The 56,519-nt window shown below is 65.6% G+C and carries 52 protein-coding genes (1 of these 52 running past the window's edge); 34 read left to right on the top strand and 18 right to left on the bottom strand.

Annotated elements, in window-relative coordinates:
• From CAG33_RS23760 to CAG33_RS23750, 3 genes are all read left to right on the top strand, one after another.
• On the top strand, window positions 1-383 hold the end of the coding sequence (locus tag CAG33_RS23760) for a zinc-dependent alcohol dehydrogenase family protein (protein WP_085633473.1). It extends 607 nt beyond the left edge of the window; the window shows 383 of its 990 coding nt (coding positions 608-990); its start codon lies off the left edge, out of view; the stop codon is at window positions 381-383.
• A gap of 170 nt (window positions 384-553) precedes the next feature.
• A complete protein-coding gene (locus CAG33_RS23755; RefSeq protein ID WP_085583729.1) occupies window positions 554-1,174 on the top strand; it encodes a LysE family translocator in 621 nt (206 codons plus the stop codon).
• A 9-nt stretch (window positions 1,175-1,183) separates the two neighbouring features.
• Window positions 1,184-2,170 (top strand): quinone oxidoreductase, encoded by a 987-nt coding sequence (locus tag CAG33_RS23750; RefSeq protein ID WP_256575583.1) that lies wholly within the window; start codon window positions 1,184-1,186, stop codon window positions 2,168-2,170.
• A 19-nt stretch (window positions 2,171-2,189) separates the two neighbouring features.
• On the opposite strand, the gene CAG33_RS23745 is transcribed toward CAG33_RS23750, so the two are convergent.
• A complete protein-coding gene (locus CAG33_RS23745) occupies window positions 2,190-3,071 on the bottom strand; it encodes a LysR family transcriptional regulator (RefSeq protein WP_085583731.1) in 882 nt (293 codons plus the stop codon).
• Between the two features lie 111 nt (window positions 3,072-3,182).
• On the opposite strand from CAG33_RS23745, the gene CAG33_RS23740 reads away from it, so the two are divergent.
• Genes CAG33_RS23740 through CAG33_RS23730 form a run of 3 tightly spaced genes read left to right on the top strand, consistent with a single transcriptional unit; the run spans window position 3,183 to window position 6,025 of the window.
• Window positions 3,183-4,319, top strand: a complete 1,137-nt coding sequence (locus CAG33_RS23740) for a fatty acid desaturase (protein ID WP_170930066.1) — start codon at window positions 3,183-3,185, stop codon at window positions 4,317-4,319.
• A 2-nt stretch (window positions 4,320-4,321) separates the two neighbouring features.
• Window positions 4,322-4,777, top strand: coding sequence for a cobalamin B12-binding domain-containing protein (locus CAG33_RS23735; protein ID WP_085583733.1), 456 nt, complete (start codon window positions 4,322-4,324; stop codon window positions 4,775-4,777).
• A 42-nt stretch (window positions 4,778-4,819) separates the two neighbouring features.
• Window positions 4,820-6,025: a methylaspartate mutase gene (locus tag CAG33_RS23730; protein WP_085583735.1), complete on the top strand. Its 1,206-nt coding sequence runs from the start codon at window positions 4,820-4,822 to the stop codon at window positions 6,023-6,025.
• 55 nt (window positions 6,026-6,080) lie between these two features.
• Here the strand turns inward: CAG33_RS23730 and CAG33_RS23725 are convergent, their stop codons facing one another.
• Window positions 6,081-7,649: a winged helix-turn-helix domain-containing protein gene (locus CAG33_RS23725; protein WP_085633471.1), complete on the bottom strand. Its 1,569-nt coding sequence runs from the start codon at window positions 7,647-7,649 to the stop codon at window positions 6,081-6,083.
• 253 nt (window positions 7,650-7,902) lie between these two features.
• On the opposite strand from CAG33_RS23725, the gene CAG33_RS23720 reads away from it, so the two are divergent.
• The 4 genes from CAG33_RS23720 to CAG33_RS23705 all read left to right on the top strand — a co-directional run bounded on the left by CAG33_RS23720 (window position 7,903) and on the right by CAG33_RS23705 (window position 11,854).
• Window positions 7,903-8,667, top strand: a complete 765-nt coding sequence (locus tag CAG33_RS23720) for an SDR family oxidoreductase (protein ID WP_085640759.1) — start codon at window positions 7,903-7,905, stop codon at window positions 8,665-8,667.
• 34 nt (window positions 8,668-8,701) lie between these two features.
• Window positions 8,702-9,124: a cupin domain-containing protein gene (locus CAG33_RS23715; RefSeq protein WP_085583741.1), complete on the top strand. Its 423-nt coding sequence runs from the start codon at window positions 8,702-8,704 to the stop codon at window positions 9,122-9,124.
• A gap of 73 nt (window positions 9,125-9,197) precedes the next feature.
• A complete protein-coding gene (locus CAG33_RS23710; RefSeq protein WP_085640757.1) occupies window positions 9,198-10,280 on the top strand; it encodes an HlyD family secretion protein in 1,083 nt (360 codons plus the stop codon).
• Window positions 10,277-11,854, top strand: coding sequence for a DHA2 family efflux MFS transporter permease subunit (locus tag CAG33_RS23705; protein ID WP_085640755.1), 1,578 nt, complete (start codon window positions 10,277-10,279; stop codon window positions 11,852-11,854). The genes CAG33_RS23710 and CAG33_RS23705 overlap by 4 nt, the downstream gene beginning before the upstream one ends.
• A gap of 34 nt (window positions 11,855-11,888) precedes the next feature.
• Here CAG33_RS23705 and CAG33_RS23700 read toward each other — a convergent pair whose 3' ends face one another.
• A complete protein-coding gene (locus tag CAG33_RS23700; protein ID WP_085583747.1) occupies window positions 11,889-13,127 on the bottom strand; it encodes a DUF2599 domain-containing protein in 1,239 nt (412 codons plus the stop codon).
• A 30-nt stretch (window positions 13,128-13,157) separates the two neighbouring features.
• Window positions 13,158-14,849, bottom strand: a complete 1,692-nt coding sequence (locus tag CAG33_RS23695; RefSeq protein ID WP_085583749.1) for a DUF2599 domain-containing protein — start codon at window positions 14,847-14,849, stop codon at window positions 13,158-13,160.
• 191 nt (window positions 14,850-15,040) lie between these two features.
• On the opposite strand from CAG33_RS23695, the gene CAG33_RS23690 reads away from it, so the two are divergent.
• The 7 genes from CAG33_RS23690 (at window position 15,041) to fusA (ending at window position 22,414) form a co-directional block, all read left to right on the top strand.
• Window positions 15,041-15,949, top strand: a complete 909-nt coding sequence (locus tag CAG33_RS23690; RefSeq protein ID WP_085640753.1) for a hypothetical protein — start codon at window positions 15,041-15,043, stop codon at window positions 15,947-15,949.
• A 146-nt stretch (window positions 15,950-16,095) separates the two neighbouring features.
• Window positions 16,096-16,929 carry an oxidoreductase gene (locus tag CAG33_RS23685; RefSeq protein WP_085583757.1) on the top strand — a complete coding sequence of 278 codons (834 nt, stop codon included), beginning with the start codon at window positions 16,096-16,098 and terminating at the stop codon, window positions 16,927-16,929.
• Between the two features lie 22 nt (window positions 16,930-16,951).
• A complete protein-coding gene (locus CAG33_RS23680) occupies window positions 16,952-17,890 on the top strand; it encodes an AraC family transcriptional regulator (protein ID WP_085640751.1) in 939 nt (312 codons plus the stop codon).
• 99 nt (window positions 17,891-17,989) lie between these two features.
• Window positions 17,990-18,865, top strand: coding sequence for an AraC family transcriptional regulator (locus CAG33_RS23675; protein ID WP_085583761.1), 876 nt, complete (start codon window positions 17,990-17,992; stop codon window positions 18,863-18,865).
• A 32-nt stretch (window positions 18,866-18,897) separates the two neighbouring features.
• The gene (locus tag CAG33_RS23670) at window positions 18,898-19,305 is read left to right on the top strand and encodes a DUF2000 family protein (protein ID WP_085633448.1); all 408 of its coding nucleotides are present in this window, start codon (window positions 18,898-18,900) and stop codon (window positions 19,303-19,305) included.
• A gap of 107 nt (window positions 19,306-19,412) precedes the next feature.
• On the top strand, window positions 19,413-20,036 hold the full coding sequence (locus CAG33_RS23665; protein ID WP_085633446.1) for a LysE family translocator: 624 nt from the start codon (window positions 19,413-19,415) through the stop codon (window positions 20,034-20,036).
• A gap of 242 nt (window positions 20,037-20,278) precedes the next feature.
• Complete coding sequence (gene fusA / locus CAG33_RS23660) at window positions 20,279-22,414, top strand: elongation factor G (protein ID WP_085583767.1); 2,136 nt, start codon at window positions 20,279-20,281, stop codon at window positions 22,412-22,414.
• A 60-nt stretch (window positions 22,415-22,474) separates the two neighbouring features.
• Here the strand turns inward: fusA and CAG33_RS23655 are convergent, their stop codons facing one another.
• On the bottom strand, window positions 22,475-22,936 hold the full coding sequence (locus CAG33_RS23655) for a VOC family protein (protein WP_085583769.1): 462 nt from the start codon (window positions 22,934-22,936) through the stop codon (window positions 22,475-22,477).
• Window positions 22,937-23,082: 146 nt separating this feature from the next.
• Here CAG33_RS23655 and CAG33_RS23650 point away from each other — a divergent pair, with 146 nt between their 5' ends.
• Both CAG33_RS23650 and CAG33_RS23645 read left to right on the top strand, forming a co-directional pair.
• A complete protein-coding gene (locus tag CAG33_RS23650) occupies window positions 23,083-23,358 on the top strand; it encodes a hypothetical protein (RefSeq protein ID WP_085583772.1) in 276 nt (91 codons plus the stop codon).
• Between the two features lie 105 nt (window positions 23,359-23,463).
• Window positions 23,464-25,590, top strand: coding sequence for a TonB-dependent receptor domain-containing protein (locus tag CAG33_RS23645; RefSeq protein WP_085633442.1), 2,127 nt, complete (start codon window positions 23,464-23,466; stop codon window positions 25,588-25,590).
• A 29-nt stretch (window positions 25,591-25,619) separates the two neighbouring features.
• Here the strand turns inward: CAG33_RS23645 and CAG33_RS23640 are convergent, their stop codons facing one another.
• Entirely contained in the window at window positions 25,620-26,300 is a 681-nt protein-coding gene (locus CAG33_RS23640) for a phytanoyl-CoA dioxygenase family protein (protein ID WP_085640749.1), read from the bottom strand.
• Between the two features lie 76 nt (window positions 26,301-26,376).
• Entirely contained in the window at window positions 26,377-27,072 is a 696-nt protein-coding gene (locus CAG33_RS23635; protein WP_256575745.1) for a tRNA (adenine(22)-N(1))-methyltransferase TrmK, read from the bottom strand.
• Window positions 27,073-27,226: 154 nt separating this feature from the next.
• On the opposite strand from CAG33_RS23635, the gene CAG33_RS23630 reads away from it, so the two are divergent.
• Together CAG33_RS23630 and CAG33_RS23625 are read left to right on the top strand one after the other, a co-directional pair.
• The gene (locus CAG33_RS23630) at window positions 27,227-27,655 is read left to right on the top strand and encodes an anti-virulence regulator CigR family protein (protein ID WP_085640747.1); all 429 of its coding nucleotides are present in this window, start codon (window positions 27,227-27,229) and stop codon (window positions 27,653-27,655) included.
• Window positions 27,656-27,820: 165 nt separating this feature from the next.
• The gene (locus tag CAG33_RS23625) at window positions 27,821-28,381 is read left to right on the top strand and encodes a TetR/AcrR family transcriptional regulator (RefSeq protein ID WP_085583781.1); all 561 of its coding nucleotides are present in this window, start codon (window positions 27,821-27,823) and stop codon (window positions 28,379-28,381) included.
• 100 nt (window positions 28,382-28,481) lie between these two features.
• Here CAG33_RS23625 and CAG33_RS23620 read toward each other — a convergent pair whose 3' ends face one another.
• From CAG33_RS23620 to CAG33_RS23610, 3 genes are read right to left on the bottom strand one after another with little or no spacing between them, the layout of a single operon-like run.
• On the bottom strand, window positions 28,482-29,894 hold the full coding sequence (locus CAG33_RS23620; RefSeq protein WP_085640745.1) for an efflux transporter outer membrane subunit: 1,413 nt from the start codon (window positions 29,892-29,894) through the stop codon (window positions 28,482-28,484).
• Between the two features lie 4 nt (window positions 29,895-29,898).
• The gene (locus tag CAG33_RS23615) at window positions 29,899-33,048 is read right to left on the bottom strand and encodes an efflux RND transporter permease subunit (RefSeq protein ID WP_085583785.1); all 3,150 of its coding nucleotides are present in this window, start codon (window positions 33,046-33,048) and stop codon (window positions 29,899-29,901) included.
• A 26-nt stretch (window positions 33,049-33,074) separates the two neighbouring features.
• Complete coding sequence (locus tag CAG33_RS23610) at window positions 33,075-34,238, bottom strand: MexC family multidrug efflux RND transporter periplasmic adaptor subunit (RefSeq protein ID WP_085583787.1); 1,164 nt, start codon at window positions 34,236-34,238, stop codon at window positions 33,075-33,077.
• 134 nt (window positions 34,239-34,372) lie between these two features.
• Between CAG33_RS23610 and CAG33_RS23605 the strand changes: the two genes are divergently transcribed.
• From CAG33_RS23605 to CAG33_RS23595, 3 genes are all read left to right on the top strand, one after another.
• Window positions 34,373-34,990: a TetR/AcrR family transcriptional regulator gene (locus CAG33_RS23605; RefSeq protein ID WP_085583789.1), complete on the top strand. Its 618-nt coding sequence runs from the start codon at window positions 34,373-34,375 to the stop codon at window positions 34,988-34,990.
• A 121-nt stretch (window positions 34,991-35,111) separates the two neighbouring features.
• Window positions 35,112-36,692, top strand: a complete 1,581-nt coding sequence (locus CAG33_RS23600) for a GMC family oxidoreductase (protein WP_085640743.1) — start codon at window positions 35,112-35,114, stop codon at window positions 36,690-36,692.
• Window positions 36,693-36,719: 27 nt separating this feature from the next.
• On the top strand, window positions 36,720-37,448 hold the full coding sequence (locus tag CAG33_RS23595; protein ID WP_085640741.1) for a hypothetical protein: 729 nt from the start codon (window positions 36,720-36,722) through the stop codon (window positions 37,446-37,448).
• 21 nt (window positions 37,449-37,469) lie between these two features.
• Here CAG33_RS23595 and CAG33_RS23590 read toward each other — a convergent pair whose 3' ends face one another.
• Window positions 37,470-38,477 carry an AraC family transcriptional regulator gene (locus CAG33_RS23590; RefSeq protein WP_085634031.1) on the bottom strand — a complete coding sequence of 336 codons (1,008 nt, stop codon included), beginning with the start codon at window positions 38,475-38,477 and terminating at the stop codon, window positions 37,470-37,472.
• Window positions 38,478-38,619: 142 nt separating this feature from the next.
• On the opposite strand from CAG33_RS23590, the gene CAG33_RS23585 reads away from it, so the two are divergent.
• The 5 genes from CAG33_RS23585 (at window position 38,620) to CAG33_RS23565 (ending at window position 43,264) form a co-directional block, all read left to right on the top strand.
• Window positions 38,620-40,116, top strand: coding sequence for an NAD(P)/FAD-dependent oxidoreductase (locus CAG33_RS23585; protein WP_085640739.1), 1,497 nt, complete (start codon window positions 38,620-38,622; stop codon window positions 40,114-40,116).
• 8 nt (window positions 40,117-40,124) lie between these two features.
• Entirely contained in the window at window positions 40,125-41,105 is a 981-nt protein-coding gene (locus CAG33_RS23580) for an alpha/beta hydrolase (RefSeq protein WP_085640737.1), read from the top strand.
• Between the two features lie 97 nt (window positions 41,106-41,202).
• Window positions 41,203-42,036, top strand: a complete 834-nt coding sequence (locus tag CAG33_RS23575; RefSeq protein ID WP_085634034.1) for a phytanoyl-CoA dioxygenase family protein — start codon at window positions 41,203-41,205, stop codon at window positions 42,034-42,036.
• Window positions 42,037-42,056: 20 nt separating this feature from the next.
• Window positions 42,057-42,473, top strand: coding sequence for a RidA family protein (locus CAG33_RS23570; RefSeq protein WP_085640735.1), 417 nt, complete (start codon window positions 42,057-42,059; stop codon window positions 42,471-42,473).
• A gap of 128 nt (window positions 42,474-42,601) precedes the next feature.
• Complete coding sequence (locus CAG33_RS23565; RefSeq protein ID WP_085640733.1) at window positions 42,602-43,264, top strand: TetR/AcrR family transcriptional regulator; 663 nt, start codon at window positions 42,602-42,604, stop codon at window positions 43,262-43,264.
• Between the two features lie 36 nt (window positions 43,265-43,300).
• On the opposite strand, the gene CAG33_RS23560 is transcribed toward CAG33_RS23565, so the two are convergent.
• From CAG33_RS23560 to CAG33_RS23535, 6 genes are all read right to left on the bottom strand, one after another.
• On the bottom strand, window positions 43,301-43,957 hold the full coding sequence (locus tag CAG33_RS23560) for a cytochrome c (RefSeq protein ID WP_085640731.1): 657 nt from the start codon (window positions 43,955-43,957) through the stop codon (window positions 43,301-43,303).
• Window positions 43,957-45,444, bottom strand: a complete 1,488-nt coding sequence (locus CAG33_RS23555; RefSeq protein WP_085640729.1) for an FAD-dependent oxidoreductase — start codon at window positions 45,442-45,444, stop codon at window positions 43,957-43,959. The genes CAG33_RS23560 and CAG33_RS23555 overlap by 1 nt, the downstream gene beginning before the upstream one ends.
• A 22-nt stretch (window positions 45,445-45,466) precedes the next feature.
• Window positions 45,467-46,129, bottom strand: coding sequence for a hypothetical protein (locus CAG33_RS23550; protein WP_085634039.1), 663 nt, complete (start codon window positions 46,127-46,129; stop codon window positions 45,467-45,469).
• 15 nt (window positions 46,130-46,144) lie between these two features.
• Window positions 46,145-46,804 (bottom strand): c-type cytochrome, encoded by a 660-nt coding sequence (locus CAG33_RS23545; RefSeq protein ID WP_085640727.1) that lies wholly within the window; start codon window positions 46,802-46,804, stop codon window positions 46,145-46,147.
• Between the two features lie 9 nt (window positions 46,805-46,813).
• Window positions 46,814-48,298: an FAD-dependent oxidoreductase gene (locus CAG33_RS23540; RefSeq protein WP_085640726.1), complete on the bottom strand. Its 1,485-nt coding sequence runs from the start codon at window positions 48,296-48,298 to the stop codon at window positions 46,814-46,816.
• Between the two features lie 149 nt (window positions 48,299-48,447).
• Window positions 48,448-49,806, bottom strand: coding sequence for an FAD-binding oxidoreductase (locus CAG33_RS23535; protein WP_170930089.1), 1,359 nt, complete (start codon window positions 49,804-49,806; stop codon window positions 48,448-48,450).
• Between the two features lie 340 nt (window positions 49,807-50,146).
• On the opposite strand from CAG33_RS23535, the gene CAG33_RS23530 reads away from it, so the two are divergent.
• The 5 genes from CAG33_RS23530 (at window position 50,147) to CAG33_RS23510 (ending at window position 54,166) form a co-directional block, all read left to right on the top strand.
• Window positions 50,147-50,776 carry a DUF3885 domain-containing protein gene (locus CAG33_RS23530; RefSeq protein ID WP_085640722.1) on the top strand — a complete coding sequence of 210 codons (630 nt, stop codon included), beginning with the start codon at window positions 50,147-50,149 and terminating at the stop codon, window positions 50,774-50,776.
• 61 nt (window positions 50,777-50,837) lie between these two features.
• Window positions 50,838-51,752 carry a GNAT family N-acetyltransferase gene (locus tag CAG33_RS23525; RefSeq protein ID WP_170930088.1) on the top strand — a complete coding sequence of 305 codons (915 nt, stop codon included), beginning with the start codon at window positions 50,838-50,840 and terminating at the stop codon, window positions 51,750-51,752.
• A 138-nt stretch (window positions 51,753-51,890) separates the two neighbouring features.
• Window positions 51,891-52,730 carry a glutathione-dependent disulfide-bond oxidoreductase gene (gene yghU, locus CAG33_RS23520; RefSeq protein ID WP_085640720.1) on the top strand — a complete coding sequence of 280 codons (840 nt, stop codon included), beginning with the start codon at window positions 51,891-51,893 and terminating at the stop codon, window positions 52,728-52,730.
• Between the two features lie 209 nt (window positions 52,731-52,939).
• Window positions 52,940-53,341: a hypothetical protein gene (locus CAG33_RS23515; RefSeq protein WP_256576751.1), complete on the top strand. Its 402-nt coding sequence runs from the start codon at window positions 52,940-52,942 to the stop codon at window positions 53,339-53,341.
• 306 nt (window positions 53,342-53,647) lie between these two features.
• Window positions 53,648-54,166 (top strand): isochorismatase family protein, encoded by a 519-nt coding sequence (locus tag CAG33_RS23510; protein WP_085640716.1) that lies wholly within the window; start codon window positions 53,648-53,650, stop codon window positions 54,164-54,166.
• A gap of 227 nt (window positions 54,167-54,393) precedes the next feature.
• Here the strand turns inward: CAG33_RS23510 and CAG33_RS28370 are convergent, their stop codons facing one another.
• Window positions 54,394-56,121, bottom strand: coding sequence for a hypothetical protein (locus CAG33_RS28370; RefSeq protein WP_139831530.1), 1,728 nt, complete (start codon window positions 56,119-56,121; stop codon window positions 54,394-54,396).
• Between the last annotated feature and the right edge of the window lie 398 nt (window positions 56,122-56,519).

Here is a 56,519-nt window from a genome sequence, read left to right as displayed (position 1 = left end):
TGGCGCGGGTCATGGCCCTCACCGACGGCCAGGGCGCCCGGGTGGTGTTCGACCCGGTCGGCGGCCCGGCCTTCGAAACGCTCACCCAGAGCATGGCCCGCGGCGGCATCCTGCTCGAATACGGCGCCCTGAGCCCGGAACCCACGCCGTTCCCGCTGTTCACCGTGCTGGGCAAATGCCTGACGCTCAAAGGCTACCTGTACGCCGAGATCGTCGCCGACCCGGCCGCGCTGGAACGGGCCAAGGCGTTCATCCTCGACGGCCTGGCCTCGGGCGCGCTCAAGCCGGTGATCGCCAAGACATTCGCGCTGGAAGAGATCCAGCAGGCCCACCGTTTCCTTGAGGCCAACCAGCAGATCGGCAAGATCGTCGTCACAGTCTGAGCCCTTCCCTCCCCACCCTTCCAGACCGCCGCCCGATGCCTGCATCGGGCGGCGCGCAAGGCTTCCACCATTTCTGGGATATCGCCTTGCGCTCTTCGCTATAACCTTAGAAGCGGCCGCGAATTAGACTGGCGCGAAAGCAGTTCGCACCGCGATTTAAGGAAGAAAGCATGCAAGACATTTTCAGCATCAACTGGTTGCTCTGGCTGTCGACCATGGTGCCGCTCACCCTCAGCGCAGGCCCCGGCAACCTGATGGTCGCCACCTCCGGCGCGCAAAGCGGCGTGCGCCGCTCGGTCTGGTTCATCGCCGGCCTCGACATCACCTATTTCCTGATCGCCGTGCTGGTGGGCCTGGGGCTCTACCACACGCTGATGAACCACCCGACGCTGGTCTGGGGCCTGCAAGTGGCGGGCAGCCTGTACATCCTGTGGCTGGGCGTGCGCCTGCTGCGCCGTCCGCTCAAGGCTCCCGGCGACAAGACCCTGCACCTGCAGTTTCGCGACGGCATCTTCGTGCAGTTGGGCAACGTGCAAGGGATCGTCATGCTGCTGGTGATGTTCTCGACCTTCCTGCCCGCCGGCGACACCAGCAGCACCGTGGTGCTGGTCCTCAGCGCCGCACTGATTTCGCTGAACTTCTTCTCCCACGTCATCTGGGTCTCGATGGGCTCGACCGTGCAGAAGCTGATCCGCTCGCGTCCCCGCTTGCTGGTGGCCCAGAACGCCGCGTTCGGCCTGATGCTGATTGCGGTCGCCGTGTGGATCTTCCTGCGCATCGGCCCGCTGTAAGGACTGCCCATGACTCACGCCCACGCCATCGTCTTCACCACCCCCGGCGCACCGGACGTCCTGGAACTGCGCGAACTCAAGCTGCGCGCCCCCGGCGCCGGCGAGATCACCGTCGCCGTCGAGGCGGCCGGGGTCAACTTCATCGATCTGCACCGCCGCTCCGGCGCGCTGGACGACGGCTCGCCGTTCCCCCGGGGCCTGGGCATGGAAGGCGCCGGCCGCGTCCTCGAATGCGGGCCGCAGGTGCAGGGCCTCGCCCCCGGCGACCGGGTCGCGTTCGTCGACAGTTCGACGGGGAGCTACGCCAGCCACGCCGTGCTGCCGGCCTCGCGGGCCATCCGCCTGCCCGACGACATGCCCAGCGAAGTGGCCGCCGCCTTGATGTTCAAGGGGCTGACCGTCGAGTACCTGACGCACCGCTGCATACCCGTGGCACCCGGCGACTGGGTGGTCTGGCATGCCGCCGCCGGTGGCGTGGGCAGCATCGCCACGGCCTGGCTGAGCGCCCGGGGCCTGCACGTCATCGGCCTGGCGTCGAGCGAAGACAAACGACGTCAGGCGCTCGCCGCCGGCTGCGTGGCGGCCTTCGACGCCGAAGCGCCGGACACGCTCAGGCACATCCGCGAACTGACGGCGAACAAGGGCGTCCACACTGTGTTCGATTCCGTGGGGCGCGCGACGGTCGAACTGTCGCTGGCGTGCCTGCGCCAACGCGGGCATCTGGTGTCGTTCGGCAACGCCTCCGGCGACGTGACCGGATTCAACCTGTCCCGGTTGGGGCAGATGGGTTCGCTGCACGTGACCCGGCCGTCGCTCAAGCACTACATCGGCCAGGACAGCGAGCTCGCCGAGGCCGCTCAGCGGGTGCTGCGGGCCTTCTCCGACGGCGCCATCCGAGCGCCCGCCATCACCCGCCTGCCGCTGGCCGACGCCGCCGAAGCCCATCGCCGGGTGCAGGACCGGGAAACCCGCGGTTCCCTGATCCTCATGCCATGACCCGCCCGCAGAACGGCCGTCAGTGAATCGCGGCCGTTCTTTCGCTCAGCACTTGCGTCAGATAGTCCACCACCCGGTCGACACGGCCGATGCCCTGGGTCGCCTGGTTGCGCAGCAGCCAGACCTCGGAGCTGTGCGAAGGGCCGTCCGCCAACACCCGGCGCAAGCCTGACTGGTGCGCGACATAGACCGGCAACGCCGCGATGCCGAGATCCGCTTCAACGGCCTTGAGCTGACCGTTGAGGTTGGAGACGCGCATCCACGGTTTCTGTTCGCCGCTCATGTCGCTCAGCCACTGCGCGAGCGGCATGTACGCCATTTCCTCGGTCCAGCCGATCAGCCGGTGGCGCTTCAGGTCATCGACCGCCGCCGGCAGCCCGTGGGCGGCGGCATAGCCTTCGGAACAGAACAGCGCCTGGGTCAGCGTGCCGACCCGGCGCATGGTGAAGTTGCCGTTCTCGGGCCGGCGCAGGCGGACGATGATGTCGCTGTGGCTCTGGGTGAGCTTGGACGACACGGCCGAATTGAAGAAGTCGAAGCTGATCTCCGGGTACTGCTCACGAAACTGCGCCAGCGCGGGAATGATCAGGTGCGTGCCCATCAGTTCCGGGCAGTCGATGCGCACCTGCCCGGCCATCCGTTCCCCCGGCTGCGACATCTGCCGCTCGATGAGTTTGAAGCGCTCTTCCGTCTCCAGCGCCAGCGGCAGCAACGCCCGGCCGGCCTCGGTCAGGAAGTAGCCGTTGGTCTTCTTCAGGAACAGAGCGGCGCCGAGGGATTCCTCCAGCGCCGCAATTTTGCGGGACACCGTCGAAGCCGACACTTTGAGCGAGGCGCCGGCCTCGGTCACGTTGTTCGATTTGGCGACGAAGATAAAAACTTTCAGATCATCCCAATCCATGTCGATGATTTACCCAAAAATGAAAAATCGATCCCCATGTATTTCTGTTCGAAATAACCAGAGGTCACGTTAAAGTTTTTTGCATGGAGCAAAACCCTAGAGGAAACATGGATGATACGTAACTCGATGCGCCCGCTTCCAGGGTTCATGCAGCCGTTCTTGAGTTGGCTGACCGCCAAGCCCCTGCCCGAGGACCTCGACCGGGTCCGGCCCCTCAAACCGATGCACCATATCATCGTCTCCGCCGGATTGATCGGCATCGGCGCGTCGCTGGCCGGCGCCGGCTACCTGCAAGGCAGCGTCTGGCTCTGGCTGCTGGGCTTCGTGCTGGCGACCGGCGGCATCAAACAGATGCAGGTGATGATCTGCCACAACTGCGCCCACGACATGGTCTTCAAGGACCGCGAGCGCAACCTGAAGGTCGGCCGGATCATTTCCGGCGTGCTGATGCTCAAGCCCTTCGACGTCTACAAGCATGAACACACGCTCCACCACAGTTCCAGGGCCCTTTTGACCGACGATGACGACACCCTGTCCTATCTCCAGGAAGTGGTGAAACTCAAGCCGTCCGACAGCATCTCCACCATGTGGACCAAGCTTGTGACCACCGCGCTGTCGCCGCTGGCCATCCTGCGGTCGTTCTGGGGCCGCGTGAAAGCCACCGCCGTGGCCGACAACCGCCGCGTCGCCCAATGGACGCTGATGTTCTGGGTCGCCCTCGCCCTGCTCTCCGCTGCCCTGGGGCATTTCGACCTGTTCGTCATGGCCTGGGTGGTGCCGGTGTTCGCCGGCTATCACATCAGCACCACGTTCCGCCTGGCCGCCGAGCACACCTGGCCCAGCGTGGACGTGCTGGAGCGCCGCGGCATCGACTTCATCTGCGAAAGCACCACCGGCGTGTTCATCGGCGAAGAACTGCGCCTGCCGCAAGACGCCGGTTTCATCCGCCGCCAGGCCCTGATCGCCCTGTGGCTGGTGAAGATGCTGTGCTTCCACCTGTTCGTGCGCCTGTTCGTGATGGTCGGCGACACGCCCTGCCATGACTTCCATCACCGCCGCCCGCGCTCCGCCGACTGGCCCAACTACATCACCGCCCGCGAGCGGGACATGCTTGAAGGCTCCAAGCCCTTCCCGACCAACTACAGCGAAAACTGGGGCTACATCAACGCGGTGACCGCCAACTTCCGCAACTTTCAACGAGCACTTCCGTACTACGCCAACAGGACTGCAACCCAAAAAGGACTTTAAGGATGATGTTCAACAAAACCGCTCTGCTCGCCACCGTACCTTCCGACTCCCACAGCTGGAACCTGGTGTTCATGGAATTCCTGCTCAACGACCTGGGCTACAAGGTCGAGAACCTGGGGCCCAACACGCCCATGGACGAGGTGATCGACCGCCTCAACCGCAAAGGCAACGCGATCGTCGTGGTCAGCACCGTCAACGGCCACGGCTACCTTGAGGGCGCGGAACTGGCCAAGCGCGTGCGCAGCGAGACCCGTCACCAGGGCGGGCTGTACATCGGCGGCAAGATCTGCACCGAGAACGACAGCCAGACCATCGCCCGGCACAGCGAAACCCTGCGCACCGCCGGTTTCGATGAAGTGTTCGACGACAGCGTGGCCAACAGCTTCGATACCTTTCAGGAACTGGTGACCGCGCAACTGAACTCGACGCACTTCCTGGAGAAACGGGTCGCCCGCTGACCCGTCCGCGCCACCTACCGGTTTGATGAAAAGGTTTACCGCATGATCGACTTCAACACGCATGTCCTTGAACGGTTCGCCGAGCAAGGTCCGGTGCTCCAGCCGCGCATGGGCTTCAGCGACCCGGCCCGGATGCAGGCGGGGCTTGAGGGCGTGGCCGCCAGCCGCGCCAACACCGTCTGCACCATCACCCTCGATGCGTTCACCCGGGTGAACAACCTCGCGGCGGCGCAGCGGGCCATCGACAGTGGGTCGATGCTCAACGGCTATCCGATCGTCAACCACCCCGGCGAAGACACCCGCGCGATGCTGGAGCAGATCTATGCCCGCCACCGCCTGCCGGTGCAGATCCGGCATGGCTCGCCCGATCCGCTGCACATTTTCGAGCGGATGGTCGAGATCGGCCTGCCCACCACCGAAGGCGGACCGATCTCTTACTGCCTGCCCTACAGCCGCACACCGCTGCGCGAGGCGTTCGGCCATTGGGAGAAAGCGTGCCGGGTGCTGGCCGACGGTGTGGAGCACAGCCACATCGAGAGCTTCGCCGGCTGCATGATGGGCCAGATGTGCGATCCGGCGATCCTGGTGGCGCTGAACATTCTCGAAGGCCTGTTCCTGCGCTCCCACGGCATCCAGACCCTGTCGTTCTCCTACGCACAAGGCACTTCGCCGGTACAGGACCGGGCAGCGGTGACGGCGTTGCAGCAGTTGGCCAGCGAGTACTTCGCGCCGGGCAGCTACCACTTTGTCGGCTATGTGTTCATGGGCTTCTTCCCGCGCTCGTTGGGCGGGTTCTGCCGGATCACCAGCGATGCGCTGGCGATGATCCGCGCCACCGGCGTGCAGCGGGTGATCATGAAGACCCCGGTGGAATCGCGCCGCATCCCCCGCATCGAGGAGAACATCGCGGCGCTGGAGTACGCCGATTTCTGCCTGAACACCGACGGCGAACTGCCGGACATCCCGTTCGATGCGCAAGAGCACGCCCGCGTCCTCGGCGCCGCCCGAAAGCTGATCGAAGGCACCCTCGCCCGCGACAGCGACCTGTCCGAGGCGATCCTCGATGCCTTCGCCGGCGGCTTCCTGTCGATCCCGTACTGCCTGCACCCGGACAACCGACGCAACGCCGGCACCGTGGTGACGGCCCAGAACTACTACCAAGGGTTCGACGGCGAGCGCGTCGAGAATGCGTTCTCGTTCCTGGCGGCGCTGCGGCACAACATCCAGACCTACGACCGCGTGGCCTGACGGCGCAGCGCTTTGCCTCCCCCCACAAACGCCCGATGCCCGCATCGGGCGTTTTCTATTCGGGCAACCCGGCCAGGCGCAGCCCTTCGATGAAGAGGGCGACGTCTTCGGGGCGCTGGATCGGCAGCCACTCCTTGAGCCTGGACACCCGCAGGGTGGGATCCAACTCAAGCAGGCGCGCCATGACCGGCCCGGCCTTGTCCATCCGCCCGCCCAGCGCGTGGCTGGCGGCCATCAGCGCCACCGCCGGCAGCAGGCTGGGCAGATTGCCGACCGACTGTTCGGCATAACCGGCCGCGATCTCGAAGCGACCGGCGAAGAAGTGGGCGATGGCCATGCCCACCTGCATGCGGAACATCTCCGGATCCAAAGGGCTGAGGCGTACCGCGTGCTCCAGGTTCTGGATGGCGGCGTCGGTCTCGCCGCGCATGGCCCGCAAGATCCCACCCAGGTACCAGGCCGGCGCCAGGTTGGGATTGAGCAGCCGGGCCCGGTCGAGCAAGGCGATGCCGCCGTCGACGTCACCGGTCAGGTGGGCCAGCGCGTGGCCGCTGCGGGTCAGGGCCACGGCGTCGTCGCGGCCCAGCTCCACCGCCATCCGCGCCAGCCGTGCGCCTTCGGCGATTTCCCGCGGCCGGTCGGTCATCCAGCCGTTGAGCTTGCGCCAGAAGTGGCACCAGGCGGCCATGCCGTAGGCGGAGGCGAACTCCGGATCCAGTTCGATGGCGCGGTAGAACAGCGCGAGCGATTCGTCGATGGCCTCGCGGGTGGCGATGTGCAGTTTGGCCGTGGCGCGCAGGTAATAGTCGTAGGCATCGAGGCTGTCGGTGGGCTTGCGCTTGGCCCGTTCGATTTCCGCGCGCTCCAGTTGCGGCGCAATGGCGCCGACCACGCTTTCGGCGATCCGGTCCTGCAGCTCGAAGATGTCGTCGAGCTGGCCCTCGAAGCGCTCGGCCCACAAATGCATGCCGCTGCTGGCGTCGATCAGCTGGCCGGTGATGCGCACCTTGTTGCCGCACTTGCGCACGCTGCCTTCGAGCACGTAGCGCACGCCCAGTTCCTGGCCGACGCTGCGGGTGTCCACCGCCCTGCCCTTGTAGGTGAAACTGGAGTTGCGGGCGATGACGAACAGCCAGCGCAGGCGCGACAGCGCGGTGATGATGTCCTCGGCCATGCCGTCGGCGAAGTAGTCCTGTTCGGGGTCGCCGCTGAGGTTCTGGAACGGCAGCACGGTGATCGAAGGCTTGTCCGGCAGCAGGAGCGCCGGGCGCGGCGGCGCCGTCGGCTGCGTTGCGGCGGGAGGCTCGGGATCGTCGCTCGGTTGGACCTCGCCGACGAAACGGTAGCCCTTGCGCGGCACGGTGCGCACCAGGCGCTGGTGCTCGCCGGTGTCGCCGATGGCCTTGCGCACGGCGTTGATGTGGCTGGTGATGGTGGATTCGGAGACGACCCGGCCGCTCCACACGGCATCGAGCAGTTCGTCCTTGCTCACCACCCGGTCGCGGTGGCTGATCAGTTGCAGCAGCAGATCGAAGACTTGCGGCCCGACGGTCACGGTCTGGCCGCGTTGGGTCAGGTCCCGGCGCTCTGGGTCGAGCACGAAGTCTTCAAACTTGAATGGCACGCTGGCGGTTCCCTGATCGGACGCCCCCGGCGCGGAATCCGGGGTGGCAGTGGGTTGGGCCCTCAATGGTACGGCAGAGTGTGCGCCGCCGCACCGGTCTGTGCGCCGGCCACAGCAGTTTGGACGGTTTGGACGCAAATCCAAGCTCGGGCCAAGGCAAATCCAAGCCCCGGGCAAAGATTCGGATCCCCGCCGCAGGCATCCTCGAAGCACATCGACAGCAATGGTTGCGGTCGGCAAGCGGAGAGACGCCATGAAGATTGTCGTTATCGGAGGCACCGGCCTCATCGGATCGAAACTTGTGAAGAACCTGCGCGAGCGCGGCCATGATGCACTGGCGGCCTCGCCCAACACCGGCGTGAACAGCATCACCCGCGAAGGCCTCGCCCAAGCGATGGACGGCGCCCAGGTGGTGGTCGACGTGTCCAACGCGCCGTCCTGGGAAGACCAAGCGGTGCTGGAGTTCTTCGAGACCTCCACCCGCAACCTGCTGGCCGCCGAGGCCGCCGCCGGGGTCCGCCATCACGTGGCGCTGTCGGTGGTGGGCAGCGAGCGGCTGCCGGACAACGGCTACTTCCGCGCCAAAGTCGCCCAGGAAAACCTGATCAAGGCCTCCGGCATGCCCTACAGCCTGCTGCGGGCCACCCAGTTCTTCGAATTCGTCGGCGGCATCGCCCAGTCGGCCACGGTCGGCGACGAAGTGCGCCTGTCGCCTGCGCTGATCCAGCCCATGGCGTCGGACGACGTCGCCGCCGCGCTGACGGATGTGGCGCTGGCCGCGCCGAGCAACGGCACCCAGGAAGTCGCCGGCCCCGAGGCCTTGCCGCTGGATGAGCTGGTCCGGCGTTTCTTCCGCGTCACCGGCGACGCCCGCAAGGTGATCCCGGACGTCCACGCCCGCTACTTCGGCGATGAACTGGACGACCAGTCGCTCACCCCCGGCAGCGCCAACCCGCGCCTGGGCCCGACCCGTTTCGAAGACTGGCTGGCGAAATCGACCGCGTCGGCTGCGCGCTGAACGCGCACTCACCCTCATCTATAGGAGCACTGCCATGTTTAGCCGAATCCTGTTGGCCGCCACCCTCGCGGCCGTGTCGGTCACCGCTGCCTCGACGGTCTCTGCGGCCGAGCCGCAGGCGGGCAAGGTCACCGTGGTGTTCGACCGCGCCCTGCCCAACGTGCCGGGCAAGACCATGAAGGGCGTGCTGGTGGAATACGCGCCGGGCGGGTCTTCGCCTGCGCACTTCCATCCGAAGTCGGCGTTCATCTACGCCACGGTGCTTGAAGGCGCCGTGCGCAGCAAGGTCGGCGATGCGCCGGAGAAGGTCTACAAGGCCGGGGAACACTTCGTCGAGCAGCCGGGCGACTTCCACGCCGTCAGCGCCAACGCCAGCACCACCGAGCCGTCCCGCCTGCTGGCGGTGTTCGTGCTCGACAGCACCGAGGGGGATCTGGTCCGGCCCGTGAAACCGTAACCGCCCCCTTCTACCGCCCGCCTCCGGCAGCCCCACGCTGCCGGAGGCGTTGGCCTTGCGCAGGATCCTGAACATGAACGCCCTCCAGCACGAAGTACCCGATAGCCAGGCCGGCGAACCCTCGCCGTCCGCCGTGCCGCGGCGCAAGCGCAAAGTGGCGGGCGTGCTGTTGTGCGCGGTGGCGGCCGTGGTGGCGGGCGGCGGTGTCCTGCTGTTCGGCGACGGCGGCGTCAGCACCGACAATGCCTATGTTCGCGGCGATGTCACATCGCTGGCGGCCAAGGTGTCCGGCTACGTGACCGCAGTCGAGGTGCAGGACAACCAACCGGTGCGCAGCGGCGACGTGCTGTTTCGCATCGATGACCAGGACTACCGCGCCCGTCTGGCGCTGGCGGAGGCCAATCTACAGTCGGCGCAGGCGCGATTGAGCAACGTGGACGCCCAGACCGAACTGCAGCATGCCCAGATCCGTCAGGCCGAGGCTCAGCGGCGCTCGGCCGCCGCGCAGCTGAACCTGGCCAGCAAGACCCACGAACGCAACCGCAAGCTGATCGTCAGCAATGCGGTGAGCCAGGCGCTGGTCGATGAAACCGCCGCCGCCCAGACCCGGGCGTCCGCGACGGTGGAAGCGGCATCCGCATCGGTGCAAGCGCAACAGCAACGCATCGCCGTGCTGTCGGCCCAGCGCGCCGCGGCGCTGGCCAGCGTGGCCCAGGCCCAGGCTTCTCGGGACCTGGCCCGGATCGACCTCGACAGCACCGTGGTGCGCGCGCCGGTGAACGGCGTGGTCGGCAACCGTCAGGTGCGTGTCGGCCGCTTCGTCACGCCCGGGGGCGCCCTGCTCGACATCGTTCCGGTCCAGGACGTCTGGGTCGTGGCCAACTTCAAGGAAACCCAGCTCGAACGGATCAACCCCGGCCAACCGGTACGCATCACGGTCGACGGCTACCCCGACGATGCCCTGCACGGCGTGGTCGACAGTTTCGCCCCCGGCAGCGGTTCGGCCTTCAGCCTGTTGCCCACCGACAACGCCACCGGCAACTTCGTCCGGGTGGTGCAGCGGGTGCCGGTGAAGATCCGCCTGGCCCATAACCCGCTGCCCGGCCGCATCGTGCCCGGCCTGTCGGCCCGGGTCGACGTGGAGCCCGGGTCATGAAACGGCTGGCCGGCACGTGGAGCGGTGCCCTGCTCCTGGCCGGCGTCCTGCTGGCCAGCCTGACCGAAGCGATCGCCGGCAGCGCCCTGGTACTGGGACGCAACGGCATCATCGGCGACACCTACGCCACGCCCGACGAATTTGCCTGGCTGGACATCGGGTACACCGCGCTCAAGCTGATCGGCTTCATCAGCGCCTCGGCCTTGCTGACCCGCTTCGCACCCCGCACCGTGATCGTCGGCGCCACATTGGCCATGGGCCTGACCTGCGCCCTGGCCGCCGCCGGCACCCGGCTTGAGCTGCTGGTGCCGTTGCGCATGGTTCAGGGCTTCGCCGGCGGCACCCTGCTGGTGGCGGGCCAGGCCTTGATCTTCCGTGCCTTTGGGCGCGAACGGCAACCGTTGCTGCAGGCGCTGTTCGCCATCGGCGCCGTGGTTGCCTCCGCCACCTTGACCCCGGCCCTGCAAGGGTGGCTGGTGGACAGCCGCTCCTGGGGCTGGATTTTCTTCAGCGCCGTGCCGTTGGCGCTGGCGGGCTGCGGCCTGATGCTGTGGGCGGAGCTGCCCCGGCCGGCCAAGGCAGACCGACGGCCCTTCGACTGGATCGGCTGGGGGCTGATCAGCGCCGCCCTGCTGTGCTTCACCTACGTGCTCAGTCAGGGCGAGCGTTGGGACTGGTTCGAAGAGCCGCGCATCGTTTGGCTGACACTGGCGGGCACCGCCGCCCTGCTGGGGTTCCTGGCCAGGCAGTTGCTTTCCAGGCGCCCGCCGCTGCTGGACTTCGATCTGTTCGGATCGAGCGATTTCGCCTTTGCCTTCATCGTCAGTTTTGTCGCCGGGGCGGCGTTGTTCGGCAGCGCCTACCTGATACCGGCCTTCGCCGTGTCGGTGCTCGGCTTCACCCTCACTGAGGCCGGCCTGCTGCTGTTGCCCAGCGGCGCCGTGTTCATCGCCGCCCTGCTCGTTTCGGCCTGGCTGATGCAGGCGCGGGGCGTGGCGCCGTTCGCCACGGTGCCGCTCGGCATCGGGCTGATCGCCCTCGCCATGTGGATGCTGTCCGGCTCCACCCTCGAGAGCGGCAGCGACGACATGATGGCGGCGATCCTGCTGCGCGGTCTGGGCCTCGGTTTCCTGTTCCTGTCCATCACGCTGATCGCGTTCAGCCGCCTGACCAGCCGTCACCTGGCCGCCGGCATCGGCCTGTTCAACACCGGCCGGCAATTGGGCGGGCTGATCGGCGTGGCCGCGCTGCAGACGCTGATCGAACACGGCCATGCGCACAATGCCGTGGTCCTCGGCACCCATGTCACACCGGGCGGCCCGGCCGTCATCGAGCGGTTGGCGAAACTGTCGGCGATGCTGACCGACAAAGGCCTGGACGTGCCGGCAACCGGCCGCGCCGCAGCGAATCTGCTGGGCCGCACGGTTTCCGGGCAATCGATGGTGATCGCCTTCGACAGCGCCTTCATGGCGGTGGTCCTGCTGTTCGCGTTCGCCGCCCCGCTGCTGGTGGCGGTCAAGATCGCATTCGCCAGGCGCGCCAAAGCACAGGCAGCGACGGCCGGCACCCGTTAGCGGGTCCGGCCGTCCGGCGCCCTCTCAGACAGCCTCAGTAAGGGTTGCACTGTTGCGCCACCGCGGTGGCCTGGTCGACATAGGGCCGCGCCGGCTCCAGGTTCCACTCCGGCTTGTTGCGCACGGGCCTGCCGTCGAAGGTGGCCGCCAGGTGGCAAACCAATTGACGACGCAGCGAACCGCCGTTGACGCTGTACTGGCGCCACTGGTCGTCGTTTTTGTGCTTGTTGTACAGCTCGGCGAACATCCGGTCGGTCTGGTCGTCCTTGATCGCCCGGCCGCACGCGGTGGGCACCACCTGCAGCGACCAGGTGTCGGGGCCGAGCTTGGGATCTGGGCGCTTCACCCACGTGCTGGACTCGATGTACTTGTCGCAGTACTTGGGCTCAGACGTCGATGCGGTCTGGATGCAGGAGAACGTCGCCTTGGCCACCGGGGTTTTCGGGAAGTCGATCTTGATGATGTTGCGATCCTTGCCGGTCTTGTTCTTGTAATCCTTCTGATTGGCCAACGCATCGTTGAGGCCGCGCTGGTCGCTGTAGAAGAAGGCCAGGATCGGCAGTTCGTCGGTCTTCGGGTTACCCAGGCGCAGCTCGGTCTGGGTCTGGAACTCACGGCTGTTGATCACCCGCCGCGAGCCCATGAAGTTCTGGAACGCGGTGACCCGCTCCTGGCTGCTCATGGGGTTGCGCATGTTGAAGCCGCACTGCAGTTGGTCCTGCTGGCGGTTGTTGTTGAACTGGGTGAAGTGCGCGACCCACGCATTGACGTTGCTGATCGGCGGCGCCATGGACTGGCACACTGCTTCGGTCTGGGTGGTGTTCTTGTTGTTGCCGCAGCCCCGGTCGTCGCGAAAATCGGTCCAGGCGTCGTTGGGGAACGCGCAGTAGATGTGCACCGGGTTCTCGGGGTCGCGCACCAGATCCACCGGCGTGATGAGGTAGCCGTTCTGGGTGCTCATGCCGGGGTCTTCGTAGCTGATGCCGTCGGCGCGCATCCACGACGCGGCGAACGTGCCCAGTTCCTGGGCCTTGGGGCTGGGGTTCCAGACATCCCACTGCTGCCCCTTCGCCGGATCCGCCCGGTGGGTGCCCCGGACCAGCAGCCCCGAACAGTCCGACGCCGGATCCCTGCCGCAACTGTCGACGGTGTTGTTGTACAGCGTTTCGACTTTCTTCAGCGTTTCCGCGCATGACTCGGCATAAGCCGAGGCCACGTGCAGGCATAGCGGCAACACGCACAGCGGCGCGATCCTGTTCCAGCGAGTCTTCATGACGACTGTCTCCTTGCCTTCTTGCAAAACCTAGCGCGCCACCGGATTGCAGCCCGCCGCGCGGGTGTCGCTGTCCGACAGCGCGGGCCTGAACGGCTCAAGATTCCATGGCGTCTTGCTGCGGTAGTTGACCAGCACGCAGTTCAGTTGCCCGCGCATGCTGCCGGCGGACTTTTCGTTGTCGCGCCAGTTGCCGTCGCCGCCGCGCAGGGCGAACAGCTGGTCGTACAGGGCGCCGAGCTGGTCGGGGGGCAAGGCGCGCCCGGCCGCAGTCGGCACCACACTCAAGGTCCATTCGTCCTGGCGGGTGCCCGGGTCATAGCGTTTGACCCAATCGGCGGACGCAATGTACTGCACCGCTTTGGCCGGCACCGGATTGCACCCGGCCTTGGCCGCTTCCTGCGGCGTGACGACGGGGCGGAACGGTTCAAGGTTCCATTCGGTCTTGCCCGGGTAATGCTGCACCAGGCAACTCAGTTGCTGGCGCATGCTGCCGGCGGCCTTCTCGTTGTCGCGCCACTGGCGGTCGGTGCCGCGCAGCTCGAACAACTCCTTGTAGACCGCCTCCTGGTCGCTCGCCTGGCTCGCCTTGCCCTCGGCGGTGGGGACGACGTTGAGGGTCCATTCGTTTTTCCCGGTGCCGGGGTCATGGCGCTCGACCCAAGTGGCCGAGGCGATGTACCGGGCGGTCGGCGGCACCGGCGGCGGCTGGCCGTTGCCGGCCGCCGTCAGGTCGATCGCCTGGTCGGCGGCGACATAGCTGAAACGCTGCTCCGGCGGCTTGGTGAAATCCAGCCGCAGGATCGGCACGCTGTAGCCCTGGGCCTGAAGCTTTTTCTGGAAATTGCGGGCGCTGTTGAGGCCGTTCTCCGGCTTCGGCGGTGCCTGGTCGCCGCGGGTGGCGAAGTTCTGTGTGCTGTTGACGTTGTAGATGAAAGCGTCGATGTACTTCATGTTTTCGCTGCCGTCGTTGCTGGCCGAGGCGTTCTTCAACATGAATTCGTTGACCTGCGCGCTGAAGGCGAAAGGGTCCTTGTTGGTGGTCTTCACCCGCGATTCGTGGACGCGGATCATGGCGTTCCAGTCGTCGGGCCGTTCGGCGTTCCAGGAGCACTGGTCGTACTGGATCGGCCCCTTGAACAGGCCGGTGTAGCGGGCCGTCCACTGGGCGGCGGTGCTGACCCCGGCTTCGGCGCAGGTGCCGTAGGCCAGCGCCGCGTTGCGGTTGTCCATCGCGGCCTGGGCCTTGCGCGGCGGTTCCTTGCTGTCGAAGAAGCCGCAGCCGTACCACTTGCGCTCCGGCCCCGTGCCGCCGTCGAACGCGTAGATGCACGTCCAGCCCTGCTCCTTGACCGGCAGCTGCAAGGCCCGCGAATCGATGGGCGTGCGCAGGATGAACCCGGCCGGATGGATGAGGATGCGCGTGCTCAGGTCCTTGCGGATCCACGAATAGGACGTCGCGCCGATCTTGATCGCGTAAGGGCTGTAGTCCCACGGGTTGAACGGCCCGTCGTTGACCATGCGCAAGGTCACGCCGCTGCAGTAGTAATGCCCGCGGGCGGCGCCGGTGTCGGGCTCCTGGCAGGCGTCCTTGAGGGTGTTGTAGTTGCGGTTGATGCGGTTCAGCGTCTCGACCGGATCGAGCACCGTCTGGGCCGCCGCACCGAAGGCCAGGGTAAGGGAACACACGAGAGCGAAAGACGAACGCAGAGCTGCGCGCATGGCCGACGACTCCTTGTCGTGGGAGGTGAAACGTCCTTGGGGATGAGCGTAGATAGGGCTGTGTTTGCGGTCAAACCGCGAGATGAACGGTGCTGGCCGGGCGTCACCGTCGAGAGGCATCGAACCGCCCGCAATCCGCTACGCTTCACCTACAGACGGATTGTTCAGGCTCACACCTCAGGAACCCCACGATGAAGGACGCATCAACGGATCTTGGCAAACAAATCGACACCGCGATGAAACTGCTGTCCCTGTCGGCCAAAGTCGGCCTGCTGGTCGGCGGCGGTTCGATCGTGGGTTATCTGCTGATGAACGGACACTACCCGCAAGGCGTCTCCCTGGGCGATGGATTGCTGTTTCTGGTGTCGGCGTTTTCCTTCGGCATCGTCTGCCTGTACTTCTCGATCTCCATCACGGCGGTCGGGATTCTGCTGTCGCCGATCCTCGCGCCCGCCGTGAGGCTGGGCGTCCGGGTCGTGAACCGATTCAAGGAACAGAAGATCGCTTCGCCCGTCACGCAGCAGAAGATCGGTTTCCCGGCGGTGTTCTTCGGGATCTGCGGACTGGCCATCATCTATTTGCTGGCGCGCAGAAGCCTGATCGATCACCTGCCCCTGATCGTGCTGCCGGTGTTCCAATGCGTCATGTATGCGGCGCTCGTGGAGCAGAACGAGAAGATGCGGCTGGCAAAACTTCGGGCCGAGTCTGATCCGCAAGAAACCACCGACTTGCACCCCATCAGAAAGTCCAGGGCCATCCTGGCGGGCATCATTCTGATAGTCCCGATTTTGATGGGCGGCGTGACATCCGATCTGTTGCAGCTGGCCATGAGCTTCGCAAAAATCCGCATCGACCACGCGACCATCCTGGTGAAGGCGCCCTACGCCAACCTGCTGCCGAACCCAAAGGAATCCAAGATCGACAACTTCAAGACCTTCGAAAAGGCCACCGTGATCTTCAGGGGTGTCGGCAACACCACGCTTATCGAAATGCGCACCCCCGACACGGCGACCCGGCTGGAGATCCCGAACGATTCGATCATCATCGAACGCACGGCGAATATCGCGCCGGACGCCAAAATCGCTGAAGGCAATCTCTAGCGCTCAAGAATCCGGCAAAGCGCCCTTTCCTACCCTGCCGATGCCAGCCCCTGATAGGAATAGGCAACCCTTAAAGACGAACCGGCATAGGTCGACCCGGCCTGATTCCCTACCATGGGCTCCACGCCAACACACCGGAGCCCACCATGCCAGCCACCAAAACCCTCTTCATCACCGGCGCCAGCAGCGGCTTCGGCCAGGCCCTGGCCAAGGAAGCGCTCGCCGCCGGCCACCGTGTCATCGGCACCGTGCGCCGCGAGGCGGACTTGCAGGCCTTCGAGGCCCTGTCGCCGGGCAATGCCCATGGCGTGATCCTGGATGTCACCGACTTCGACCGGATCGACGCCGCCGTCGCCGAAACCGAGGCCGCTTTCGGCCCGGTCGATGTGCTGGTCAACAACGCCGGCTACGGCCACGAAGGCGTCTTCGAGGAGTCGCCGCTGGAGGAGATGCGCCGTCAGTTCGACGTCAACGTGTTCGGCGCCGTGGCCGTGACCAAGGCGTTCCTGCCCTACTTCCGCCAACGCCGCGCCGGGCACATCCTCAACGTCACCTCCATGGGCGGCACGATCACGATGCCGGGCATCGCCTATTACTGCGCCAGCAAGTTTGCGCTCGAAGGCATCTCCGATACCCTGAGCCAGGAACTGCGCCCGTTCGGCATCTTCGTCACCGCCGTGGCGCCCGGTTCATTCCGCACGGACTGGGCCGGCCGTTCGATGCAGCGCACCCCGCGCAGCATCGCCGACTACGACGCCAGCTTCGACCCGATCCGCAAGGCCCGCGAGGACAAGAGCGGCAAGCAGCTCGGCGACCCGCAGAAGGCCGCACAAGCGATGTTGCAGGTCATCGCCGACCCGACGCCGCCGGCCCACCTGCTGCTGGGCAGCGATGCCCTGAACCTGGTGCGCGACAAGCTCAAGCGCACCGCCGACGAGATCGACCGATGGGAAGCCCTGACCCGCTCCACCGACCATTGAACCCACAGCGGGAGGTGCGCCCATGAACCCGCACGCTGCAGACACCCGGCGCATGGTGCGGCTCATGGAGAAGCTGGCCCCGGTGGAGGGCTACAACCTCAGCGCGTTGGATGACGTGCGCTTCCTGCGCTCGAACCGGCCGCTGACCCGCACGCCGGTGCTGTACGACCCCGGCATCGTGATCCTGTGCCAGGGGCGCAAGCGCGGGTATCTGGGCGACGAGGTGTATGTCTACGACGCCAGCCACTATCTGGTCGTGTCCGTGCCGGTGCCCTTCACCATGGAGACCGACGCCAGCGAAGAGGAACCGATGCTGGCGGTCTACATGCGCCTGGACCTGCGCCTGGCCAGCGAGCTGATCCAGCAGGTGGACGAGGTGCATGGCCCGAGCCAGGCGCCACCCAAAGGCATGTACGCCTCACCGATGGACGACTCGCTGCGTGCCTCGACGCTGCGTTTCCTGGAGGCCATGAGCGTCCCGGGCGAGGCGCAGATCCTGGGGCCGTCGCTGATGCGGGAGATCTATTACCGCATCCTCACCGGTGCCCAAGGCGGCTCGATGCGGGCGGCGCTTGATCGGCAAGGGCATTTCGGCAAGGTGACCCGTGCGATCCGCATGATCCATACCTGCTACCCGCAGCATCTGGACGTCGAGCAGCTCGCCCGGGAAGCGAGCATGAGCGTGCCCAACTTCCACCTGCACTTTCGCAACGTCACGGACGCCTCGCCCATGCAGTACCTCAAGTCCACGCGCCTGCATCAGGCACGGCTGCTGATGCTGCGCCACACCATGACCGCGTCGGCGGCAGCGTTCGCCGTCGGCTACGAAAGCGCCTCGCAGTTCAGCCGCGAGTTCAAGCGCTTCTTCGGCAGGACGCCGCTGGCCGAGATCGAATGGATGAAAGCGACGTATGCGCTGCCGGCACCCGCATCGCCGTCGATCTATGTGTCGTCGCATTAGCGACCGGATCCGCGAAATGCCTGCCTGCGCGCGCAACGGACTTGCAACCTCGCCGGATTCTCATCAAGGTGGAGCGTCCGGCAATCAGGCAGTTTCGCGATGACCTCTTCCACCCACGACCCGACCGCCAACGACTGGATCAACATCCGTCGCGACCGGGACACCGGCATCGAAAGCGTGCATGCGCACTTTCAGGGCCACGCCTACGAGCCCCACGATCATGACGAGATGCTGGTGGGCGTCACCCAGCAAGGCGTGCAGCGTTTCAGTTGCCACCGTTCGCTGCACACCAGCACGCCGGGACGTTCGATCCTCATCGAGCCGGGCGCGGTGCATGACGGCCATGCGCCGGAGCCGGAAGGCTTCACCTACGCGATGCTGTACCTGCCGCAGACGTGGGTCGCGGGCATGACCGACCGCCTCGGATTGGGCGATGCGTCGGCGCTGGAGGCGGCGTTCCGCAGCACCCTGGCGGACGACTCGCAGCTCAGCGCCTCGATCCAGCAAGCGTTCCTCGCCATCCACAACGAGGAAGGCCGGCTGGCCCGGGACCAAAGCCTGGATCACCTGATCGGCATGCTGGCCCGGCACATCTACCGGCCGACGCCTTCCGGCAAGGCCGACGCCGACTTCGAAATGCAGCGGGCCCGGGAATACCTGCACGCCCATCTGTCCGACGACATTGGCCTGGATGACTTGGCGATGCATTCGGGGATCGACCGTTTCCGCCTCACCCGCCAGTTCAAGCGCGCCTTCGGCCAGACGCCCCACGCCTACCTGGTGCGGCTGCGCCTGCGGGCCGCGCGCATTCTCTTGGCCAGCGGACAGGCGCCGGTGGACGTGGCCGCCGCCGTGGGCTTCGCTGACCAAAGCCATTTGGGGCTGTGGTTCCGCCGCGCCTACCGGCTCACCCCGGCCGGCTATCAGCGACAGTGCACAAACCTTACAGACCGGGAAACCGCCCGCCTTCCATGATGCAGGCTCCAGACTGACGGAGCCTTCCACTCATGTTCGATACCAAAATCGCCTTCATCGTGCGCAACGACCTGGCCACCTGGCAGCGGATGAACGTCGTGGCGTTTCTCGCCACCGGCATCGCCTCGGCTGCCCCCGACATCATGGGCGAGCCCTACATCGACGCCAACGGCCACCGCTACGGCAACATGGCCGGCCAGCCGATGCTGGTGTTCGAAGGGGATCTGGCCGGCCTGCAAAAGGCCCACCGGATCGGCCTTGAGCGCGAACTCACCCTGCTCCCCTACGTGTTCCCGATGTTCTCCACCGGTTTCGACGAAGCCAACCGCGAGGTGTTCCGGGCACAGGATCCGGACAACCTGGACTTGGTCGGGATCGTCCTGCGCGGCTCGAAAAAGGCCGTGGACAAGGCAACCAAAGGCCTGTCGCTGCACGCGTGAGCCTTTCCCTTCCCACCTTTCAAGCGGTGTTCGACGATGTTCGATTCTTTTGTTGCGGCGGGCCGACGCTCCGCCTCCTTCAACCCCTGCCGACAGGGTGCACACCGATGAGCGCCTCGACCCTGCTCGGTTTCTGGGCCTTTGCCCTGGTGTTCGTGATCGTGCCCGGCGCCGACTGGGCCTATGCGATTTCCGCCGGGGTGCGCGGCCAAGGCGTCATTCCCGCCGTACTCGGCCTCCTGACCGGCTACACCGTGCTGACCGTGGTGGTGGCCGCCGGCCTGGGCGTGCTGGTGGCAGCCAACCCCAGCCTGCTGATGGGCCTGTCCATCGCCGGCGCCCTGTACCTGTGCTGGCTGGGGGTCGGCATGCTGCGCAGCCCGCCGGCGTCGATCAAGGCGGACGACGCGACCGGCGCACTGCGCGGGATGGACTGGTACGTCAAAGGCACGTTGGTCAGCGGCCTCAATCCCAAAGGCCTGCTGTTCTTCGTCGCGTTCCTGCCGCCGTGGACGTCCGCCCAGGCCAGTTGGGGCATCCCCGCGCAGTTGCTGGCCCTGGGCCTGGTCTACACCGCCAGTTGCTCGGTCATCTACACGCTGGTGGGGTTGGGCGCGGAACGCACGCTGCGGACGCGGCCCGATGCGGCGCGGCTGATCGGCCGGGTGTCCGGGGTGATCATGCTGGTGCTGGCCGCTTCGCTGCTGTACCGGGAGCTGCCGATGGGCTGATCGCGATCCTTGTGCGACCTGTCCGGCCGACCGCTGGTCAGGCCCGCCCGCTGAGCCCGTCGGGCGGGCCGCTTTTTTGCCCACCGGTGTTGGCAGCCGTCCGTTCCGGATCTATACCAGCCAATGAGCGAGGGCCCTTGCAATTTGTGCGATGACCCTCCATCTGGGGGTGGTTGCTTGCTCGTCGAGCTTCTAAGATCGAGCAACCGGTATCCCATGAACATTGTTTCGAGGAGAACACCATGGCACGCACGACCCCCATCAACCGCTACCGCAACCTGGGCATCGTCGCCCACGTTGACGCGGGCAAGACCACCACCACAGAGCGGATCCTGTTCTACACGGGTCTGAGCCACAAGATGGGTGAGGTGCACGACGGTGCCGCCACCACCGACTGGATGGTGCAGGAACAGGAACGCGGCATCACCATCACGTCCGCCGCCGTGACCACGTTCTGGAAAGGTTCGCGCGGCCAGTACGACAACTACCGCGTCAACATCATCGACACCCCCGGCCACGTGGACTTCACCATCGAAGTGGAGCGTTCGCTGCGGGTACTCGACGGCGCGGTCGTGGTGTTCTGCGGCACCTCCGGCGTCGAGCCGCAATCCGAGACCGTGTGGCGCCAGGCCAACAAGTACCACGTGCCCCGTGTGGTCTACGTGAACAAGATGGATCGCGCCGGCGCGGACTTCCTGCGCGTCGTCGCCCAGATCAAGAACCGCCTGGGCCACACCCCGGTGCCGGTGCAGCTGGCGATCGGTGCGGAAGAGAACTTCCAGGGCCAGATCGACCTGATCAAGATGAAGGCCATCTACTGGAACGATGACGACAAGGGCACCACCTACCGCGAGGAAGAGATTCCGGCCGACCTGCTGGCGCTGGCCAACGAGTGGCGCAACAACATGGTCGAGGCCGCCGCCGAAGCCAACGAAGAGCTGATGAACAAGTACCTGGACGAAGGCGACCTGTCCCCCGAAGAGATCAAGGCCGGCCTGCGCGCCCGTACCCTGGCCAGCGAAATCGTGCCGGCGGTCTGCGGCTCGTCGTTCAAGAACAAGGGCGTTCCGCTGGTGCTCGACGCGGTGATCGACTATTTGCCGGCGCCCATCGAGATTCCGTCGATCAAGGGCCATCACCCGGACAGCACCGACGACAACGAGATCATCGACGAACGCCACGCGGACGACGACGAGCCGTTCTCGGCGCTGGCGTTCAAGATCGCCACCGACCCGTTCGTGGGCACGCTGACGTTCGTGCGCGTCTACTCGGGCTTCTTGAGTTCGGGCGACTCGGTGATCAACTCGGTCAAGGGCAAGAAAGAACGCGTGGGCCGGATGGTGCAGATGCACGCCAACCAGCGCGACGAGATCAAGGAAGTGCGCGCCGGCGACATCGCCGCGCTGATCGGCATGAAGGACGTCACCACCGGGGACACCCTGTGCGACATCGACAAGCCGATCATCCTGGAGCGCATGGACTTCCCTGAGCCGGTGATTTCCGTGGCCGTGGAGCCCAAGACCAAGCAGGACCAGGAAAAGATGGGCATCGCCCTGGGCAAGCTGGCCCAGGAAGACCCGTCCTTCCGCGTCAAGACCGACGAAGAGACCGGCCAGACGATCATCTCCGGCATGGGCGAGCTGCACCTGGACATCCTCGTCGACCGCATGAAGCGCGAGTTCAACGTCGAGGCCAACATCGGCAAGCCGCAGGTGTCGTACCGCGAGAAAATCACCAAGAACAACGTCGAGATCGAAGGCAAGTTCGTCCGCCAATCCGGCGGCCGCGGTCAGTTCGGTCACTGCTGGATCCGCTTCTCGCAGCCGGACGTGGACGAGAAAGGCAACATCACCGAAGGCCTGGCGTTCACCAACGAGGTGGTCGGCGGCGTGGTGCCGAAGGAGTACATCCCGGCGATCCAGAAAGGCATCGAGGAGCAGATGAAGAACGGCGTCGTTGCCGGCTATCCGCTGATCGGCCTGAAGGCCACCGTGTTCGACGGCTCCTACCACGACGTCGACTCCAACGAGATGGCGTTCAAGGTCGCGGCCTCCATGGCCACCAAGCAACTGGCCCAGAAAGGCGGCGGCGTGGTGCTGGAGCCGATCATGAAGGTGGAGGTGGTCACCCCCGAGGACTACATGGGTGACGTGATGGGCGACCTCAACCGCCGCCGCGGCCTGATCCAGGGCATGGAAGACTCGGTGTCCGGCAAGATCATCCGCGCCGAGGTGCCGCTGGGCGAGATGTTCGGCTATGCGACGGACGTGCGCTCGATGTCCCAGGGGCGTGCGAGCTACTCGATGGAGTTCTCCAAGTACGCCGAAGCGCCGCCGAACATCGTCGAAACGCTGGTGAAGAAACAAGGCGGAGCCTGATGTGACCGAAGCCGGAGCCTCCTGAAAGGGAGCTCCGGCTTTTTCATGCCCGGCCTTCTCTCATGGCTCGGCGAACGCCTGCTCGATGAACGCCTCCAGTTCCCTCTCCTCCAGCAGCTCAATCGAAAACTGCCCGAAGCGTTTCGGCAGCCAAAGGATCCGCGTCCCGCTCGGCGACTGGAGGTTGTCGCGGGTCAGCGGCCGGCCGTTCTCGTCTTCCGGCTGCACGCCGCTGGCCACCAGTTCGTCGTAGGCCGCCTCGATGTCCGGCGTGGAATAGCAATGGCGGTAGATCGTGCCTTCGCCCTTGGCGTCCATCAGGTCCTTGAGGTTGCCGGCGAACGGCTGCACCAGCATCAGGCGTTCACTGCCGAACCGCACGACCGCATAACGCACGTGCAGGCCGCCGCGCTGCCAGTCGAGGGTCTTGGAGATGCGGGCGTTGAAGACCTTGGCGTAATAGCGGCAGGCTTCGTCGAGGTCGGCGACGAGCACATCGATGTGGCTGAACGTAAGGTCCAAGGGCTGCTCCCTGCGCAGTGGCGTGAAGCTGACGTTGTACACAATCCCGGCGCACGGATCCACGGTCCGGCGCAACAGCCACTATGCTCACAGAACCCCACCCCGCATGGACGCCGTCAGCCTCTTGCTCCAGGAGCCGGCCGTCCATGAACACCGCCACTCTGCTGACCCTGTTCGCCGTCACGCTCGCGCTGGCCGCCGGCTGCTCCGACAAGAAGGCCAACATTCGCTACGCCGCCGCCCAGACCGGCTCCAACTGCTACGCCAAGGCCCTGCCCACACTGGGCGAAGGCGGTCTGGCCTGGGGCGACACCTTGAGTGCGGCCCGGCAGAAATCCATGGCCAACTGCATGCGCTACGCCGGCCGCTCCGGCGGCACGCCGGACACCTGCCAAGTGGTGCTGGCCGGGTGCAAGGACTGAACGCCCGCGCCATCTGACCGAAAAAGCAAAATCCCCATGTGTTTCCTTCGTTGTTAAGGGCGTCGCACTGTTCCCTGCCCGTTCGTCTTGCCTGGAGTTGCCCCGATGCCCTCGCCCAAATCCCTGCCCACCGCTTTGCTGGGCCTGGCCCTCGTCTGTCCGGCCATGGCCGACGCCGAGGGGCTGGAACTGGGCCAGGTGGTGATCGGCGCCGAAGACCGCAGCGGCGAGGACCAATCGGTGGAGGACGCCAAGGCCCGGCTGGCCGAGGTGCCCGGCGGCACCAACGTCATCGATGCGCGGCGCCCGTTGCAGGGCCGGGTGGCCAGCAACCAGGACGTGCTGGCCTACCAGCCGGGGATCTACGCCCAGTCTTCGGGCAACGAAGGGGTCAAGGTGTCGATCCGCGGCTCCGGCATCAACCGCGCACCGGGGGCCCATGCCTCGGGGCTGTACGCGATGCTCGACGGCCTGCCGCTGACCGGCCCCGGCGGCACGCCCTATGAGTTGCTGGAACCGCTGTGGCTCGATCATGTGGAAGTGCTGCGCGGCGCCAACGGGTTCGACCGGGGCGCCCTGGCGCTGGGCGGCGCCATCGATTACGTCAGCCACACCGGCTACGACTCGCCGCTGCTGCAGGTGCGCTACGCCATGGGCAGCCATGGCTACATCCAGCGCCAGGTCAGCTCCGGGCAGGTGCTGGGTAACCTCGATTACTACATGGCGGTGACCGGCGCGCAGTCCGACGGCTACCAGGACCACACCGCCAGCAAGAGCCAGGGTGTCATCGCCAACGTCGGCTACCGGTTCAACCCGAACCTGGAAACCCGCTTCTACCTGCGCCACCGCGAGACCGACAACGACCTCGCCGGACGGGTGACCAAGCATTCCATCGAACACGACCCGCGCGCCGCCAACCCGGCCTACGTGACCCGCAACGACAGCCGCGACGAACCCGGCAGCACGTTCTTCGGCAACAAGACCACGTGGTACATCGACGACGATTCGAGCCTGCAGACCGGCCTGGCCTACCACGACTACCCGATGGACCTGCGCGAAGGCCCCAACCGCCTGAAGGTGGCGTACACCGACGTCAGCGGCACCCTGGACTACAAGCGCCGCGACACCCTCTGGGGCCTGGAAAGCCGCAGCAACGTGGGCCTGCGCGTGACCAAGCACCTGCCCAACGCCGGTGCCACTGAGCTGGTGCGCATCCCCACCGGCAACACCGCCGGCTACGCGCCGGGCACCCACATCCGCGACTTCACCTACCAAGGCTCGGACACCGTGCTGCACGCCGGCAACGACCTGGAGATCGCCGACGACCTGTGGCTGACCACGGGCCTGGCCGCCATCTACACCCGCCGCGAAAGCGCCGTGACCTACCCCGACGGCGGCGGCAAGACCAGCCTCGGCGACTGGGACTACGCCCCGCGCATCGGCCTGCGCTACCAGCTGACGCCGGACCTGCAACTGTTCGGCAACCTCAGCCGCTCGGTCGAGGCACCGCACCCGTGGTCGCTGATCTACAGCTCCAACGTGCGTTTCCCCGCCGGCAGCGGCGTGGCCACCGGCGCCCAGCGCGACCCGATCAAGCTGCAGAACCAGACCGCCACCACCCTGGAACTGGGCGGCCGGGGCGACGCCGCCATCGGCCAGTGGAGCCTGGCCTGGTACTACGCCCAGGTGCGTCATGAATTGCTGTCGGTGCTCCCGGACGCCAACGCCACCACCCCGTACGAACTCAACGCCAGCCCCACCGTGCACCAAGGGGTGGAAGCCGGCCTGCTGAGCGACCTGTGGACCGCCACCGACGGTGGCCGCTTGAGCCTGCGCCAGAGCTACACCTTCAGCGACTTCCACTACCGCGACGACGACCGCTTCGGCGACAACCGCCTGCCGGGCCTGCCGATGCACTTCTACCAGGGCGAACTGCGCTACGACTGGCCCCAGGGCTTCTTCGCCGGCGTCAACACCCAGTGGGCCTCGAAGGTCGCCGTGGACTACGCCAACAGCTATTACGCCGACCCGTACGCGATCTTCGGCGCCACCGTGGGCTACAACGCGCCCAAGGGCGACTGGCAGACCTGGCTGGATCTGCGCAACCTGACCGACAAGCGCTACGCCGCCACCGTCACGCCGGGTTACGACGACAAGGGGCTGGACGTGGCGCGCTCCACGCCGGGCGAAGGGATGGCGATGTACGTCGGGGTGTCGTGGAGCCTGCGCTGAGGTTCGGTGGGGCCCCGCAATGCCTAGGGCTAGCGGCTCGCCGCCGCACAACCCGCGGGCTCGAAGCGCTCCGAGGTGTCCATGCGGACATTGCGCAAGGGCGCCGTGGCGAGGTGGGACGCGTAGAGGCCTTCGGCGCAATAGCCGATCAACAGCGTGCGGCGACGTCCGCCGACAACGTTCAGGCTGCCGGCGTGCACCAGGTCGGCATCGAACAGCAGAATGTCGCCGGCGCTGCCGCACAGCTGCACGGATCGCGACTCGTCGCTGAAGTCGAACGGCGCCTCGCCCGGTTCGGGCCGGTGGCTGCCGGGGACGATCCGGGTCGCACCGTTCTCCTGCCCGTAGTCATCCAGGAAGGCCAGCGCGTTCACCCGATCCCCCGGCCTCTGCGCCGACAGGTCGCGGTGCAGCACTTGGTGGCCGCCGCCGGCCAGCGGCTCGCGCCCCTCCACCTGCGAAATGAAGAACCGCTCGGCGATCAACGCCCCCGCCGCCGCCAGCACCGACGGCAAGCGGCACACGGCCAGAACCGTCGGATCGTCATCGAGCAGCGAATGCCGCCAGTCCCAGCCTCGGGGCACGGGCCATTGGTCCGAGGGTTTCACCTGAGCGTCGAAGGTCGCGCGCAGTCCATCCAGCCATTGGGCGGGGATCGCCCGACGGAGCAGCACATAACCGTTTTGGTGGAGTTGCTCGCGGTCGGTCATGGCGTGCTCGAATCCTTTCGCTCAATGGGTTCAATGAACCAGAGTAGCTGCGCCATCCCTCACGTCGAGCGCCAGCCTATGCCAGCAGTTCGGTAATCCAGCGCGCCTGCCGCTCGATTTCCCCGGTCTTCTCTTCGGGCACCGACTGGCGGGCCCGGGCGAAGTGGCTCAGGGTCTGCTGACGGCGGCGCAGCGTGCGCTGCCATTTGTCGAGGAAGGCCGGGCTGCGGGCCTGCATCTGCAACGGGCCGAAGTACAGTTCCCGGTCGCTGTAGGCCGGCGCCTCGCCGCGTTCGGCGACGATGATCTCGTAGTCGAAGCGGTTTTCCCGCAGCACTTCTTCGTGAAGGATCCGGTAGCCGTTTTCCATCAGCCACAGGCGCAACGGCTCTTCGCCGCCGTTGGGCTGCAGGATCAGGCGCTCCCGGCCGTTCAGGCGCGCCTTGCCGCTGTCGAGGATGTCGCGGATCGTCTCCCCGCCCATGCCGCACAGGCTGACTGCGGTGATGCCGTCGTCCGGCTCGATGGCCTCCAGGCCGTTGGCCAGGCGCACGGTGATGGATTCGTCCAGGCCGTTGTCGCGCACCGTGCGTTCGGCGGCATGGAACGGCGTGCGCGCCACTTCGCCGGCCACCGCCGCCGCAATCGCGCCACGGCGCATCAGCGCCACCGGCAGGTAGCCGTGGTCCGAGCCGATGTCAGCCAAGCGTGCGCCCTGCGGCACTTGGGCGGCGACGCGCTCAAGGCGCATGGACAATGTCTGTTCGTTCAACGGCGGTTCCTGTTCACCAGCGGAATCGGCCCGGCGGCCGGATCGGGACGCGATTGTGTCGGGCCGCGTCGCACATTTCAAATCCCGGCGACGGAACCGTGCCCGGGCTGGGCTACACTCGCCAGCGTCAGGACTTTTCCAAGGAGCGTGCCCGATGTCGATCAACAAGACCCTGCTGGCCATCGTCGCCGGCCTCACCTTTGCGGCCACCGCCCCGGCCCTGTTGGCCGATCCGGGCAACGGCAAGGGCAATGGCAAGGGCCACGACAAGGGCGCCCAGCACGGAAACCAGGCCCACGGCGGATACGGCCAACCCACCGTCGACATCGGCGGCGTGCGGGTGATTCTCAACGACAACCGCGGCTACTGGAGCCCCGGCCCGTCGCTGCCGCCGGGCATCCAGAAAAACCTGGCCCGGGGCAAGCCGCTGCCGCCGGGCATCGCCAAGAAACTCGACAGCCGCTTAAGCGGCCGCCTGCCCCACTACGAAGGCTATGAATGGCAACAGGCAGGCACCGACCTGCTGCTGGTGACGATTGCCACGGGGCTGATCTACGAGGTGCTGCACGACGTGCTGGACTGAGCGCCGTCCACAAAAAGGCTTATGGCTGCGGATCGGCCATCGCATTTGCAATGCCTGTGCTCCCCTTCGAGCACATGACAACGCATTCGCGATGGCCCTTTTCATTGAACCCCCGCGCTTTTTCTGCACAATGGCAGGCATTCGAAACACCACCCGAGACCCCTGATGTCCCTGACTCCTCACGACGAACGACTCATCAAGGCGCTGGCACTGGCCATCGTCGATCGCCCGCGGGCGACGCTCAAGGAGCTGGCCGAGGCCGCTGGCGTCAGCAAGGCCACCCTGCACCGCTTCTGCGGCACCCGCGACAACCTGGTGCTGATCATGGAAAACCACGGCGAGACAGTGCTCAACCAGATCGTCGGCACCACGGACCTGGTGCACGGCGAGCCCCTGGCGGCGCTGCGCAGCCTGATCAACGAACACCTGGCCCATCGCGAGATGCTGGCGTTCCTGCTGTTCCAGTACCGCCCCGATACCCTCAACGGCGGCGACGAGCGCTGGCAGCCCTACGCTGACGCGCTGGATGCGTTTTTCCTGCGCGGCCAGCAACTGGGCGCGTTCCGCATCGACGTCACGGCGGCGGTGTTCACCGAACTGTTCCTGACCATGATCTTCGGCATGGTCGACGCCGAACGACGCGGGCGCGCCGCCAGCGCCAACTCGGCCCATGTGATGGAACTGATGTTCCTGCAAGGCGCCGCCGCCACCCCCCGCCCGGAATAACCCGCCCGCCGCCGACGCCGCGCATAAAAAAGCCCCGCGACCCAAAGGGTGCGGGGCGAGCGGGTCGAAGCTTCCAACCCAAGGAGCACGCAACGTGCGTTTACCGGTTGGCGAGCTTCTCGCCCGGCCAGCCGCCGCCCAACGAGCGGAACAGGTCCACCAGCGCGATCTGGCGCTGGGTGCCGACTTCGATCAGCGCCGATTCATCGACGAAACTGCTGCGCTGGGCATCGAGGTAGCGTAAATGACTGTCGATCCCGCCTTCGTAGCGGGCCTTGGCCAGGGTGAGGGTCTCGCGGCTGGTGTCGGCCAGCGCACGTTGGGCCTGTTCCTCGCGGCGCAGGGTGTCGGTGGCCGACAAGGCGTCCGCCACCTCACGGAACGCCGTCTGGATCGTGCCTTCGTACGCGGCCACCGCCGAATCCTTGCGCGCCTCCGCCAGGCTCAGCCCGGCGCGGTTGCGGCCGCCGTCGAACAGCGGCAGCGACAGGGTCGGCACGAAGCTCCAACTGCGCGACCCGCCGTCGAACAGGCCGGACATCTGCGCGCTCGACGTGCCGAAGCTGCCGGTCAGGGTGATGCGCGGGAAGAACGCCGCCCGCGCCGCTCCGATATCGGCGTTGCGTGCCTGCAAGCGGTGCTCGGCGGCCAGGATGTCCGGACGGCGCTCGATCAGCGACGACGGCGTGCCCGGCGCGATGTCCTGCACCAGCATCGGCGAGGCCTGTGCGGCCTTCGGGATCGACTTCGCCGCATCCGGCGTGCCGAGCAGCAGCACCAGGGCGTTGAACGCCTGCTGCTTTTGGCGCAGGTTGCGTTCCTGTTCGGCGCGGGTCTGCTCCACCAGCCCCAGCGCTTCCTGGTAGTCCAGGGCGCTGGCGGTGCCGACCGAACGGCGCTGGCTGATCAGGGCGAAGGAATATTCGCGGCTGATCAGGGTCTGCTGGGTCAACGTCAGACGGCGTTGGGCGCCGTCGTGCACCAGGTACGCCTGGCTGACCTCGGCGATCAGGGCGATCCGCGCGGCGCGGGCCGCCTCCTCCGTGGCCAGGAATTCCTGGAGCGCGGAGTCGCTGAGGCTCTTGACCCGGCCGAACAGATCCAGCTCGTACTCCGGCAGCGCCAGGCCGACCTGATACTGGCTGGCGACTTCGGAGCGGCCGCTGTTGGACAGGTCCGCCGGCTGCCGCTGGCGGTTGCCCGAGGCGCCGGCGTTGAGGCCCGGCACCCGGTCGGCGCGCTGGATGCGGTACTGCGCGCGGGCCTGTTCGATGTCCAGCAGGGTCTGGCGCAGCGAGCGGTTGTTGTCCAGGGCCGTGGTGATCAGGCCCCGCAGCTGCGGGTCGACGATGAACGTCTGCCAGGACAGTTCATTGATGGCCGTGCCGGCCTGGGCCGACTGGCCGCGCCAGTGGTCGGCCACCGGCGCGTCGGGCCGCTCGTAGGTCGGCGCCATGGAGCAGCCGCCCAGGGCCAGGGCGATCAACAGCGAGGAAATGGCTGAAAGACGCATGGGATCACTCCTGGGCCAAGGCCGGTTTTTCGGAAGGCTCGGACGGTTCGATCGGAGCCGGTTTGCGGCGCAGCACTGTCAGCACCCAGACAAAGCAGATCGGCACGAACAGCACGCCCAGCAGCGTGGCGCTGAGCATCCCGCCGATGACGCCAGTGCCGATGGCGCGCTGGCTCATGGCGCCTGCGCCGGTGGCCAGGGCCAGCGGCACCACGCCGAGGATGAACGCCATCGAGGTCATCACGATCGGTCGGAAACGCAGGCGCGCGGCTTCCAGCGCGGCGTCGCGCAGGCTGTAGCCCTTCTCCCACAGTTCCTTGGCGAACTCGACGATCAGGATCGCGTTCTTCGCCGCCAGGCCGATGATGGTGATCAGGCCCACCTTGAAGTACACGTCGTTGGGCATGCCGGTGACCATCACCGCCAGCACCGCACCGATGGCGCCGATGGGCACGATCAGCATCACCGTCAACGGGATCGCCCAGCTTTCGTACAGCGCCACCAGCAGCAGGAACACCACCAGGATCGCCAGGGCGAACAGTTGCGTCGCCTGGCCGCTGGACACCTTCTCCTGGTACGACAGGCCGGTCCACTCGTAGCTGAAGCCCGCCGGCAACTGCGCAGCCAGGCGTTCCATCTCGGCCATGGCCTCGCCGGTGCTGGAACCCGGCGCGGCGTCGCCGACGATGCGGATCGACGGATAACCGTTGTAGCGCACCAGTTGCACCGGGCCTTCTTCCCAGTGAGTGGTGACGAACGCGCTGAGCGGCACCAGATTGCCCGCGCTGTTGTGCACGTACAGCTTGAGCACGCTTTCCGGGGTCATCCGGTCGCCCTGCTCGGCCTGCACCACCACCCGCTGCTGACGGCCGGCGTTGGTGAAGTCGTTGATCACCTCGGAACCGAACGCCGCCGACAAGGCGCCGCTGACCGATTCGAAGCTCACGCCCAGGGTGCGCGCCTTGTCGCGGTCGATCACCACGCGCAGCTGCGGCGACTCGGCCAGGCCTTCCATCATCGCGTAGAGGATTTTCGGGTTGCCGTTGGCCTGGCCCAGCAATTGATCGCGCGCGGCAATCAGGGCCTCACGGCCGAGGCCGGCGCGGTCCTGCAGACGCAAGGCGAAACCGCCGGAGTTGCCCAGACCGTCAATCGGTGGCGGCGGCACCGCCATCACTGCGCCGTCGCGGGGCACGGCGAACTGCCCGTTCAAGGCGTTGATTTCCGCCAGGGCCGATTGCTCTTCGTTGCGCAGCGACCAGTCCTTGAAGGTCGGGAACACCAGCGCCGCGTTGTCGCCCATGCCGGAGAAGCTGAAGCCCGACACCAGGAACGTCGAAGCCACGGCCTCGCGAGTGGCGAGGTAGCGCTCAAGCTCCGCACCAGCCGCGTCGGTACGGGTGCGGGTGGCGCCCGGCGGCAGTTGGATGTCGACGATCATGTAGCCCTGGTCTTCCACCGGCACGAAGGACTCCGGCAGGCGCACATAGAAGTAGCCGAGCATGGCGATGATGCCGACGTACACCAGCATCATGCGGCCGGCACGCATCACCAGAGCGTTGTTGAGCAGCGAATAGCGCTCGGTGAGCCGGGCGAAGCCACGGTTGAACGCGCCGAAGAAACCGCGCTTCTCATGGTGCCCATGGGGGATCGGCTTGAGCAGCGTGGCGCACAGCGCCGGGGTGAAGGTCAGCGCCAGGAAGCCCGAGAACAGGATCGACACCGCCAGCGACACCGAGAACTGCTGGTAGATCACGCCGACCGAGCCGGACATGAACGCCAGCGGCATGAACACCGCCGACAGCACCAGGGTGATGCCGACGATGGCGCCCGACACCTGCCCCATCGCCTTGATCGTGGCGTCCACCGGCGACAGCCCTTCCTCGGCCATGAGCCGCTCGACGTTCTCCACCACCACGATGGCGTCGTCCACCAGGATGCCGATGGCCAGCACCATGCCGAACATGGTCATCATGTTCACCGAGAAGCCGAGCAGGTACATCATCAGCAGCGTACCGGCCAGGCACACCGGCACCACGATCGACGGGATCAGGGTGTAGCGCACGTTCTGCAGGAACAGGTACATCACCAGGAACACCAGCACCATCGCTTCGATCAGGGTGTGGATCACCTTCTCGATGGCGACGTCGACGAACCGCGAGGTGTCGTAAGGGACGGAGTATTCCACGTCAGCCGGGAAGTACTGCGACAGCTCTGCCAGACGTTCTTTCACCGACGCGGCGGTCTGCAGCGCGTTGGCGCCCGGCGACAGCTGGATCGCCGCCGCCACCGCCGGCCGGCCGTTGAGGCGCGAGGAGAAGTTGTAGCTTTCCTGGCCGATCTCCACCCGCGCGACATCCGCGAGCTTGACGGTCGAGCCGTCTTCGTTGGCGCGCAGGACGATCTGGCCGAACTCCTGCGGGTTGTCCAGCGTGCCTTTCACCGCCAGGGTGGCGGTCAGCTCCTGCTGGCTGCTGCCCGGCACGCTGCCGAAACTGCCCGCCGGCACCTGCACGTTCTGCCCGCTGATGGCGGCGCTCACGTCGTCGATGGACAGGCCGTAGCCCACCAGTTTCTGTGGGTCGATCCAGACCCGCATGGCCGCTTCGGAGGAGAAGAACTGCAGCTTGCCGACGCCCGGCACACGGCGCAGTTCGTTGTTGATGTTGCGCGCGGCGAAGTCGCCCAACGCGGTCGCGTCGGCGTGCTGCGCGCCTTCTTTGTAGTAGAGCGCGTAGATCAGCAGGAAACCGGCGCTGGTCTGCTCCACCTCAAGGCCTTGAGTCAGCACGGCCGGCGGCATGCGCGCCTCGGCCTTCTTCAGGCGGTTCTGCACGTCCACCTGGGCCAGCTGCGGGTCGGTGCCCGGCTGGAACGTCACCACGATCTCGGCGATGCCGTTGGAGTTGTTGGTGGACTCGAAGTACAGCAGGTTGCGGGCGCCGTTGAGCGACTCCTCGATCACGCTGGTGACCGAGTCCACCAGCACTTTGGCGGAGGCGCCGGGATAGGTCGCCGTCACCTTGATCTGCGGCGGCGCGACGTTGGGGTACTGCGCCACCGGCAGCATCGGGATGACCAGCAACCCGGCCAGAGAGATGAACAACGCCACCACCCAGGCGAAGTTCGGGCGTTTGATGAAAAATCGGGACATCGGAAAATCCTCGCGGCCACCGGGCCTTACTGATGGGCGCCGGACAACTGTGCTTGAGCTTGTGCTTGAGCCTGGCTGGCCGTGACCTTGGCGCCCGGCTGCAGGCCGGCCATGCCGCCGACGATCACCTGGTCACCGGCCTTCAGGCCTTCGCTGATCTGCCAGCGCGAACCTTGCATCGCGCCGGTCTGCACGCTGCGGGCCTCGACCCGCTCGTCCGCGCCGACCACCAGCACCGTCGCGCCGCCGTCGCTGCCGCGCTGCACCGCGCGTTGCGGCACCAGAATGGCTTGGCCGTCGGTGCCTTGAGGCGTGCGCACCCGCACGTACATGCCCGGCAGCAGCACGCCGTCGGTGTTGGCGAACTTGCCGCGCAGCGACACCTGACCGGTGCCGCGGTCCACCGCCACGTCGGTGAACATCAGGGCACCCTGGCGCTCGTAGGCCGTGCCTTCGACCCGGATCGACAAGGCGCTGTTGCCGTTGGCCGAGAGCTTGCCGTCCTTGAGCGACTCACGCAGGCGCAGCGCGTCGGCCGCCGGTTGGGTGAAGTCGACATACACCGGATCCAGCTGCTGGATCCGCGCCATCAGCGTGGCGTCGCCCTGCCCGACCAGCGCGCCTTCGGTCACGAGCGCGCGGCCGACCCGGCCGGAAATCGGTGCGGTGACCGAGGCATAACCGAGGTTGAGACGGGCGGTTTCCACATCGGCCTGGGCCGTGCGTGCAGCCGCTTCGGCGCCGCGCAGTTGGGCGGTGGCGCTGTCGAAGTCCTGCTGGCTGACCGCTTCGATCTTCACCAGCGGCTCGTAGCGCTTGAGCCGCGCCTGCGCCTCCTGCTGCGCCGAGCGGGCCCGGGCCAGTTCGCCTTCGGCACGCGACAGCGCGGCCTTGAGCGGTGCCGGGTCGATCTGGAACAGCAGGTCGCCGGCCTTCACGTCCGCGCCTTCCTCAAACCGCTTGTGCAGGACGATGCCCGACACCCGTGCGCGCACTTCCGCCACGCGCATCGGCTCGACCCGGCCCGGCAGCTCCGAGCTCAACGCCAACGGTTCGGTGACCACCGGCACCACCTCGACCGGCCGCGGAACCTCAGCCACGTTCTGCTGATCGTCCGCCGCCCCGCACCCGGCCAGCGCAATGGCCATCGCCAATGAACTCGCCATCCCTATTGCACGCAAATTACCCATGAGACACCCAAGGCTTGATCAAGAATGGCGCGAATGCTACTTTCAGATTCGTTATGAGTCAAATGTGTCTCATATGAATGTTTTTTGTCATTCCCTTGAACCCGACCCTGGTCTGCGCCATGCCCCCAACAGAAATGCCTGCTTCCGCCACCGCTCCACCTGCCCCGGACTGGACGCATCCGCCGACACCCCACGACGAGCATCTGTTCAAGCGCCTGACGGCGGCGTTCGTCAGCCGGCCCCGGGCAACCATGAAGGAACTGGCGCAGATGGCCGGCCTGAGCAAGGCCACCCTGCACCGTTTCTGCGGGACGCGGGACAACCTGTTGAACCGGCTGGAGCTGCATGCCGAGAACATGCTCAGGATGATCATCGCCAATGCCCGGCTCGACCCGGCCGATGCCCAGGAAGCCCTGCGTCGCCTGATCCGGGAGCACCTGACCCACCGCGAGCTGATGGCCTTCCTGATGGTCCAGTACCGGCCCGACTCGCTGGACTTCGACCAGCCGGACGCACGCTGGAAACTCTATTTCGATGCGCTGGACCGGTTCTTTCTCGGCGGCCAGCAACTGGGCGTCATCCGGATCGACATCACGGCGGCCGTGCTCACCGAACTGTTCATCTCGCTGATGTACGGCATCGTCGACGCCGAACAGCGCGGGCGTGCGGCGCCGGCCGACTCGGCCCGGGCGGTGGAGCAGATGTTCCTGCACGGCGCCGTGGGCCGCGAACAGACCGCGGCGGCCCATTGACCGCGGCGGCCGGACAGACAGTCGCGCAAAGTCAAAAACCAGTCATGCAAAGCCAATCAATCGGCGCAGGACTGGCCAAGAATCCAGGTGCTCTCTTCGCAATCATTCGAGACCTGCACCAATGGAATTCGACTACATCATCGTGGGCGCCGGCTCCGCCGGCTGTGTGTTGGCCAACCGGCTCAGCGCCGATCCCGGGATCCGGGTGTGCCTGCTGGAAGCCGGGCCGCCGGACACCTCGCCGCTGATCCACACGCCGGTGGGCGTGGCGGCCATCCTGCCGACCCGTCACGTCAACTGGGCATTCCACACCGTCGCGCAACCGGGCCTGGGCGGGCGCCTGGGCTACCAGCCCCGGGGCAAGGTGCTGGGCGGCAGCAGTTCGATCAACGGCATGGTGTACATCCGCGGCCACCGCAGCGACTTCGACGATTGGCAGGCGCTGGGCAACGACGGCTGGTCGTACGAAGACGTGCTGCCGTACTTCCGCAAGAGTGAAAGGCACCACAAGGGCAGCACCGATTTCCATGGCGCCGACGGTGAACTGCACGTCAGCCCCGCCCATCGCCACCCCGCCACCGAGGCCTTCGTGGCCGCCGGCCGGCTGGCCCGGCACCGCTACAACCCCGACTTCAACGGCGAAGACCAGGAAGGCGTCGGCTACTACGACGTGACGATCCGCGACGGCCGCCGCTGGAGCGCCGCCAGCGCATTCCTCAACCCGGCGCGCCCGCGCAGCAATCTCACCGTGCTGACCGGCGCCCAGGCCCGACGCATCCTGCTGGAGGGCAAACGGGCCGTGGGGGTCGAGCTGACGCTCAATGGTTCACGGGTATCGATCAAGGCGCGCAAGGAAGTGCTGCTGGCCGCCGGCACCTTCGGCAGCCCGCACCTGTTGATGCTGTCGGGCATCGGACCGGAATCCGAACTCAAGCCCCAGGGCATCGCCGTGCTGCATGAGCTGCCGGGCGTCGGGCAGAACCTGCGCGACCACCCGGACGTGGTGCTCTGCTACAAGAGCACCGACACCTCGCTGCTCGGCGTCTCGCTGGGCGGCAGCCTAAAGATGGGCAAGGCCGTGGTCGACTATGTGCGCCACAAGCGCGGCCCGCTGTCGAGCAACTGCGCCGAGGCCGGGGCCTTCCTCAAGACCCGGCCGGAGCTGGAGCGGCCGGACATCCAGTTGCATTCGGTGATCGGCGCCGTGGACGACCACAACCGCAAGCTGCACTGGGGCCACGGCTTCAGTTGCCACGTCTGCGTGCTGCGGCCCAAAAGCGTCGGCAGCGTGGGCCTGAACTCCGCCGACCCGGCGGCCGACCCGCGCATCGACCCCAACCTGCTGGCCCACGACGATGACGTGCAGACCCTGCTCAAGGGCTACCGCATCACCCGCGAAATCCTCGCCCAATCGCCGATGGGCCGCTTCGGCCTCAAGGACCTGTACAGCCAGGACCTGCACAGTGACGAGCAACTGATCGAACTGCTGCGCCGGCGCACCGACACCATTTACCACCCGGTCGGCACCTGCAAGATGGGCCACGACGAGATGGCCGTGGTCGATGACCGCCTGCGCGTGCATGGCCTGGAGGGGCTGCGGGTGATCGACGCCTCGGTCATGCCGACGCTGGTCGGCGGCAACACCAACGCGGCCACCTACATGATCGCCGAGCGCGGCGCCGAATGGCTGGCGTCGGCCTGAACCCAAGCATTCCTGCGAGACAGAACAATGAATACCCATCACAACAAGACCGTACGCATGACCGCCTGGGCGGCGATCCTCGGCGGCGTGTTCGCCTACCTCAACGTCGGGCTGATGGCCGTGGCCACCCAAGGCGACATGGCGGTCACCCTGCAAGGCGCGACGATGCTCGCGCTGCCGGCCGGCTCCCGGCAGCTGTTCCGGCTGTCGATGTTCGCCGACCTGCTGGGCTTCTACCTGCCGCTGCTGGCCATCGGCGGCCACCTGTGGAGCCAGTACCGGCAGCAGGCCGGTGCCCTGGGCGACATGGCGGCCCTGGCCATCACGGTGTACGTGACCCTCGGGTTGGTCGGCGCCTGCCTGCAGCTGGCCGCCCTGAACCCGTTGGCGCAACTGCATGCCTCCGGCGATCCCGCGGCCAAGGCCGCCGCCGAAGCGGCCTGGACCGCCATCGCCACCGCCTCGCAAAAAGGCTTGTGGTGGTGCGAAGGCCCCGTCGTGCTGTTCTGGGGCCTGGTGGTCGGCGCGCAATTGAAGCGCAACGGCTGGAGCGCGTCCCTGCGCTGGCCGCTGGCGCTGGTCGGCGTGTGCTTTGGCCTGGCGTTCCCGGTGGGGTTCTTCCCCGAGCTGGACCGGTTGTCCTATGGGTTGCTGGTGGTCATTGTCGCGGTCTTCCCGCTGTGGATGATCCTGTTCGGCGCGCGGCTGCTGCGCCGCGGCGAACTCAACGCCGCCCAGCCCCTCACCGCGAAGTGACCGCCGTGCGGCCGGCCGCCCTCAGGCGTGCGACCGGTCGCGGTGCTTTTTGGCGGTGGTGCCGAACCAGCGTTGGCACGAACGGCTGAACACGCTCTGCTCGGCGTACCCCAGCAGGCCGGCGATCTGCACCATCTGCAACCCCGAGCGGCACAGGTAATGGTCGGCCAGCCGGCGCCGCTCGCGGTCGAGCAGTTCCTCGTAGCGCACCCCTTCGCTGAGCAGGCGCCGTTGCAGGGTGCGCGGATGCAGGGTCACGCCGTCGGCGACGTTCTCGATGTTGCAATGCCCGGTCGGCAGCAGCCGGCCGATCAGCTCGACGACCCTCAGGCTCAGCGCGGCGGTGCCCGGCGCGTAACTCGACTCCAGATAGCGGGTGGCGTAATGCAGGGTCTGGGCATCGGCGTGGTCGATGGCGCGGGCGGCCAACGACAACGGCATGCGCCAACCGCACCAGTCCTGCTCGAAACGCACTTCGCAGCCGAAGACCTTTTCGTAGCCGCGCACAGGCCCAAGCGGCGGGTGCAGGAACGACACCTGCATCGGGTGCGCGCCCTCGCCGGCCAGCAGCTTGAGGATCTGCAGGGCGTTGGCCAGGCTCAACTCGTAGGACTGGCGCAACTGCGGCGCCGAGAGTTCGCGGATCCGGTAATCGAACTGCACCCAGCCGGCCTCGTCATGGCGCGTGAAGCCGAGCTGCAACGCCGGGCTGTGGATGTAGAGGTAACGTGCGATGGCCTCGAACGCCTCCAGCACCGTGGCCGAGTTGCGTGCGATGACCGCCACCGGCCCGAGGATCTCCAGCCCCTGCCACCGGGCGAGCCGCAAGCCGAAATCGGCGCACTTGAGCTCCACCGCCGTCGCCTCCAGCAGCAGTGACGCGCTGCGGTACAGGTAGAACGCGTCGTCCGGCCGCTCGTTGGCCGGCGGAATGTGGAAACGGCCAAGCAGGCGCTGCGGGTCGCCGCCCAGCTCGCGGACCAGTTCGTCGTAGCCCCACAGGTTGGTTGCCCGGATCAGATGACTCATTGTTGTGCTCTTGTGCGGTCATGGTGTCGCCAAATGTCAATCGACTGTCATGTTCCGTCAATCAATTTCTGCGCCCGCCCCCTACATTGACCAGGCTGTCGAGCGAGCCTCGACGCTTTGTCAATGTGCCCGGAGCAACGTCATGAACAACAACGACTACGACGTACTGATCATCGGCGCAGGCCTTTCCGGCATCGGAACCGCTTGCCACCTGAGCGAAGAATGTCCAGAGAAACGCCTGGCGATCCTGGAGCGGCGCGACTGCGCGGGAGGCACGTGGGACCTGTTCCGCTACCCGGGCATCCGCTCCGATTCGGACATGCTCAGCTACGGCTACCGGTTCCGCCCGTGGGACAGCCCGAAGGTGCTGGCCGACGGCGCCGCCCTGCGCCAATACATCCAGGACACGGCCCAGGCGTTCGGCATCGACGACAAGATCCATTTCGGCCTGAAGATCATCGGCGCCGACTGGTCCACCGACGACCGGCGCTGGCACCTCACCGCCCTGCACGAGGCCAGCGGCAACCTGCGCTCCTACCGCTGCAAGCACTTGGTGTGCTGCACCGGTTACTACAACCATGACGAGGGGTTCTTGCCGTCCTTCGCCGGGGAGGAAGACTTCAAGGGCCTGCGGATCCACCCGCAGCACTGGCCGGAAAACCTGGACTACACCGGCAAGCGCGTGGTGGTGATCGGCAGCGGCGCCACCGCCGCCACACTGATCCCGGCCATGGCGCAGACCGCCGGGCACGTCACCATGCTGCAGCGCTCGCCCTCCTACATCTACTCCCTGCCGGCGGAAGACAAGCTGACCGCCGCGCTCGCGCACCTCATGCCGTCCCGCTGGGCCTACGCGCTGGCGCGCAAGCGCAACATCCTGATGTACCGCTGGGCCTACGTGGCGTGCCGGCGCTGGCCGACGCTGATGCGCAGGTTCCTGCTCAACCATGTCCGCCGCCAGGTCGGTCCCGGTGTCGACATGCGCCATTTCACCCCGGCCTACATGCCCTGGGACGAGCGCCTGTGCGCCGTGCCCGGCGGCGACCTGTTCAAGGCCGTGCGCCAGGGCAAGGCCAGCGTGGCGACCGACCGCATCGAGCGGTTCACCGAGCGCGGCATCCTGCTCCAGTCCGGCCAGCACCTGGACGCCGACATCATCGTCACGGCCACCGGCCTCAAGCTGCAATTGCTGGGCGGCCTGGCGCTGTCGGTCGACGGCGTGCCCTACCCGGTCAACGAACACCTGACCTACAAGGGCGTGCTGCTGGAGAACCTGCCCAACCTTGCGTGGATCTTCGGCTACACCAACATTTCCTGGACGCTGAAGGTCAGCCTGTCGGCCAAGTACCTGTGCCGCCTGTTCAAGTTCATGGACCGGCACGGCCTGGAAACCGTCGCCCCGATGGACGACGACGACAACGCCTTGAACGACGGCATCATGGATTCGATGAAGTCCGGCTACATCCAGCGCGACCGGCAGATCCTGCCGCGCCAGGGCAAGGCTCATCCGTGGCGCGTGCTGATGAACTACAGCGCCGACAAGCAAATGCTGCTCAAGGATCCGGTGGAGGATCCGCGCCTGACGTTCCAGCCGCTGCGCCAGGCGCAGCCCGCCCCGCGCACGACCGCACTGCTGTGAGGTGGACGATGACTGCCTTCGAACCTGGCTCGACCCGCGAACTTGGCCACACCCGCTTCGTCCATCCCCGTCGGGGCCGTTTGATCGGTGCGCTGCTCAACGGGCTGCTGCGCCTCACCGTGAAGTGGCGCCACGGGCTGCGCATCGACATCGCCGCGCTGCGCGATCAACTGGCGAAACTCGACCGCCAGGCGCCGCACCGGCTGCTGGCCGGCGTGCAGCGCCAACGGGTGGACTGCAACGGCGTGAACGCCCATTGGCTGGTGCCCAAGACCTGCCGGCCGAAACGCGTGCTGCTCTATATCCACGGCGGCGCCTTCGTCGGCTACACGGCGGATACCTACGCCGGCATGGTCGCGACATGGTGCAAGGCCCTGGACGCCCGGGCCCTGATGGTCGATTACCGGTTGGCGCCGGAGTCCCCGCACCCGGCGGCGCTGCAAGACTGTTTCGCCGCCTACCAGTGGCTGCTGGACCAAGGCGTCAAACCGCAGCACATCGTCCTGGCCGGCGATTCGGCCGGCGGCAACCTGGCGCTGGCCACCTTGCAGCACCTGAAACAGGCGGGCCTGCCGCTGCCCTGCTGCGCGGCGTTGCTGTCGCCGTTCCTGGACTTCACCCTCAGCGGCGCCAGCGCCCTCACCAACGCCCGCCGCGATCCGGTGTTCACCCACGCGTTCGCCATCGGCATCCGGGGTTTCTACGCCAGCGCCGAACAGCATTCGCTGCCGGCGGTGTCGCCGCTGTTCGGCGACTTCAACGGACTGCCGCCTCTGCTGCTGCAGGTCGGCAGCACCGAGATGCTGCTGGACGACGCCGTGCGCGCCGCCGCCAAGGCCCGCGCGGCCGGCGTGGCGGTGCAGTTGGAGGTCTGGCGGAACCTGCCCCATGTGTTCCAGATGGTTGCCGCGCTGCCGCAGTCCCGCGAGGCCGCACGGCACATCTGCGACTTCATCAGCGTTCATGCCGGTTGGGGTGCCGGCCGTTGAATGGTGCGCCATTCATTTAAATAACGACTGTTGCGCTTAAATGGAAAGCACGGCTACGCTCGGTCGGCCATGTGGCGAACTTATGGAGGAAAGCGCTATGCAAGCGTCTCTTCGCAAGGCGTTCCGGGAAGACGGAGCCGTGCTGATCAAAGGATTCCTGACCCCGCAACAACTGTCCCAATGCCGGGAAGCCTTCGACTGGGCCGTGGACAACCACGGCCCCAACGCCTTCCGGATGTTCAACGACACCGAGCAGCAGGCCCACGTCGACAACGCCAACCCCGTGGCCAAGGCCCGGCTGGAGGCCCTGGTGGCTAGCCTGCCCCTGGGTTGCCTGTTCGCCGATCTGTGGGGCAGCGAGAACGTCTGGTACTTCGCCGAGGAAGTCTTCCTCAAGGCCGGCGGCCACGGCTCGCGCACCCTCTGGCACCAGGACACGTCCTATCTACCGTGGGCCGGCGAGCATTGGGGCAACGCGTGGATCAGCTTCGAGTCCGTGCCCAAGCGCAACGCCCTGGAGATCGTGCGCGGCTCCCACCGCGGGCCGCGTTACGACGGCACCACCTTCCGCGACCCGAACGACCCGACCCAACCGCTGCACGGCGGCGACGCCCTGCCGCGCCTGCCGGACATCGAGGCCCGGCGCAAGCTCGACCCCGACGCCTACGACATCCTGTCCTGGGCCACGGAGCCTGGCGACATCGTCGTGCTGCACCCAGGCTCGCTGCACGGCGGCGCGCCGGTCGATGCGGCGTTCCCGGACCGGCACACCTTCGTGTTCCGTTTCTTCGGCGACGACGCCACGTTCCAGCCGCTGCCGAGCGACAGCGCCTCGGGCTATCCGCCCCAGGGCTCGCTGTTCGCCAACGAGCTGGCCGGCCTGAAAGCGGGCGACCCGTTCCGCCACCCGACCTTCCGCCGCCTCATCTGACCTGACCGTGGAGAGCTGCCATGAGCGAACCGACACCCAAGCGCGAACTGATCAACCCGCCCCACACGCAAGCGTTCTACGACCAGTACCACTTCTCCCAGGCCAACCGCGTCGGCGACATCGTCTGGGTCTCGGGCCAAGTGGGGATCGACGCCAATGCCGTGCCCGGCGACGGCATCGCCCAGCAGTCGTACCTGGCGTTCCAGGCCCTGCGCACGGTGCTTGAGGAGGCCGGCGCGACACTGGCCGACGTGGTGGAACTGATGACCTTCCACACCGACCTGCAAGCCGACATCAAGGCGTTCGCCAAGGTCAAGGACGAGTATTTCCCCGACCGCTACCCGGCATGGAGCGCCCTGGGCATCTCGCAGCTGTCGTTGCCGCAGTTGCGGGTGGAGATCCGCGCCGTGGCCGTGGTCGGCAGCGGCCGCGCCTGACCGGCACGCGTCCCGCAGCCCGGGCGGCTGCGGGACGCACCGGCGCGGATGCTTTCCCCCGGCAAATTTCCTATAGTGCGGGACTGGATCAATTGCGCAACGACCGCGCCCGGAGCTCAGCCATTCCCATGCACGACGCCCCTCGCCCCGACCCCGCCGCCCACCGCCACGCCGACGACGGCCAGCCCGAACCCCGTGCCCGCCGGGGCCGCCCCGTGGGCAACCATGAGGAAAAACGCACCGGCCTGCTCAATGCGGTGGTCTCGGTGATCGCCCGCGAAGGCTACGCCGACACCTCGATGCGCAAGGTCGCGCAGCAGGCCGGCTGCACCACCGGCGCCGTCACCTACTACTTCGCCAACAAGGAAGAAATGGTCACGGCCGCCGCCCGCCACCTGTTCGATCAATTCGACATCCTGCTCGACGGCGGCAACGGCGCGGACATCGGCGCGCTGATCAAGGACTGGCTGAACCTGGCCAAGACCGACGAGGCGGACGCGTGGCTGGCCCTGTTCCAGTTGATGGCCCACGCCCGGCACGAGCCGGCCTTCGCCCGGGTCTTCGAGGAGCGCTACTCGCGCTTTCGGCAGGTGTTCAGTGCGGTGCTGGCCCAAGGGCAGCGCGACGGCAAGATCCGCAACGACGTGGACGCCACCCTGCTTGCCGACCTGCTCAGCGCCATGGGCGACGGCTGGATGATGGCCAAGCCCATCGAGCCCGAACGGTTCACCCCGGCCAGCAAGGACGCCTTGCTGACGACGGTGATGACGCTGCTCGCGCCTGTGGGCTGAACCGGCGGCGGGCCTCCCTGGCGGCCGCCGCTCGCCTCATCGAGCCTGGCCGCCCAACCAGGCGCTGACGGCGTCGATGTCGGCCTCCGACAGCCCCGCCGCCATGGCGTTCATTGCCTGCCCCGGATCCCGGCGGCTGCCCTGCTTGAACCCGTGCAGCTGATCCGCCAGATAGAAGCGTCCCTGCCCGGCGATGCGCGGCGCCAATGGTCCGCCCGCCGCCTCGTTGCCGTGGCAGGCCGCGCACCCCTTGGCGGCGAACACGGTTTTGCCTTGGTCCTGGAGCGCCTTGAGGTTGCCGTCGGGCTCGCCCGGCCCCGGCGGCTGCTCCGCGTAGTAGGCCGCCAGGCGCTTGATCTGCTCGTCGCTCAGGCTCGCCGCCAGCGCTTCCATCGTCGGGCTGTGCCGGTGCCCTTGGGCGAAGGCGCGCAATTGCGCCTCAAGGTACGCCGCCTGCTGACCGGCCAGCGCCGGATACCGGGCATTGGCCGATTGGCCGTTGGCGCCGTGGCACAGCGCGCAGGTGTCCTGCAGCTGCGGCCAGGGCCCGACGCTGGCCTGGTAGTGCGCGTCATGGGCGTCCAGGTTCTGCATGAACCGGTAGCCCTGCCACATCTCGGGGCCGTAGACCCCGGCGAACGCCGCCGCGGACACGGCCGCCAACGCCGTTGCGGTCCAGATGATCCGCTTCATCAGACCGTCCTCCTGCGCTGCGTCAGCGCCTGCAAGGCTTGCAGCGCCGCCCGGCGGCCGGAGCGCACGGCACCGTCCATCGCCCCCGGCCAGACCTCGGCGGTCTCGGTGCCGGACCAGATCAGCCGCCCCACGGACGGCCTCAAGTGCCGGCCCCACTGCGTCCAGAAACCCGGCGGCAGCGGTGCGATGCAGCTCAGCGACCAGGGATCGGCCTTGCCCCAGTCGTGATCGTGAAATTGCCGGGCGCGCAGGGCTTCGTCGCCCAGGGCCCGGGCGTAGATGTCCGACAGGATCGCCTCGGCACGCCCGGCATCGCTCGGCAATTGCCCGGTGCGGACGAACGCGTTGAGCACGCCGATGCGGCCGTCCGGCGGCGAATTGTCGTAGGACCAGATCAACGGCCCCTCCACCTGCACGATCTGCCCGTTGAGGCCCTGGTCGCGCCAGAACGGCCGGTCGTACACATGCACGGTCTTGCGCATCGGCGCGTGGGCCGGCCAGCGACGCTGCAACTGCGCGCGTCCCTCGGGCAGCGGCGGATCGAACTCGATCCGGTTGCACAGCGCCGGGTTGAGCGCAGCGATCACTTGCCGGGCGCGGATGATGCCTTGATCGGTGTGCAGCTCGACGACGTCCCGGTCCCAACCAACGATTTTGCGCACCGGGCACGACAGCCTGACCTTGTCGCCCAACCCTTCAGCCATCTTCAGCGCCAACCGTTGCGAGCCGCCGACGAAGCGGGTTTCCTGGGCGCCGTCCTTGATGCCTTCCAGCGTTTCGAGGCTGCAGCCGGAGGTGTTGATGATCGACAGGTAGTGCAAAAGGCTCACACCGGCCGGCGAACTGCCGAAGCTCAGGCTCACCGACATGTCGAAGCCGATCCGGTCCACCGGACTTGCGCCCTCGCGGTTGAGCCATTCGCCGACGGTCTGCCCGTCGAGGGCGGCCGCGTTCTGTGCCGTCCACGGCTCGGCGGCCGGCACCGCGCGGGACATTGCGTTGAGCTTGCCCACCAGCGCCGCGTTGGAGTTCGGTCCGCCGCTGGCGTCTTCCTGCACGCTGGCGTCACCCAGCAGGTAGACCGTCTTGCCTTGGTAATAGGTGGGGAACGTGTCCACCTCCAGCTGCCGGGCCAGGTCGGCGATGGCCGTCTGCCCCGGCCCGATCCATTGCCCTCCAGCCTCGGACACCACGCCACCGCCCAGGTCATGGTTGTAGGTGCGCCCGCCCACCCGGTCCCGGGCCTCCAGCACCTGGAAGGATTCGCAACCGGCCGCCAGCAAGTCCCGCGCCGCAGTCAGGCCCGCCAGGCCCGCGCCGAGGATCGCCACATCCAATACGTCTTCGGGCGTCGATGGCTGCTGTGCCGCGGCCCGCCCGCTCAAGGCCAGGCCGCCGACCACCGCCGCCGCCGCTCCGAGCGCCTGCAACAGCCGGCGCCGCTGGGTAGCCTCCGGGGGCAATTCGCTGTGTTCTGTGTTCATCGTTGCCTTGTCCTCGGTCGGTTCAGCGGGGTTGCAGCTGGTACGCGGCGCTCTTCGAACGCTCCAGCGCGCAATAGGCGACATGCATCTGCATCAGGCAGAAGGCCCAGGTCACCATGGCCAGGGTGTAGAAGTTCAGGACGACGTTGGTCTCGTCCCCCGGAATCTTGTAGAAGTCGTAGATGCTGGCGATGGCCTGGCCGCTGAGCATGGCCAGCGCCAGGCCGATGGCCGCCCGGTGTTCGCCGACGCTCACCAGCCGGCACACCACCCACACCAGGTACAGCGAGTAGGCGCTCCAGGTGACCAGGTAGAAGTACGGCAGCGGCTTGGCGATGGCGCTGGACAGCACCAGCCCGAACGTGGCCGCCAGGGCGGCGGCGAACAGCAGGACGTCCTTGGTCAGCTGCGGCTTGTAGCCGTGGGTGACGGCCATCATGCCGATCACCGCGATCACCGGGATGCCGAAGCCCCGGGAGAACGCATCGCAGAAGAACGAGATGACATAGGACACCTCCCAGCCCATCAGGAAATACAGCAAGGCGTTGGTCGCGGAAAAGGCCACGACCAGGCACTCAAGCCCCAGCAGCACATTGCGCTTGCGCAGGAACTTGATGCCGTGCACGACGCCGGACAAGACCAGCAGGAACGCGGCAAGACAGATAGCGATGTTTCGAGGATCCATGGCGGCACGCTCGCTTTAGGGTTGTTGGGGTGGTTGGTTGGCTGAAGCCAGGTAATGGGCGATCGCCTTGCGTTCGTCCGCCGACAGCGCGGCGGCCATGGCCTGCATGGCGCCGGTGGGTTCGCGGCGCTGGCCGTCGGCGAACGCGTCGAGCTGCGCCCGCAGGTAGTCGACGCCCTGCCCGGCCAGGCGCGGGAACCCGGCGGCGCCTTGCAGGCTTTGGCCGTGGCAGGCGACGCAGCCGCGAGTGGTCACCAGTTGCTTGCCCGCCTCCTGCAGGCCGGCGTCGGGCCGAAAGCTTGGGTTGTCGGGCGGGCCCTGGCGGGCGAAGTAGTCCGCCAGAGCACGGATGTCCGCGTCACTCAGGGTCTTGGCCAGCGGCTCCATGTTCGGTGCCCGGCGTTGCCCGTCGGCGAACTGCTGCAACTGATGGATCAGGTACGGCGCAGGCTGCCCGGCCAGGCTCGGGTAACGTTGATGCAGCGAGCGGCCGCCGTTGCCGTGGCAGTTGGTGCAGACGTCGGTCAGGTGCGGCCACGGCCCTTCGGCCTCGTAGGCCTGGGTCGAGTCGCCGATGTACTGCTGCAGGTGATAGAGGCCGAGCAGATCCCGGCCGTAGAAAGCGGCAAGCGACGCGACGATGGCCAGCACGCCCAATGCGATGAGTTTTTTCATGTGTGCTCCCTAGCCCTGACGCAACGCGTTGAGTACTTGCAGGGCGCTGCGGTGCCCCGAGCGCACGGCGCCGTCCATGTAGCCGGCCCAGATGTCGGCGGTTTCCGTGCCCGACCAGTAGAGGTTGCCGCAGGTCGGGTGCAGGGACGCGCCATGGGCGCTCCAGAACCCCGGCGGGATCGGCGAGACGCAGGTGATCGTCCACGGGTCGGCGAACCCCCAGTCGTGCTCGCTGTACGACACAGGGTTCAGGGCCTCCTCCCCGAGGCTTTTCGCGTAGGTCTGCGCCAACAGGTCTTTCGCCTCGTTCAGGTCGGAAGGGACTTTGGCGTTGGCGATGAAGGCGTTGATCACGCCGATTTCGCCCCCCGGCGGCGAGTTGTCGTAGGCCCAGAGGATCGGGCCGTTGATTTGCAGGGTGTGGCCGTTCAGGCCCTTGTCGCGCCAGAACGGGCGGCGGTAGACCATCACCGTCTTGCGCGCCGGTGCATGGGCCGGCCAGGCGCTTTGCAGGGATGCGCGCCCGGCGGGCAACGGCGGGTCGAAGGTGAGTTGATGGCACAGCGCCGGATGGATCGCCATGATCACCTTGCGGGCGCGCACCGGGCCCCGGTCGGTGTGCAGCGTGACGACCGGCTGCCCCCAGTCCGAGATCCGCCGCACCGGGCACGACAGGCGCACCTTCGGCCCCAAAGCCTCGGCCATCTTGATCGACAGCGCTTGCGAGCCGCCGACCAGCCGGGTTCCCTGGGCGCTGTCCTTGATCGAGTCGAGCCGCGCATATTCGCACCCGGCGGAATTGATCATCGACAGGTAGTGCAGCAGGCCCATCTTCGCCGGCGGCACGCCGCAGGTCAGCGACAGGCTGACGTCCCAGCCGGAGCGGTCTTCAGGCTTGACGCCCTGCCCGGCCAGCCAGTCGCCCATCGACAGCTTGTCCAGTTCGGCGAGCCGGGAAGAGGTCCACGGCGCCCCGCACGGCACGTCCCGCGACAGTTCGCTGAGCTTGGCCGCCAGGGTTTCGTCGGTGCCGAAGGTGCCTTCCAGGTCGATTTCGACACGCCCGTCGGCCCCGCCGAGAACCACCGTGCGACCTTGGTAATAGCTGGGGAACGTCCCCACCTCCAGTTCCCGGGCCAGATCCGCCACGGCGGTCTGGCCCGGGCCGATCCACTGCCCGCCGGCCTCGGAGACGAAGCCAGAACCCAGGTTGTGATTGAGCGTGCGCCCGCCCACCCGGTCGCGCGCCTCCAGCACGGCGAACGCCTCGCAGCCGGCCCGTTGCAGATCGCGGGCGGCCGTGAGTCCAGCCAGGCCTGCGCCGATGATCGCCACGTCCAGCACGTCGCCGGCACCGCCCTCTGCCGTGTCGGCGGCGTCGGCCAGGCCGATCCTGAGGCCCAGGCCGCCGACGGCCATCGAGGCGCCGGCCAGCTTGAGCAGTTGCCTTCGCGGCAATTCGAACGGACTCCCGGGGGAGTACGGCTTGTCCATGTTCCTACCTCACGCAAGTGGTCTTCTGATGGGGTCGCTCCCTGACGGAGCTTTTCTTTGGGCAAAACGAGGCCCTTGCGCGCGGACACGGCGATCCGCGCGGCAGGGTCAAACGAAGTCTTGGACGGCGGCCCGTGCCGGCGCCGGGCTCAGCAGGCCTTGCGCACCCGTCGGTTGGTGAAGCTGTCCAGTTGATGCGCGGCGCCCAGCGCCAGCGTCATCGCGCACCACTGCAACGGCTCGGGCAGCAGCGACGGCGTCTTGTGGCGCAGGGCGGCCAGCAGCGGGTGCTCGATGCCGCCGATGCGCTCCGCCAGCAGGTGGCCGATGAACGACTGGGTGGCCACGCCATGCCCGGAGCAGCCGGCGGTGTAGTGGATGTTCTCGTGCTTGCCCGTTTCGCCCACCACCGGCAAGGCGTCGAACGCCAGGCTGATGTAGCCGCTCCAGCAGTGCTGGATGTCGAGCCCGCGCAGCGTCGGAAAACGTTCGTGGAGCGCGATGGCCAGTTGTTGGTAGGCGACGTGGTCCGGCTCGTTGGGGGTCTTGCTGCCGTACACGTAACTGATGCGCTTGGTGGTCAGCACCAGAGTGTTGTGGGCGGTCAGGCGGTGGCTTTCCATGGTCAGGTGGGAGGTCATGATCCCTTCGCGGTTCGGCCAGCCCAGCGACGCCAGTTGCGCCGGCGACAGCGGCTGGGTCTCGATGGCCGAGACCTTGATGGGCATGACCTTGTCGCGCAGCAGCCCGAGCTGCGGGGTGTAGGCGTTGGTGGCGAACACCAGGTGCGGCGCGCGGGCGCTGCCTTGCGGCGTCCGGCACTCGACCACTGGGCCTTCGCTGTAGCCCAGCAGCGGCGTGTTTTCGTAGAGCCGCACACCCGCGCGGATCGCCGCGCGGCGCAGGCCCAGGACGTACTTGCCGGGGTTCAGCGTGCCGCCGCCGGGGATGTGGCAGCCGAACAGGAACGCCGGCGGAATGCCCCGCGCCCGCATCTGCGCGTGATCCAGGAACGTCGCCGGCGAACCCAGCGAAACGCCCAGTTCCATGCTCTCGCGCAGGCGCTTTTCCTGGGAAGGATGCACGCCGGCACGGATGATGCCCGAGGGGTTGTAGTCGCAGTCGATGCCGAGGTCGCCCAGCTTTTTTTCGACATAGCCGACGCCCTCGTCGTAGAAGCGGATGATGGATCTGGCCTGCTCGCGGCCGACGCGCTTGAGGAACAGCTCGTACTCCAGCCCCTGGCCGCCGCCGAGGTAACCGGCGTTGCGGCCGCTGGCACCGAAGCCGGCGAATTCCTGTTCGAGGACAATCACTTTCGCGCCCAACGCCGTAAGCTCCAGCGCCGTGCAGAGGCCGGCGAACCCGGCGCCCACCACGATCACATCGGCGCTGTCGTCGCCGGACAGGGACGGCTGGATATCGTCCGGGCGTTCGAGCCAGCCGCCCAGGCTGCGAAAGTGTCCCGGCTCGGCGGCCGACGGGCTGGATGCGTTCCGGCGGGTCATGGACATGGCAAATCTCCTGCTCTGCCTGGTGTTTTTCAGGCCAATCTCGTGGTGCTTCAGGGAGCGGCCGTTCGGGAGAATCAGAGCGCCCCGCCAAAACCATTTGACTTGATCATTTGACCAAGTCACATAAACACTAGCAATCGACATGCCAACCGCCTGCCTTGATGTTCTTTCTTAAGGGAAATCAAACCGTTACGCTGCTCACACCGACAAGCCGTCACTTCACAAAAGCCAGGCTGGACGGGATCGCGCACAGATCCTGTGAATTAAGGAAACAAGTGTTACTTAATTGATGCACCCCTCCTCACCCTCGGTTTGAAGATCAAAAAGGAAAGCGATGAACCTGCAGCGTGAAATCGACCACCTGTTCGACGGCCAGGCATTCGCCCGGCCGCTGTTCTATGCCTGTCCGGGCGGGCTGCGTTTCGAACTCTCCGAAGGCGGCGGGATGATCGAACAGTTTCTGACGGCCCTGCGCAAAGCGACCGAGGTCTGCCGCGATGTCTTCGACGGTGAAGGTTCGCTCACCGTCTGCCTGCGAACCCATTCCCGCGGCAACCCGATGGCGCATCGCCCCACGCTCCTCGCGCTGCGCTCAGCGGGCATCCAGATACCCGCCGTCCGCTCGGTCTGGAGCGAGGTGATCGACGACGAATGGTTTGACGAGACGGTGCCCGAGTACTGGGTCAACGTCGCGTTCGAAGCCCCGTCGGATCTGCTCCAAGCCGTCCTCTGGTGCGCCATGGCCAGCGATTTCGGCGCCATCAGGCCCAAACCCGGTTGCGCCTTTTACCTCTTCAACCTGAACCGGCAAGTCATGGCGTTCCCCTATGACGACAGGGGCATGGACGTGGTCGGCCCCAACAAGGCGCTGCTTTCACAGCTGTACCGCAAGCACCAGGCGTACTTGCTGGACTATGACCGGGATGAGATGGACGCGACCTTCGCTGAATCAAAGGACTCATGAATTGACATGATTGCCTTGGGCAACTATATAGTTGCTCAAGGCAATCATAGGGTCTTACATCATGTCCCCGATCATCGAACGCGCCGAAACCGTCCGCCGCTTCAACCGCTTTTACACCCATCAGATCGGCGTGCTGCAGGAACACCTGCTGCGCAGCGAGTTCTCGCTGACCGAAAGCCGCATCCTCTACGAACTGGGCGCACGGGCCGACCTCACCGGCGCCGACCTCTGCCAGATGCTGGGGCTGAACGCGGGCTACCTGAGCCGGGTCATCGGCGGCTTCGAGAAAAAGGGCCTGATCGACAAGACCCGCTCCGCCACCGACGCCCGGGCCTCGTGCCTCGGGCTCACCGATCAGGGCCGGCAGGTGCTGGCCACCCTGGAGCACGCCTCCCGCGAAGAAGTCATCGCCCTCCTGCAGCGCCTGCCTGAACCCCAGCAGGAGCAACTGATCCAGGCCATGAAGCGGGTACAAAACCTGCTGGGCGACAGCGACCCCTCCTACCTCTTGCGCGACCCCAAGGCCGGCGACATGGGCGCCGTCGTCCAGCAGCAGGCCGAGCTCTACACTCGCGAATACGGCTGGAACAGCGAGTTCGAGGCCTTGGTGGCCGAGATCGTCGCCAAATACCTGCGCGAATTCGACCCCAGCGGCGAGCGCTGCTGGATAGCGGAAAAGGACGGCCGGGTGGTCGGTTCGGTCTTTGTCGTGCGCCATGACGCCACCACGGCCAAGCTGCGGATGCTCTACGTCGATGCCGGCGCCCGTGGCCTGGGGATCGGCCAGCGCCTGGTCGAAGAGACCCTGCGCTTCGCCCGCCAGGCCGGCTATAAGACGATGATGCTGTGGACGGTCGACATCCTCACCGACGCCCGCCGGCTGTACCAGAAGGCCGGCTTCCGGCTGGTCGAAGAGGAGCCGATGCACAGCTTCGGCAAGGCTCTCGTCAGCCAGACCTGGGCGGTGGACCTGTGACGCTGACCGGACCTAAGCAACGGATTCGACCATCAGCGGGTGGAGTTCAGGGGCGGTTCTGTGGTGTCCTGTCGGCAAAGGCCCGCCGTTGCCGGCGGGGCTCACGTCATTCGGCTACTTCACGATGAGGTTCGATTCATGAGCAAAGCGCCCTACGTCCCGCCCAAGGTCTGGAAACACGAGGCTCCGTCCGGCGGCCAGTTCGCCAACATCAACCGCCCGGTGGCCGGGCCGACCCACGACAAGGCCCTGCCGGTGGGCAAGCATCCGCTGCAGCTGTATTCCCTGGCCACGCCCAACGGCGTGAAGGTCACCATCCTGCTCGAAGAACTGCTGGCCCTGGGGCACTCCGGCGCTGAGTACGACGCCTGGCTGATCCGCATCGGCGAGGGCGATCAGTTCTCCAGCGGCTTCGTCGAGGTCAACCCGAACTCGAAGATCCCGGCGCTGCTGGACCGCAGCGTGGAACCGGCCATCCGCGTGTTCGAGTCCGGCTCGATCCTGCTGTACCTGGCGGAGAAGTTCGGCGCCCTGCTCCCCTCCGACCCGGCCGGCCGCACCGAAACCCTGAACTGGCTGTTCTGGCAAATGGGCTCGGCCCCGTACCTGGGCGGCGGCTTCGGCCACTTCTACGCCTATGCGCCGGAGAAGTTCGAGTACCCGATCAACCGCTTCACCATGGAAGCCAAGCGCCAACTGGACGTGCTCGACCGCCGCCTCGGCGAAAGCGCCTACCTGGCCGGCGACACCTACACCATCGCCGATATCGCCGTCTGGCCGTGGTACGGGCAACTGGTGCGCAACAACGTCTACGCCGCCGCCGAGTTCCTCAACGCCCAGCAATACACCCACGTGCTGCGCTGGGCGGAAGAAATCGCCAAGCGGCCGGCGGTGCAACGCGGGATGCGCGTTAACCGCACGCGGGGCGACGAGGCGAGCCAGGTGCCGGAGCGGCATCGGGCTGAGGATTTGGGGTAAGGGTGTGGAGTTTTACTGATGGAACGGCTGGTCAAGCATTGGCTTGACCGGCCGTTTTTTGCTTTAGCGCATTGGCGATTCTTTGTGGGGCTGCGCCTACATTCGTAAAGGGGCAGCTATCGGCCAAAAGCGGACGGTCAATCAGGAGTTGTAACAAAGAGTTGTCCGCCATTTAATGAGTGATCGAACATCAGGTTGATGACCCGAAAATGAGTAAATTGGGTTGCACGTGTGGCCATGTGATTACCGATCAGACCGACGGCTTGCCCTATAAGGCGAGCCTGCTTCGCGACGAGGTGGAAAATGAATTTTGGAATGAGGTGCACCGTGAACTCAAACCTCTGGTAGAGGCGGCGGAGTCCGGAGACAAGGCTGCGATCGCCGATGCATTTGGCGAGTTTTCACCCGGGTTCAGCGCTGCTGACGAGCTGCAAGACCGAATTTCCAGCCTCTACATTCGCCGAATGTCGACTGCCTACGAGTGCCAGAACTGTGGACGCCTTTGGGTGCAAAAAGATGACAGTGAAAGATTTGTTTCCTATGTCCCTGAGGAAGGTGCATATGGCGCAATCCTGGCAGTGGCATCAGTAGCATCTGAAAATCTGAATTAAGCGTTCGCGATGGGTCGGAAGCGGAAAATGCAATAGGCAGCAATCGGCCAAAAGCGGTCCCCAACTAGCAATACGAGAAGCAGCCATCACCTGGATCTTGCCCCTTGCCAACCGGGGCACCGTGCAGATACTGTCAACCTATGAATCAGCTACGTATTGCCTCGACCACCACTACCACGACCGCCCGAGGCGGGTCGTGAGAGGTGTCGTGAGTCAATAATGCACGATCTTCAAAGGCCCGCCAGTGATGGATAGGGCCTTTTCTTTTGCCCTTGTGTCGCTGGCCCAAACGCAAGGAAAAGCACTATGCATGCACTGTTGATTCTCGATATGCAGGTTGGATTGTTTCATGGCCCAGAAAAACCATGGGCTGGTGAGGCGCTGCTAAACACGCTGAATAGTCTGTTGAATAAAGCCCGCAGGGCCGGCGCGCCCATTTTTCTTGCTCGCCATGTGGGGCCGCCCGGCTCACCTATCGAACCAGAAAGCCCGTTGACGCAATTGGTGGAGGAACTGCTGCTGAGGGGCGACGAAGTGATTTTCACAAAAAGCCGGCCTAACGCTTTCGCCATGACTGACCTAGCCGATCGACTAAAGGCTTGTGGTGCTCAAGGCGTGGTTATTGCCGGAATGAAAACCCAGTATTGCGTCGACAGCACCTGCCGCGCCGCACGAGATCTAGGATTCGATGCAGTGCTGATCGCCGATGGTCATACCTGCACCGATACTCCCGCTTTGAAGGCTGAAAGTATCGTCGCTCATCACAATGCAACCCTGGCGGGCCCATTCTGTCGTGTCGTTCACGCTGCGGACTGGCATTTCTGAACGGCATTGATAGATCGGCTCAAGTTCTGGGTCGATCTGTCTGCTTTGGCGGAATAAAGAAAATAAAGAAAATATGGGGCGGATTTATTTTCGGATAATAAATTCGCCCCCTTCTTTCGCTTTTCGCTTTTTTGCTCAAGTAAATAATTCTGCCCATTTTTTTCATTGAGTGAGTATAGTTGAAAAGACCGCTTATAACCTTGCCAATAAAATACAAACTAAAATCTTCACAGATCCGCTTCGGACTCCAGAAGCAGGAACTCTTGATAGCGTTCTTTTGGCCACCCTTCATCGTCTGGCTCTAGGCTAATCGCCCTCTCGAACATTTTAACTGCCTCATCGCGTCTATTGCTTATTTCTCCGAGATATATAGCATAATTAACCATTATCCAGTGATTCTCAGGCTCGCACTCTAGAGCTCTTGCATATAGAGACCCTAGTAGATCATGGTTCTCTTCATGATCTAAGTGATCGCGAATAAAGTTGGCATAGGTGCAGGTAAGCCATCCGCTGTCTGGATGTTCAGCCATCAACTTCTTAAATAGCTGTTCAGCCTCGACGAGATCGCCTCTGACATCAGCTAGAAACCGGGCATAAGTGCCGACATGAACTTGATTCTCAGGACCTAGCCGAATTGATTCTTTGTAGTATTCCTCTGCACGATCGTAATCCTCTGTAGTTGAACTTAAGTGATTGGCGTAATCATTGAGAACACTTGCATTGTGAGGATCTATTTCAATGGCCTTCTTATACTCAATATCAGCCTGCTCATTTTCATCGCAGTCGACTGATAAAAAGAATGCGTAGTTCCCGATTAGGTCTGCACTGTCGGGGAAGTGTCTAAGCCCCTCAAGATAAACACTGCGCCGAGATTCGATATCCGTTTCAGCCTGTGCTTTCATATCCCACGCCCACCAACTCTGATCGGAACGCACAGATTGGCTTAATACCTCTCCGCCTCTCCTCTCGGCAGGTGATCCGTGGATTGAGGTGTCACGAAGTTGAATTGCTTGTTCGCGATAGCGACGTGCACGCTCTAGCCCAAGATCAGCAGTTCGCTCAGCGATCGCAGCGACATCGAAATCAGTGACCAACTGCGCAGCCAATCGCAGCATAAATTGGTCAAACCCAGGAACCTTTACGAGTAAGCCATTATGCTTGTTAAGGACATTTAGAGCCTTCTCAGGTGGCGGGGAGCCTTCTCGGTAACACCATACCATACGCCCAGAAATATCTCCTGGCTCCAGATCCATGAGCATATCCATCAAGCTGCCGTCGTTACCCCCATAACCAACTACAACGGGTGTGAAATATTGGAATAGCCTCTTTAAAGCGAGCTTCCAACCTTTCTCCATTTTTGAAACGCCAGCCGGATCATTTATAGGATTTAGATATAGGTCTCTATGAATCTTAGCTACCAATGGACGGCGCATTTGTGGACGTACAAAACCGGCTAGAGACTCATGCGCCACGACTAATGGTGACTGGTGCGCATGCATCGCAAGTGCATCGGCGACCAAATTGTCGAAATTTGTAGTTACAACAACTTTGTGCCTAGTGTTTTGTATGATCTCAGCCAGTAGAGAATAGCCGAGACTTGGAAGTTTTCCCTCCATGGCGGCCTCTAACTCTGCATACCCTGCTTCCTTGTCGCAGCGAAATCGATGCTCAAAAATTTCAGGGTAAAATTCGCCAGAGTTTTCTATCGTTAATTTTTCATCAATTATCTTCGTCTCGTTGAGCCACTCGCGTAAAGGGCGTTCAACGAGGCACTCCCTCAAATGAATGTCCTCAAGCCATCTTTTAGCTAGCTCTTGTCCAGTGGGAATTCCGGATGTTCGGGAGGCACCAGCCCCTAGAATGAATGCGAACTGTCGATCTTTCATTGTTAGATCAATACGCTTCATGTCATCGAGAACACCATCTAGTGACCATTCCGTAACTAGGTTATCCATGTCCCACCATCCTAAAAGCTACGTCTTCGAACAAAAATTAAGCAACTTTAGCGAAGGCGGTGGCCTTTTGCTAGCCCCAACAGTGCTCTGTTGCGAACATCTCTAGTAAGCTGCTAAGCGCATCCCCTACGCCGCGTGGACATCTTCTAGCCAATCGGTGTCATTCGCGTCGGGTAGCAATGCATGGATAACTGTCCCTAATGAACCACTGCTAATGGCCGACAGCGGTCGCTCCAGAGCGTCCGCTTTTCGCCGTAAGCAGTCGCTCATGAGCGGCAGCTTTAATCAGACCTTCACCTTTTCTCCGGTACGAGAATGCTCCTGCAATCCCACCCCCGTGCTCAGGTGCAGTGACAGCGCCTTCAAAGGATCTCGCACAAAACCTACCCCCATAGCTC

Origin of the sequence: Pseudomonas sp. B3(2017) (assembly GCF_002113595.1) — a bacterium.
In the GTDB taxonomy this organism is placed as follows: Bacteria; Pseudomonadota; Gammaproteobacteria; order Pseudomonadales; family Pseudomonadaceae; genus Aquipseudomonas; species Aquipseudomonas ekonensis.
The sequence above is the reverse complement of the archived record's forward strand: the minus strand, read 5'-3'. Positions and strand labels throughout refer to the sequence as shown.

Bases quoted from the DNA above. Each gene is read 5' to 3' on its own strand.
- CAG33_RS23755 (WP_085583729.1), top strand. From the start codon at position 554: ATGCAAGACATTTTCAGCATCAACTGGTTGCTCTGGCTGTCGACCATG.
- CAG33_RS23750 (WP_256575583.1), top strand. From the start codon at position 1,184: ATGACTCACGCCCACGCCATCGTCTTCACCACCCCCGGCGCACCGGAC.
- CAG33_RS23745 (WP_085583731.1), bottom strand. From the start codon at position 3,071: ATGGATTGGGATGATCTGAAAGTTTTTATCTTCGTCGCCAAATCGAAC.
- CAG33_RS23740 (WP_170930066.1), top strand. From the start codon at position 3,183: ATGATACGTAACTCGATGCGCCCGCTTCCAGGGTTCATGCAGCCGTTC.
- CAG33_RS23735 (WP_085583733.1), top strand. From the start codon at position 4,322: ATGATGTTCAACAAAACCGCTCTGCTCGCCACCGTACCTTCCGACTCC.
- CAG33_RS23730 (WP_085583735.1), top strand. From the start codon at position 4,820: ATGATCGACTTCAACACGCATGTCCTTGAACGGTTCGCCGAGCAAGGT.
- CAG33_RS23720 (WP_085640759.1), top strand. From the start codon at position 7,903: ATGAAGATTGTCGTTATCGGAGGCACCGGCCTCATCGGATCGAAACTT.
- CAG33_RS23715 (WP_085583741.1), top strand. From the start codon at position 8,702: ATGTTTAGCCGAATCCTGTTGGCCGCCACCCTCGCGGCCGTGTCGGTC.
- CAG33_RS23710 (WP_085640757.1), top strand. From the start codon at position 9,198: ATGAACGCCCTCCAGCACGAAGTACCCGATAGCCAGGCCGGCGAACCC.
- CAG33_RS23705 (WP_085640755.1), top strand. From the start codon at position 10,277: ATGAAACGGCTGGCCGGCACGTGGAGCGGTGCCCTGCTCCTGGCCGGC.
- CAG33_RS23700 (WP_085583747.1), bottom strand. From the start codon at position 13,127: ATGAAGACTCGCTGGAACAGGATCGCGCCGCTGTGCGTGTTGCCGCTA.
- CAG33_RS23695 (WP_085583749.1), bottom strand. From the start codon at position 14,849: ATGCGCGCAGCTCTGCGTTCGTCTTTCGCTCTCGTGTGTTCCCTTACC.
- CAG33_RS23690 (WP_085640753.1), top strand. From the start codon at position 15,041: ATGAAGGACGCATCAACGGATCTTGGCAAACAAATCGACACCGCGATG.
- CAG33_RS23685 (WP_085583757.1), top strand. From the start codon at position 16,096: ATGCCAGCCACCAAAACCCTCTTCATCACCGGCGCCAGCAGCGGCTTC.
- CAG33_RS23680 (WP_085640751.1), top strand. From the start codon at position 16,952: ATGAACCCGCACGCTGCAGACACCCGGCGCATGGTGCGGCTCATGGAG.
- CAG33_RS23675 (WP_085583761.1), top strand. From the start codon at position 17,990: ATGACCTCTTCCACCCACGACCCGACCGCCAACGACTGGATCAACATC.
- CAG33_RS23670 (WP_085633448.1), top strand. From the start codon at position 18,898: ATGTTCGATACCAAAATCGCCTTCATCGTGCGCAACGACCTGGCCACC.
- CAG33_RS23665 (WP_085633446.1), top strand. From the start codon at position 19,413: ATGAGCGCCTCGACCCTGCTCGGTTTCTGGGCCTTTGCCCTGGTGTTC.
- fusA (WP_085583767.1), top strand. From the start codon at position 20,279: ATGGCACGCACGACCCCCATCAACCGCTACCGCAACCTGGGCATCGTC.
- CAG33_RS23650 (WP_085583772.1), top strand. From the start codon at position 23,083: ATGAACACCGCCACTCTGCTGACCCTGTTCGCCGTCACGCTCGCGCTG.
- CAG33_RS23645 (WP_085633442.1), top strand. From the start codon at position 23,464: ATGCCCTCGCCCAAATCCCTGCCCACCGCTTTGCTGGGCCTGGCCCTC.
- CAG33_RS23640 (WP_085640749.1), bottom strand. From the start codon at position 26,300: ATGACCGACCGCGAGCAACTCCACCAAAACGGTTATGTGCTGCTCCGT.
- CAG33_RS23630 (WP_085640747.1), top strand. From the start codon at position 27,227: ATGTCGATCAACAAGACCCTGCTGGCCATCGTCGCCGGCCTCACCTTT.
- CAG33_RS23625 (WP_085583781.1), top strand. From the start codon at position 27,821: ATGTCCCTGACTCCTCACGACGAACGACTCATCAAGGCGCTGGCACTG.
- CAG33_RS23620 (WP_085640745.1), bottom strand. From the start codon at position 29,894: ATGCGTCTTTCAGCCATTTCCTCGCTGTTGATCGCCCTGGCCCTGGGC.
- CAG33_RS23615 (WP_085583785.1), bottom strand. From the start codon at position 33,048: ATGTCCCGATTTTTCATCAAACGCCCGAACTTCGCCTGGGTGGTGGCG.
- CAG33_RS23610 (WP_085583787.1), bottom strand. From the start codon at position 34,238: ATGGGTAATTTGCGTGCAATAGGGATGGCGAGTTCATTGGCGATGGCC.
- CAG33_RS23605 (WP_085583789.1), top strand. From the start codon at position 34,373: ATGCCTGCTTCCGCCACCGCTCCACCTGCCCCGGACTGGACGCATCCG.
- CAG33_RS23600 (WP_085640743.1), top strand. From the start codon at position 35,112: ATGGAATTCGACTACATCATCGTGGGCGCCGGCTCCGCCGGCTGTGTG.
- CAG33_RS23595 (WP_085640741.1), top strand. From the start codon at position 36,720: ATGAATACCCATCACAACAAGACCGTACGCATGACCGCCTGGGCGGCG.
- CAG33_RS23590 (WP_085634031.1), bottom strand. From the start codon at position 38,477: ATGAGTCATCTGATCCGGGCAACCAACCTGTGGGGCTACGACGAACTG.
- CAG33_RS23585 (WP_085640739.1), top strand. From the start codon at position 38,620: ATGAACAACAACGACTACGACGTACTGATCATCGGCGCAGGCCTTTCC.
- CAG33_RS23580 (WP_085640737.1), top strand. From the start codon at position 40,125: ATGACTGCCTTCGAACCTGGCTCGACCCGCGAACTTGGCCACACCCGC.
- CAG33_RS23575 (WP_085634034.1), top strand. From the start codon at position 41,203: ATGCAAGCGTCTCTTCGCAAGGCGTTCCGGGAAGACGGAGCCGTGCTG.
- CAG33_RS23570 (WP_085640735.1), top strand. From the start codon at position 42,057: ATGAGCGAACCGACACCCAAGCGCGAACTGATCAACCCGCCCCACACG.
- CAG33_RS23565 (WP_085640733.1), top strand. From the start codon at position 42,602: ATGCACGACGCCCCTCGCCCCGACCCCGCCGCCCACCGCCACGCCGAC.
- CAG33_RS23560 (WP_085640731.1), bottom strand. From the start codon at position 43,957: ATGAAGCGGATCATCTGGACCGCAACGGCGTTGGCGGCCGTGTCCGCG.
- CAG33_RS23555 (WP_085640729.1), bottom strand. From the start codon at position 45,444: ATGAACACAGAACACAGCGAATTGCCCCCGGAGGCTACCCAGCGGCGC.
- CAG33_RS23550 (WP_085634039.1), bottom strand. From the start codon at position 46,129: ATGGATCCTCGAAACATCGCTATCTGTCTTGCCGCGTTCCTGCTGGTC.
- CAG33_RS23545 (WP_085640727.1), bottom strand. From the start codon at position 46,804: ATGAAAAAACTCATCGCATTGGGCGTGCTGGCCATCGTCGCGTCGCTT.
- CAG33_RS23540 (WP_085640726.1), bottom strand. From the start codon at position 48,298: ATGGACAAGCCGTACTCCCCCGGGAGTCCGTTCGAATTGCCGCGAAGG.
- CAG33_RS23535 (WP_170930089.1), bottom strand. From the start codon at position 49,806: ATGACCCGCCGGAACGCATCCAGCCCGTCGGCCGCCGAGCCGGGACAC.
- CAG33_RS23530 (WP_085640722.1), top strand. From the start codon at position 50,147: ATGAACCTGCAGCGTGAAATCGACCACCTGTTCGACGGCCAGGCATTC.
- CAG33_RS23525 (WP_170930088.1), top strand. From the start codon at position 50,838: ATGTCCCCGATCATCGAACGCGCCGAAACCGTCCGCCGCTTCAACCGC.
- yghU (WP_085640720.1), top strand. From the start codon at position 51,891: ATGAGCAAAGCGCCCTACGTCCCGCCCAAGGTCTGGAAACACGAGGCT.
- CAG33_RS23515 (WP_256576751.1), top strand. From the start codon at position 52,940: ATGAGTAAATTGGGTTGCACGTGTGGCCATGTGATTACCGATCAGACC.
- CAG33_RS23510 (WP_085640716.1), top strand. From the start codon at position 53,648: ATGCATGCACTGTTGATTCTCGATATGCAGGTTGGATTGTTTCATGGC.
- CAG33_RS28370 (WP_139831530.1), bottom strand. From the start codon at position 56,121: ATGGATAACCTAGTTACGGAATGGTCACTAGATGGTGTTCTCGATGAC.